The sequence below is a fragment of the Deinococcus terrestris genome (assembly GCF_009377345.1).
Taxonomy (GTDB): Bacteria; Deinococcota; Deinococci; order Deinococcales; family Deinococcaceae; genus Deinococcus; species Deinococcus terrestris.
The window spans coordinates 188,148-242,869 of record NZ_WBSL01000003.1 but is presented as its reverse complement, the minus strand read 5'-3'; the positions used below and the strand labels follow the sequence as shown (position 1 = coordinate 242,869).

The following is a 54,722-nucleotide window of genomic DNA, read 5'->3' as shown; positions in this document are numbered from 1 at the left end:
CCAGCGGCTACGAGATCGCCCGCGTGAACTTTGACGCGCAGAACCGGCCCACCGCTATTGAACCCTTCATCACCGGCTTCGTGTACGAGGAAGGCGGCGAGTGGAAGCAGTTCGGGCGCGTGGCGGGTGTGGCGACCTACACCGACGGCAGCCTGCTCTTCACCGACGACCAGAGCGGCGTGATCTACCGCGTGCTGTACACGGGAGGCCAGTGATGAAGCTCCAGACCAAGCGGGTCCTGACCCTGGGTGCCCTCGCCCTGGGCGCGGCGACGGCGGGCGGAGCGCAGGCCCCCATGACGATGGCCCCAGCCAGCACGCCCCTGAGCGCCACCGCCGCCATGCGTGACCCCGCCGGGCAGGTGCTGGGGACCGCCCGCTTCGTGCAGCAGGGGATGGGCGTGCAGGTCACCGTGGAGGTGCGCGGCCTGGCACCGGGGCAGCACGGCATGCACGTCCACGAGTACGGACGCTGCACCCCTGGCGTGGACGAGGCGACGAACACCATCGTGCCCTTCGGCGGGGCGGGCGGGCACTTTGACCCCGGCATGAGCAAGAACCACGACGACCCGCAGGCACCCAACAAGTATGGGCACGGCGGCGACGCCCCGATGCTGAACGTGGGCGCCGACGGAGTGGGCCGCGCGAACTTTACCACCGACAAGTTCAGCCTCACGGGGATGAACGGGGCGCTGAACCGCACCCTGGTCATCCACGCCCGCCCCGACGACTACAAGTCCGACCCGGCGGGCATGTCGGGCGCCCGCGAGCGCTGCGGCGTGATCGTGCGCGACGGCCTGACCACCCGCGACTACACCCTGCCCGGCGCCCAGGACTTCCCCGAGGGCGTGGCCTACGACGCCCGCCGGGGCGTGATCTACACGGGCAGCGCCGTCAACGGCACCATCTATGCGATCAACGCGGCGAACGGCGTGGTCAGCAAGTTCCAGGAGGGCGGGGCGCTGGGGCGTCAAGCCGCGCTGGGGCTGAAGGTGGACGCGCAGGGCCGCTTGTGGATCGCGGGCGGGGCGCAGGGCACGGTCAGCATCCTGACGCCCGATGGCGTGACCCTCAAGGTGCTGGAGACGCCGCCGTCGCCCAACCCCTACATCAACGACCTGACCCCCGCCGCCGACGGCAACGTGTATGTCACCGATTCCACCCGACCGGTGATTTTCCGGGTGGACCGCAACCTCAACCTGACCGCGTGGCTGGACCTGGCGAACACGCCCATCAAGTACGGCCCCGGTATCAACCTCAACGGGATCACGGCGACGCCCGACGGACGGTACCTGCTCGCCATGCAGCTCAATACGGGCGAGTTGTGGCGCATCGACCTGCGGACCAAGGCCGTGCGCCGGGTGATGACCGGGCTGGTCAACGGCGACGGCCTGCTGCTGGACGGGCGGACCCTGTATGTCGCCCGCAACAAGGACCAGGTCGTGAGCAAGGTTAGCCTCGCGGCCGACTACGGCAGCGGCCAGCTCGTGGCCGAGGAACCCCTGCGCGGCCTGCGCTTCCCGGCGACGCTGGCGCTGGTCGGAAATGACCTGGTGGTGACGCAGGCGCAGCTCGACCGCAACATGGCGGGGATTCCGCCGGAAACGCCCTTCCGGTTGACTCGCTTCGGCAAGTTCTGAAGGTCGGCAACTCACTGGGGGGAGGCCGCGTGGTCTCCCCTCTTCCCTTTGTAAGACTCCCGACGCACTTGCCCTCCTACCCTGGCAGGCGTGACCCAGCCTCCCCCCGAAGCGCCCGCCCCCGCCCTGGAGGTGCGCGGCCTGCACAAGCGGTACGGGCGCCACAGCGTCCTGCACGACATCGACCTCGCGGTCGCGCCCGGCGAGGTCTACGCGTTGACCGGCCCCAACGGCGCGGGCAAAAGCACCCTGATCCGCACCGTGACCGGGCTGGCCTTTCCAACCTCCGGGACCGTGCGGCTGTGCGGGCGCGACGTGCATGTGGACGGCCCCCGCGCCCGCGCCGCGCTGGGAGCGGTGGTGGAGGCCCCCGCCCGCTTTCACCCCGAGTTCACCGGGACCCAGAACCTGCGGATGCACGCGGGCCTCGCGGCGATGGCGCCGGGGGCCGAGCGGGTGGATGCGGGCCGCATCCGCGAGGTGCTCGCGCTGCTGGAACTCACCCGCATGGCCGACCGCCGGGTGGGGGAATACTCGCTGGGGCAGCGGCAACGGCTGGGCGTGGCGAGCGCGATTCTGGCGCGGCCCCGCGTGCTGATTCTGGACGAGCCGACAAGTGGGCTGGACGCGCTGGGCATCGGCCTGATTCACCGCATCGTGACCGACCTCGCGGCGGAGGGCTGCGCGGTCCTGCTCAGCACCCACCACCTGCGCGAGATCGCCACCTACGCGCACCGGGTGGGCATCCTGACGGGCGGGCGGCTGGTGGACACCGTGGACCTGCGGGCGCGGCAGGCGGCCTACCGCTTCCGGGTGAGTGACCCCGCCGGGGCCGCCGAGTGGCTGCGGCGGCTCCCCTTCGTGAGCGGGGTGGGCACCCGCACGCCCTACGCGCTGGCGCACCTCGGGGACGAGGCGCGGGTGCCCGACGCGCTTGCGCACCTGGGGCAGGGGGGCTTCCGGGTGCTGGAGGCCGCTCCCGACCACTTCGACCTGTACGAGTACTACCGCGAACGGGTGGAGGTGGCGGTATGACCCTTTTTTCGCTGGAACTTCGTAAGCTGCTGCGGCGGCGCAGCGCCCGGCTGGGGCTGCTGGTGTGCTTCCTGCTGCCGCTGCTGTGGCCCTGGGCGCCCCGCGTGGAGGCGCTGTTCGGGGTCGAGCTGGTCAGCGGGTGGCAACTCCCAGCGGTCAGCCTGGGGGTGCTGGTGCAGTTTCTGCTGCCCCTCTTTATCGCGGTGACGTGCGCGGAACTGATCGGCTCGGAGGTCAGCGGAGGCACGCTCGCGCCGCTGCTGCTGCGGCCGGTCAACCGGACCCGCGTGCTGACGGGCAAGCTGCTCGTCGCGCTGCTGTATCCGCTGCTGCTGGTGCTGGCGACGGTGGCCGGGTCGCTGCTCGCGGGCCTCTTCCTGGGGCTGGGGTCATTTACTGGCGGCACCGGGCTGGGGCCGGAGTTCTTTCAGGGGGTGGGGACGCTGACGCCGGGGCAGGCGCTGGGGCAGGTGCTCCGCGCCTCACTGCTGGCCGCCGTCATGCTGCTGCCCGTCGCCAGCCTCGCGGTGCTCTTCGGAGTGCTGTACCTCAATACCGCCGCCGCCGCGCTCGCCACGCTGGCGACCCTGAATATCCTGCGCCTCTTCGCCGTCTTTCCCGAGTGGGTGCAGCGCCTGCTGCCCACCACCCACTTCGACCTGTACGCCCGGCAGACGGACGTGGCCTCGGGGCTGATCCTGCTGCTGATCTACACGGCGGGCTTCGGGGTGCTGGCGGCGCTGGCGTTCGAGCGGCGGGACGTGTAGGGCACAGAGCAAGGGGCGGGGGAGCCAGTGCAGACCGGCTCCCCCGCCCTCTTTCAACCTCAGCCCACGCTCTTGACGGTGTACCGGAGCTGCCGCTCGCCCTGGGTGACCTCGAAGCTCTCCCCCACGCGGCGGCCCATCAGCGCCTGCCCGACTGGGCTGTCCTCGCTGACCTGGGTGGCCCCTGCCGCAAGCGCGTCCACTTCAACCGCGCTCACGAGGCGCACCTCCAGCTCGCGGTCATGTTCGTCGTCACGCAGGACGACCACGCTGCCCAGGCCCACGGTGCCGTCCGACTCGGGAGTCTCCACGATGACGGCGCGGGCCAGCACGTCTTCCAGCTCCAGGATGCGGGCCTCCATGCTGGGGAGGTCAATCTGGGAGGTTTCGAGGTTGCGGTCTTCGAGGTCCATCGCGTCGTCGCGGGCGGCGGCGATCTGGGCGATGGCGTCGTCGCGCCGCTGGCGTTCCTTGTCGAGCGTGTCCTGAAGGCGCTGGTAACCTTCCGCCGTCATCTGCACTTCTTCTGCCATAACTCCTCCTGTGGTCTCGCGGGGGCGCGGCGGCCTCCGGTCAGAGGGCCACTGTAGGGAGCGCGGCGGCCCGCACGGTGACAGGGGGCTTAAGACACCGCCGGGACACATGCGCCAACGCGCGTTTCTGAATTCCTCACCGGGCGGGGCCGGGCGTGGCCTGTAATCGGGGCAGCGCGGCCCGCTCCCACCAGGGAAAGCAGGCCCACAGGAGGAAGCCCATGACCGATCCCAACGCCCCCATCAACCGTGACCCGTCCATCGCCGACGAGCCGACCGACCCCGTGCAGGAAGACCGCACCGTGACCGCCGAGGAATTTGAGCAGGACGACCGCGAACCGACCGACGCCGAGCTGCGCCCCGTGGGCGGTGCCAGCATCACGGGCGCCGAGACGATGGACTACTCGCTGCCCGAGGATGACGACCCCGCCAACCAAGACGCCCAGGCGAACGCCGGGCTGGTCCGCGACGTGGCCGAGGTGGAAGCCGACTTCCCCATCTCCGGTGAAGTGTCGGGTGGGCGCGTGGGCGAGGGCGGCAGCGACGCTCTGGCCGGAGCGGGCGTGGTCTACGACGACGGCATCGACCCCGATATCCGCACCGAGATGCTGGACAACGCGGCGGCCTACGGCACCGATTTCGTGCCCAACAACGTCAATGACGAGCCTGCCTTCGACGACGGCGTGCCCGCCAGCTTCTCGGATTTCAGCGTGGTTTCCTCCGACCTCAGTGACGGCACCACCCGCCTCGCGGACCCCAGCCAGGACGCGGGCGGCGAAACCAAGGGCGCCCGCATCGCCGGGTCCGGGGGCATTGACGGCGGCCCGCCCCGCACCCGCCCGCTGCCGGGCACCGAGGAAGACACCGACTCGTAACCCGCCCAGGACAACAGCGAGGGGTGGGAGGCGCCACGCGTGCCCCCACCCCTCATCCGGTGCGCTTACTTGTTCTGCGACAGCCGGTCGAGCACCAGCTTGCTCACACTCTTAAGGGTTTCGAACACGCCACCGCCGTTGTGGGCGGTCGCCTCGAAGAGAATCAGTTCCTTTTTGGGGTCCACCACCGCGCGGATCATCTCGGTGGGCAGTGCTCCTTCGATGTCGCGCTTGTTGATCTGGAGGACGATGGGCACGTCGCGCACGTCGATGCCGTGCTCGGCGAGGTTCTCGCGCAGGTTACGCATGCTCTCGGCGTTGGCCCGCAACCGGTTGGGCGAGGAGTCGGCCACGAAGACGATGCCGTCCACCCCGCGCAGGATCAGCTTGCGGCTGGCGTTGTAAAAGACCTGCCCCGGCACGGTGTACAGGTGAAAGCGCGTCTTGAAGCCCTGCACGGTCCCGAGGTCCAGCGGCAGGAAGTCGAAAAAGAGGGTGCGCTCGTCTTCGGTGGCGAGGCTGACCATCTCGCCGCGCAGGTGGCCGGGCACCTTGGAAAAGACGTGCTTGAGGTTGGTCGTCTTGCCCGACATGCCGGGGCCGTAATAGACGATCTTGCAGTTGATCTCGCGGGCCGCGAAGTTGATGGTGCTCATGCTGTGTCTCTCCCTCCCTTCCCTTAGCCGAACAGGTCGTCGAGCAGGGCGTTGGCCCCGCTGGAAAAGTCGTCACTGAACTGCACGGGCGGCGCGGCCTCCAGCTCGGTGAGGATCGCCGCGACCTGCGCGATGGTCTTCTTGGTGTGGACCTTGACGCGGCCCAGCGGCACCGACACGTCGAAAATCAGCGTTAGCAGCGCGGAGTCTCCCACCGATTCGACGTAGAGGGTGCCCTGCTCGCCCTGGTGAATCTGCTCGCTGAAGGTGCGCTCGCCCAGCATGTTCGCCAGGGCGGCGGTGGCGGCGGCGTTGGAGGCGACCAGCGTGGCGACGCTGTCGAGCGCGGGGGGCCGGGGCGCCCACAGCGCCTCCTTGTGCGAGAGCACGAAGCCCTTGCGGTCCACCAGCAGGCAGTAGCGGACGCCCGTGGCGCCCAGCAACTCTTCCAGATGCTGGTCCACCCGCTCGAACGCGTCGCCGTACAGGGCGAGAGAAGGTTCAATCATGTCCCGGCGAGTATAGGAGGGGGGTTCACACGAACTTCTGACAAGGGGGACCGCTCACCCCTCCACGCCCTGCCGGAAAGCCGCCCAGGTCGCGGCGTCGCGGGGCAGGCCCCCTTGCTCGGTCCAGACCCAGTACGGCGTGTAGAGGCTGCGGGCGGTGAGCACTTCGTCGCGGAAAATCTCGGCACTGACGCCCGTGCTCAGCAGCCCGCTCGTCTCGAAGCGGCGTAGCACGCCGGAGCGGTCATAGGGCACTCGCCGCAGCTCGGGCACCCAGCCCCCCGGCGTGGCGGTGAGCAGGAGGTACTGGGTGCGGGGGTCGCCGTCCATCGGGGTTCCGGCGGCGCCCGTGTTCAGGACAAGGACCCCGCCGCGCTCGACCTGCGCCGGACGGTGGATGTGCGACCCCACCAGCACGCCTGCCCCGCCCGCCAGCTCGGCCACCCGCCGGGGGTCGGTGCGCTCGCTGAGGCTCTCGCGGTAGTCGGCGGGGGTGCCGTGGGCGACGAGGACGGAGGGCAGCCCCGGAGCCTCCAGCGTGCGGGTCATCGGCCAGTCGGCAGGCACCTCCAGCAGCCCGGCGCGGCTCAGTTCGGTCGCCGTCCAGTCGGTCGCGCCCCAGAAGGGGTCGGTGAACCAATCCCCCGGCAGCGTGTCCGAGCGCCCGTGCCACAACCGCACGAGGTCGTCGTGGTTGCCCAAGGTGAAGGTCACGTCGTCGCGCGAGAGCAGCAGCGACAGGGCCTCCACCGAGTCCGGCCCCCGGTTCACCACGTCCCCGTTGACTAGGACGCGTTCGGCCCCCTGCGCCCGCGCGTCGGCCAGCACCGCCCGCAGCGCGTCGGCATTTCCGTGAATGTCCGCGATGACGGCGAGGCGCACGGGGGGCATTCTAGGGGAAGGTGGGCAGTGCGGCGGTCAGCGCCGCAGGACTTCCAGCGCGGCCTCCAGCACCGGGTCCCGGCCCGCGAGGATATCTGCCACCTCCGGCCCGGCGCGGAGGTCTGGCTGCACCCGCCCCGGCAGCGGCACCCGGCCGTCTGGCGTGGCCCGCGCCGCCGTCAGGCGCAGCACCGAGGGACCGGGCAGCGCGAAGTCCCGCGCGAGGGTGTTCAGCAGCCCCCGCGTGGGCAGGCCGACCACCGTGCCGCCCGCCTGCTGGCCCCAGTAGGCGAGGAGTTCACCGCACGACGCGGTATCCGGTGAGACGAGCAGCACGAGGGGACCCTTCCAACGCGGCCACGCGCGGGCGGCCTGCGCCTGCGCGGTGGTGCGCCAGTCATAGATCGCCGCCCCGCTGCGGCCCACGCCGATCAGGTTGACCCGGTCCCCGGCCAGCACCTGCGCCGCTGCCAGGCACTCGTCCAGCACGCCGCCGGGGTTGTCGCGCAGGTCCACCACGAGGCCGGTCGCTCCCCGCGCTGCCGCCTGCCCCACCACCTCGCGGAAGGCGGCCCCCATCCCGACCTCGAACCATTCGGGTAAGCCCATCACGGCGACCTTCCCCTCCCAACGCAGGGTGGGCCGCAGCCGGGGGTCGAGGGCGGCTGGGGGCGGGGCGGGGTGCATGGGGACGTTCCAGAGGGGCCGGGTGTGCCCGTCTCCCAGCGCCGCGAGGACGGCATTCACGGCGGCGCGGCCCTGGGACTCGGAGCAGCGGGGCTGGCCCGTGCAGCGCCGGACGAGGTCGGCGCGTTCCTCGGTGAGCAGGCGGTCCACCTCGCCCATCCGTGGTCCGGCGTAGTGGGCTCGCAGCAGCCGGGCGGCGGCGTCATAGAGGGCAAAGGCGTCCACGGAGGGCGGCCCGCCCGTTCCCCCCGCTCCGGCCAGCCCCAGGGTCAGCAGGCCCAGCGAGGCGAGAGCACGGCGCAGGTGGGAACACATCGTCTCCAGGGTACGGTGCGGCCGATCCAAACGTTCCGATTTCGAAAAGCACTGCCGACTCCTGAAGACTGAGCCCTGACCGCTCTATGCTCCTGCCCATGATTGACGCGCTGGTCGGAAAGACGCCGCTCGTGCAGCTCGGCCGGGTGGTCGAGCCGGGCATGGCGGACGTGTTCGTGAAGCTCGAGGGCCTCAACCCCGGCGGCTCCATCAAGGACCGCACCGCGCTGGGGCTGGTCACCGACGCCGAGGAACGCGGCCTGCTGAAACCGGGCGGCACCCTGGTCGAGCCGACGAGCGGCAACACCGGCATCGGGCTGGCGCAGGTCGCGGCGGCGCGGGGCTACAAGTTGATCCTGTGCATGCCCGCCCAGATGAGCGAGGAACGCAAGCGCACCCTGGAGGCTTACGGCGCCCAACTCGTCCTCACCGACCCCGAGCGCCGGATGCTCGCCGCCATCGACGAAGCCGAGCGCATCTCCGCCGCGACTGGGGCGGTCATGCTGGGCCAGTTTTCCAACCCCGCCAACCCGCAGACCCACGAGCGCACCACCGGCCCCGAGCTATGGGAGCAGATGGACGGCCGCATCGACGCCTTCGTGTACGGCTCGGGCACGGGCGGCACCATCAGCGGGGTGGGCCGGTTCCTCAAGCGGCAGGACCCCGGCATCCGGGTCATTGCGGTGGAACCCGCCCGCAGCAACGTCCTCTCGGGCGGCGAGCGCGGCGAGCACGGCTTTCAGGGCATGGGGCCGGGCTTCATCCCGCCCAACCTCGACCGCTCGGTGATCGACGAGGTGATTCCGGTCTGGGAGGAGGACGCCTATCCCCTGGCCCGGCGGCTGGCCCGCGAGGAAGGGGTCTTTGTGGGCATGAGCAGCGGCGCGATGGCGTGGGCCGCGCTGGAGGTCGCCCGCCGCCTAGGGCCGGGGAAGCGGGTGGCGACCATCGCCTGCGACACGGGGGCGCGGTACCTCACGACCAGCCTCTTTCACCCGGACCGTCCGGGGACGCCCAAGGGATACAAGCCGTACTCGCGGGAGCGGGTGGAGGAGTAGCCCCCAGCGGCCAGCCGGAACTGAAAAAGCCCCAGCCTGAGCCGGGGCTTTTTCGGTTGCAAGGCTGCTTACCGCTTACCGCCTCCGTCCCCCGAACATCCCGATCAGGTCGTTGAGGGCGTTGCCGTCCCCGTCACGGTCGAGGGCGCTATTCAGCGTCCCCACCATGCCGCCGAGGTTGCCGCCCATCTGCCCCGTGCCGGAGTGGCCGGGGTGGCCCATCGGGTTGCCCATCGGCTGTTGCGCCGGGGTGTGCGTGTAGCCGGGGATAACCTGCCCGCCGCCCATCCGTCCGGGTTGTCCCTGCCCGTAGCCCTGATCCTGGCCGCCTCCCAGCATCCCGCCGAGGCCGCCGCCCATGCCGCCACCAGCCCCGGCCATGCCACCACCGAGCAGGCCGCCCAGGATGCTGCCGATGTCGATGCCGCCCATGCCCCCGGCCTGACCGCCGGGAAAGCCGCCGGTCTGCCCCTGCCCCACCCCGCCCTGACGGCGGCGGCTGAGGTAGGCCAGCACGAGGGGCGCGGCCATCGAGAGAAGCTGCATGGCAAGCTGCGGGTCGATTCCGGCGCGGCGGCTGACGGCCTGCGCGGCGGCCTGCTGCTGCCCGCCGAACACGTGGCCCAGAATCCGCTGGCCCTCGGAGGGATCGGGGGCCTGCCCCTGCCCGAAGAGGTCGAGGGCACGGCCGTCGTGCTGGTCGAGCGCCCCGGCGAGCGACTGGGCGCCCTGGGGGTCCTGGGCGTTGCGGGTCATGGCGCCGAGCAGCAGCGGAATCGCCGCTTCCATCGCCGCCTCGGTCTGCTGGGGCGAGGTGCCGAGCCGCTGTCCGAGGGTGGTCTGGGTCTGGCCCATGCCGCCGAGCATGTGGAAGATGTCCATCATGGGGTCTGCCTCCTGTAGGGGTGAGTGCGGAAGTGCGCCCGCAGCCTAGAGGCAGACCCCGGCGCGGCGGGAGGGGGTTGGGTTGAGGGTTCCTTGCCCCTTCCCGGCCCCGTGTACGGCCGTCACCAGACAGTCTGCACGCGTACCCCGAAGACCGGACGGTCCAGCCGGGTGGTCAGGGCCGCCGTGTGGGCGCCCAGTCTCAGGGCCGCGCCCGCGTAGATCGCGCCGTCGTAGCCCAGCAGCGCCCGCAGCGGGCGGCCCTCGCCGGGGCGCAGCGGCAGGGCGTAGACCCCCTCGGCCCGGCCCCGCCGCGTGACCACGTCGTACTCGGCCCGCAGGCGCAGGTAGTCCAGCGGCAGCACCTCGGCCCCCAGGACGAGCGACCCCGGCAGCGCCCGCGTCCAGACCTCGCCGTAGCCGCCCAGCGCGAGGGCCACCGCTCCCAGCGGCCCGGCCGTGCCGTACCCGCCCGCCACCGTCAGCGGCCCGCCCACGTGGTAGGCGAGGCTCGCGCCGCTGTAGCTCGCCCCGCCGCGCAGCAGGTTCAGGCCCAGCACCCAGTCCCCCTGCCGCCACACGAAGCGGGTGTCGCGCACGCCCCCCTCCCAGCTCAGGCTGAACGCGCCCGACCCCAGCAGCTCATGGCCCGCGGGGTTCCACAGGGTTGGCGCGGCGACCGGGGCGTCCCCCGTACCCAGGACGCCCAGCCCGGCTCCGGCCAGCAGCGCGGGCACCCGCAGGTCCGCGCCCAGCGGCGCCCGCCAAGGCAGCAGCCAGTCGTCCCAGGGCGAGGCCAGCGGCCCCGGCAGGGCATGGGCCTCGCCGCTTACCCCGAAAGTTCCGGCGACGGCGCAAGCGTAGCTCGCCCGCGCGTGCCGCCGCACCCGCGCGTCTTGCAGGTAGAAGGGATAGGCCAGGCAACCGCTTCCCGGCCCACCCCCCGGCGCAGTTCCGCCGGGCCAGGCCAGTTCCCGCGTCAGGCTGGCCGGGGTCAGGTCCACCAGGGCCGCGTGCGTGCGGGTGTGCGAGCCGATCTCCCAGCCTGCCCCGCGCAGTTCCTCCAGTTGGGCCGCCGTCAGGTATCCCGGCTGCCCCACCCGCTCCCAGATGGGATAGACCGTGCCCGTGACGCCCAGGGCACGCAGCACCGGAAAGGCCTGGGTATAGACACTCTCGAAGCCGTCGTCGAAACGCAGCGAGGCCGTCCGGGCGGAGGCGGGAAACTTCAGGGCCTCGCTGCTCGTCACGAACAGATAGCCCGAGGCCCGCAGCGTCTCCACCCGGCGGCGCAGCGTGGCCGCGTCGATGCCCAGCGTCACGCCGCCGCCCCCGCCCACCTGGTGATAGACCAGCGGGACATGCCCCGCCCGCGACTGGGGCAGGACGACGAGACACGCGAGGGCCAGCAGCAGAACAAAAAGGCGCACGAGGAGCAACTCTAGGCCGCCCCTTCTCTCCGTTGCCTTACCCTGGGACGGTGCCTGCGCCCCTCTCCCCCGCCTTTTTTGACCGTGACCCGGTGCGGGCAGCGCGGGAGCTGCTGGGCGCGACCCTGGTGCGCGTGCTGCCCGGCGGCGAGGTGCTCGCGGGCCGGGTGGTCGAGGCCGAAGCCTACGACTGCATACGCGACCCCGCCTGCACCGCCGGGCGCTTTCACGCCGTCCGCACCCTGGCGATGGCGATCCCGCCCGGCCACTGGCTCTTCTGGACAGCGCACGGCCACCCCCTGCTGCAAGTCGCCTGCCGGGAGGAAGGCGTCTCGGCCAGCGTGCTGATCCGGGCGCTGGAGCCGCTGGAGGGTGTCGGCCATATGCTGACCCACCGCCCGGTCACCCGCGAGCGCGACCTCACCAACGGCCCCGCCAAGCTCGTCTATGCGCTGGCGCTGAATCCTGAACAGATCGCCGGGCAGCCCGTCAATGGCCCGGCCCTGTACCTCCTGCCCGGCCTTCCCGTGCCCGACGAACAGGTCGGAATCACCGCCCGCGTGGGGTTGCTGGCAGGCAAGAACCTGCCGTGGCGCTTCCTGATCCGGGGCAATCCCTGGGTGTCGCCGGGGGTGCCGAGCATGGAGTTGTGAGGGGGAGGGGGTAGGGGAGGTGGTCACACGCCCCCTTACCCCGTTGCTTCGCAACGCCCCTCTCTGCAAGCAGCTCTACGAGTCCCGCGGGGGGAGAAGGGGAACAACGCCCAAGCTGAATCCCCTCCAACGACGGGCACAGTGGACGCCGCACAGGTGGGAGCGAACGGCCCTCGCACCGCCTTCACCACGCCTCAATCGCGCAGCGAGACGGTGGCCGCAGCTAGCTCTCACCAAGATCAAACGTTGCCCTTGAAGAACCCGTCCTGCCAGCGCCGCCCATGTGGACCTTTGCCGAGCGCAGCGGTGAGCTCCCCTGCCCCCCCTGGGGGTAGGGGCTGGGGGTGGGGGCAAACCGCAATCAAGACCCCCTGCCCCTTACCCTCCTTCCATGCCCCCCACGCCCGCCGCCCTCCGAGCCCTCGCCCACCGCACCCTGACCCGCCAGCCCTCCATTCAGGCCGCCCTGAACGAGATGGCCTTCCTCCAGGCCGACCCCATCCGCGCTCCGGCCCGCGCCCAGGACCTCACGCTGATGCAGAGGGTCCGGGGCTACCGAGCAGGCGACCTCGAACGCCTCTACCCGGCGCTGGATGCCGAGGAAGACATGCTGCCTAACTACGGCTTCGTGCCCCGGCGGGTGCAGGCGCTGCTCCACCCGCGCGAGGTGGGCGAGACGCGAATTGAGCGCGAGCACCCGGAGCTTTTGGACGAGGTACGGGCGCTGCTGCGCGAGTCCGGCGAGTTGCACCCCCGCGAGGTGGCCGCGCGGCTGGGCCGGGGCCGGGTGGCGAACGCCTGGGGTGGGCAGTCGGCGGCGAGCACGCGGGCGCTGGACACCCTGCACCACCGGGGCGAGGCCCGCGTCACCCGCCGGGTGTCGGGGGTGCGGCTCTACGGCCCGGCCCCCCACCTGGCGGCCCTGCGCGAACGGCCCCTTCCGCTGGGGGAGCGGCTGCGCGGCGCCGTCTACCTCCTCGCGGCCCTGTACGCCCCACTGCCCGAGGCCAGCCTGGGGTATCTGGTGAGCCTGTCGGGCTTCGGGCTGCCGCACCTGCGCCCCGAGCTGAGGGCAGCCTTTCGCCGGGCCGTCCGGGAAGAACTCCACGGGGAGAAGGTGGACGGCCTGCGCTACGTCTGGCCCGCCGACTGGGACGTGTCGGCGCTGCCTGCCCCGCGCGGGGTGCGGCTGGTCGGTCCCTTCGACCCCCTGGTGTGGGACCGCCGCCGTTTTGCCCACCTGCACGGCTGGACGTACCGGCTGGAGGCCTACACACCCGCCGAGAAGCGGCAGTTCGGCTACTATGCCCTGCCCGTCTTTCAGGCCGAGCGGGCGGTGGGCTGGGCCAACCTGCGCGTGGAGGGGGGCGAGTTGCGAGCGGACGTGACCTGGATACTCGGTGTGCGCGGGACAGCGGCGCTGCGGCGCGGGCTGGAGGCGGAACTGGGGCGGTACCGGCGGTTCCTGGGCCTGGAGGGCTAGCCCTCCCCGTGCCACCCGGCCGTCACCCGCGCCAGCGCCTCCCGCACGCCGCTGCCGGGATCGCGCCCGGCCTGCGCCGCCGTCGCCAGCACGTTCAGGGCGAGGCCCGCCCGCTCCTCGGCCTGCCACCCGGCCTCGCTGCGGTGAACGCCGTGGGCGGCGAGCTCCGCGAGGTACGCCTCTCGTAACCGGGGGCCGAGGCGGGCGCGGTCAGGAGCCGAGAGCCGCACGTACAGCAGGTGGGCGAGGTCCTCCCCCAGCGGCGCCGCGTGCGTCTGCCCGTAGTCGATCAGGATGGGCGACCCGTCCACCCGCGACCACAGCACCTGCCCGGCATGGAGGTCGCCGTGGGCGAGAGTAACGCCGCGTGTGTCGGCCAGCAGCGTGGGGAGGGCTTCGGCCGCCTCCCGCACCGCCGACCCCTCCCCGTCTGTCCAATCCGGGGCGACCCTGACCCGCCCCGCCCGCCGCACTGCCCGCGCCGGGTCCCAGTCCCACTCGCCGCGCAGCTCGGGTCTATCCAGCCAGAAGGCGTGGTGTCGGGCGAGCAGACGCACAATGTGTTCCAGCGCGGTTTCCCGCTCCGCATCAGTGGCAAATGCCCCCCAGCCCGTCGTCGCGTCCGTCAGGTCTTCCGTGACGAGGTGTGCCCCCAGCCGGGCCGGGTCGCTCGCCGCGTGCCGGAAGCGAGCGTGCGGCACAGGCGAGAGGGGGGCGAGGTCGCGCAGGTAGGCCGCCTCACGCCCCAGCCGCACGTAGGCCCGCTCGTCGCGCCAGCCCGCCGGGAGGTACTTCAGGAAGAGGGGGCCGCCCCCGCCCCCAGCCCCGCCTCCGCCCGCGTACCGCGCGAAGGCCGCCCCCTCCCCCACCCAAGCCTCGCGCAACTGGCGGGGACCGGGGAAGGCGGCCCGCAGGTCCCCCGGCCATACCCGCGCCGAACGGGCCGGACCGGGGCCGGGAAGCCGCCGCAGGTCGTCTGCGAGGGCCGCCAGCCTCACGCCAGCAGCGAGAGCACCCCGGCCAGCGTGCCCCCGGTCAGGGCGGCGCCCACCATGAACGCGCCCAGGCACCCCAGCCCGCGCGAACGCCGCGCCTGGCGGTAATGCCCACCGCCGACGTAGCGCCCCCGGTGGCCGCTGCTGTGGCTGGTCAGGCCGCCGAGAAACCCACCCCGACGATGCCCGCTGCTGTGGCTGTGGCCCAGCATTCCGAAGCCCCGGCGTCCGTGGCTGTGGCTGCGACCGAAGGAAAAGGAGCCGCCTGAAAATCCGCTCATGCCCCAGGGTACGCGGCCCGGCGGGCCAGAGTTCCGCCCCGGCGAGTGCCGGGAAGTTCATGGCAGGGGGGCCGGGGGCGGCGCGTATGATGGCCGCTCATGACAGAGCGCAAGTATTTCGGCACCGACGGCGTGCGGGCGGTGGCGGGCGAGTTTCCGCTGACCCCGGCCTGGGTGATGACCCTGGGGGCGGCGGCGGGCGAGGTCTTCAAGCGGCGAAATCCCCGCGCCAGCGTGGTCATCGGCAAGGACACCCGGCAAAGCGGCGACATGATCGAAGCGGCGCTCGCGGCGGGCCTGACCAGCCGGGGCGTGACCGTCGTTCACGTGGGCGTGCTGCCCACCCCCGGCGTGAGTTACCTCACCCGGCACCTCGGCGCCGACGCGGGCGTGGTGATCAGCGCCTCGCACAACCCCTACCAGGACAACGGGATCAAGTTCTTCGGGCCGGGCGGCCAGAAGCTCAGCGACGCGACCGAGCTGGAGATCGAGGCCGCGATTGACGAGGTGCCCGCGCTGCCGCCCGTGACGGGCATCGACCTTGGCTCGGTGACCAACTACGCGGAGGCCGAGCGCATCTACCTGGGTTTCCTGCGGGGGCACGCGCCCGACCTCACGGGCCTGAAGGTGGCGATGGACTGCGCGAACGGGGCGGCCTACCGGGTGGGGCCGAAGGTCTTCCAGGCGGCGGGGGCCGACGTGTTCGCCGTCTACACCACGCCTGACGGCCGCAACATCAACCGGGGCTGCGGCTCGACCCATCTGGAGCACCTCCAGCGCCTCGTGCGCGAGGGGGACTACGACCTCGGCGTGGCCTTTGACGGGGACGCCGACCGCGCCCTGTTCGTGGACTCGCGCGGCAACGTCGTTCACGGCGACCACATGCTGCTGCTGGGCGCCCGCGCACGGGGCGAGGCGGCGGTGGTGACCACCCTGATGGCGAACATGGGCCTGGAGGTCAAGCTGAAGGAAGCCGGAGCGAGACTGGAGCGCACCGCCGTGGGCGACCGCTATGTCCACGAGCGCCTGCACGAGCAGGGCCTGACCCTGGGCGGCGAGCAGAGCGGGCACATGCTCTTCCTCGACGTGTCGCCCACCGGAGACGGGGTGCTCACCGCGCTGCTGACGCTGGGGCACATGCGGGAGCTGGGCACCACGCTGGACGAGCTGCACGACGACCTCGTGATGTTCCCGCAGACCCTCGTCAACGTGCGCGTGGCCGACAAGAAGGCCATCTCCCGCGACGGGGCGGTGCAGGCCGCCGTCGCCGAGGCCGAGGCCCGCCTGAATGGCCGGGGCCGCGTCAACCTGCGCCCCAGCGGCACCGAGAACCTGATCCGGGTGATGGTCGAAGGCCCCGACGAGGCCGAGATTCACGAGGTCGCCCGGACGCTGGCAGGCGTGGTGGAGGCGCGGGGACAAGGGGGCTGAGCGACCCGCCTTCCAGAACCCAGAGTGGGGCCCCGGCTGGAACTCCGGGGCCCCGCTTTGTGGCCTTTTCGACAGGCCGTGGCGATTGGCTCGCAGTCTGGAGGGGACGAATTTCTAAAATAGAGATGAAGTCAAGTTGAGGTTGTCCTCACGAAGCGCTCTTCCTTCCCGCACCGTCCCTGGAGACCTCTGTCCCATGCATCCTGTCCTGCGCCTGACCCTTTGCCTCGCCCTCGGGCTGACCGCCTGCACTTCCCCTTCCACGGCGCCCCGGCCGGACACGACCACCCCCCCACCGGCCATGGCGCCGACGCCGTCCATCACGAGGCTGAGCCTGGATGCCCCGGCGTTCGAGCTGACGGTCGGGGCGCGGCGGAGCGTGCGGGCGACCGTGCAGGGCGCGGGGAACTTCAACCCGGCCGTCACCTGGGCCAGCGACCGCCCCAGTGTGGCGAGTGTGGATGGGCAGGGGCAGGTCAGTGCGGCCGGGGCCGGAATCGCCACGGTCACCGCCACGAGCGTGCAGGACCCGTCCCGTAAGGCCAGCCTGACGGTTACCGTGACCGCGCCACCGGCGCCTGTGCCTGGCCCGGTAGCGCCCACCGTCACGGGGATGAGCCTCAGCCACACGGCCCTCAAGCTGACGGTGGGCGGAACTCAGGCCGTTACTGCCACGGTGCAGGGCACGGGCAACTTCAATCCGGCCGTCACCTGGACCACCTCCAACGCAGGCGTCGCGGGCGTGGACGCGGCCGGGCGGGTGACGGCCGCCGCTCCCGGCACCGCCACCGTCACCGCGACCAGCGCGGGCGACCCCAGCCAGCGGGCCAGCCTCACCGTCACGGTCATTGCCCCGGTTCCTACCGCCACCGTGACGGGCGTCGTGCTGTCCCCGACAAACCTCAACCTGACCACGGGCGGCACTCAGTCCGTCACGGCCACGGTACAGGGCACAGGCAATTTCGATCCGGCCGTGACCTGGACCACCTCCAATGCGGGCGTCGCGGGCGTGGACGCGGGAGGCCGGGTCACCGCCGCCGCGCCTGGGCAAGCCACCATCACCGCGACCAGTGTGGGCGACCCCAGCCGCCGGGCCAGCCTCACCGTGACCGTCAGTGCCCCGGCGCCCACGGTCACCGGGGTGACCCTCAGCCCCGCCTCGCTGACCCTGACGGCGGGGGGCAGCCAGCCCGTCACCGCGACCGTACAAGGCACGGGAAGCTTTGACCGCAACGTCACCTGGTTCACCTCCAATCCCGGCGTGGTGGGCGTGGACGGGTCAGGGCGGGTCAGCGCTGTGGCCCCCGGCACCGCCACGGTCACGGCGGTCAGCGTGGGCGACTCCAGCCGCCGGGCCAGCCTGACAGTCACGGTCGTGGCCGCGCCGCAGTCTCCCGCCCCGACCTCGGACCCCTTCGCCATCACGGTCGTCTTTCCGAACGGCACCCTGCTGACCCCCGCGCAACAGGCCGCCTTCACCGGGGCGGCGGCCCGCTGGTCGCAGGTTATCGCGGCGGGGTTGCCGGACGTGGCGGGCGTGCAGATTTCGACCGGGGCGCGGGTCACGGTGGACGACCTGACCATCGTGGCGAGCAGCGTGCCCATCGATGGCCCCGGCAAGGTGCTGGGGCAGGCCGGGCCGAGACAGGTGCGGCCCGGCACCAGCCTGCCCCTCTGGGGCGAGATGCAGTTCGACTCGGCCGACCTGGCGAGCATGGAGGCGAACGGCACGCTGACCGGCGTGATCCTGCATGAGATGGGCCACGTGCTGGGCATCGGCACCCTGTGGAACAGGTTTCTGGCGGCCGATGCAGCCTCCTGCACGGCCGCGACCCAGGTGCAGTACACCGGGGCGGCAGGCTTGCGTGAGTACCGGGCACTCGGCGGGTTGGCCGCCGCCGTCCCGGTCGAGGACGGCTACGGCGAGGGCACCAAGTGCGGCCACTGGAAGAAGTCTGTCTTCGGGGCCGAACTGATGACCGGATTCGTGAGCCGGGGCCAGATGCCCCTGAGCCGCCTCACGCTGGGGGCGCTCGCGGACCTGGGATACAGCGTGAACTACGCGGCGGCCGACGCCTACGCGCTGTCCAACGTGGCCGCGCAGGGGCTGGACACCTTTCCCATCGTCGAGCGCCTGATCACGCCGGACGGGGTGCTGGACGAGCCGCTGCACAGGCACTGAGGCAGAGAACGGGCGGCCAGCTCCCCGCCGCCACCCTACCCCCAGCGCGGGCGGGGCGGCTCTCTCCTCCCGGCCCCTCCGTACAATGCCCGCATGACCCCCCCCTCGCCCGACACACTCGTGCTCATCGACGGGCACGCGCTGGCATTCCGCTCCTACTTTGCGCTGCCGCCCCTGAGCAACAGCAAGGGGGAAGCGACGCACGCCATTTTGGGCTTCCTGCGCCAGACACTGCGGCTCGCGCGGCAAGCCAGCAACCAGATTATCGTGGTGTTCGACCCGCCCGGCGGCAGCTTCCGGCACGAGCAGTACGACGGCTACAAGTCGGGCCGCGCCCAGACGCCTTCCGACCTGCCCGGCCAGATTCGCCGCCTGCGTGCCCTGGTAGACGCGCTGGGCTGGCCCCGGCTGGAGGAACTGGGTTACGAGGCCGACGACGTGATCGGCTCGGTGACCCGCATGGCGGAAGGCCGGGGCTTTCAGGTCCGGATCGTGACCTCCGACCGCGACGCCTACCAACTGCTCGACGACCACGTGCGCGTGATCGCCAACGACTTCTCGCTGATCGGGCCTCAGGAGGTGCTGGACAAGTACGGCGTCACCGTGCGGCAGTGGGTGGACTACCGGGCGCTGACCGGAGACGCCAGCGACAACATCCCCGGCGCCAAGGGCATCGGCCCCAAGACCGCCGCCAAGATTTTGCAGGAGTACGGCACCCTCGACGCCGCGCTGGAGGCCGCCCGTGCGGGCACACTGGAACCGAAGGGGACCCGCGAGAAGCTGCTCGCCTCGGAAAAGGACATCTATTTCAGCCGCGACCTCTCGTGCATGGTCACCGACCTGCCGCTGAAGGTCGAGCTCGGCGTGCCGCGCGGCCCCGGCGATCCCGACCAGTTGATGGAACTGCTCGACGAGCTGGAGCTGGTGTCCCTCAAGCGGGAGGTGCTCGCGCTGGGGCAAAAGGAGGCCGACTCGCTCGTGGCCGCCGCCACTGCTGCCCCTGAAACTGGAGCCTTCACCCCACCCCAGACCGAGCCGTGGCGCACGCCGGGGCCAGACGTGACCTGGGGCTACGTCCTCTCGCGTGAGGACGACCTCACCGCCGACCTGATCGCGGCGGCCACCTTCGACGGTGAAGTGGCCCGCGTCGCGCCGACCGAAGAGCGCACCCCCCCGCCCGGTGCCCTGCCCGCAGCGGAAGCGCCCGCCGAACCCGCGCTGCTCCCAGACGCGCCGCGCACCAAAGCCGAGCAGAAGGCTGCCGAGAAAGCGGCCCGCGCCGCCGAAAAGGCCTCGCAACGGCTCGCGGCCCTGTACCCCCCCACCGTTTCCGACGCCGAGTTCATCGGGCAGCGGTCGGTGCGGGCGGCGGGGGCCAAGGCGCTCGCGGCGCACCTCAGCGTGCGCGGGACGGTGGTGGAGCCGGGCGACGATCCCCTCCTCGTCGCCTATCTCCTCGACCCCGCCAACACGAACATGCCCACCGTCACCGAGCGCTACCTGCGCCTGTCCTGGCCCGACGACGCGGCCACCCGCGCCGCGATCACCCACCGCCTGATGGCCGACCTCCCGCCCCAGCTCGACGAGCCCCGCCGCAAGCTCTACGAGGAGATGGAGCGGCCCCTCTCGGCGGTCCTGACCCGGATGGAGGTGCGCGGGGTGCGGCTCGACAGCGCCTACCTGCGCGGGCTGTCCATCGCCACGGCCGAGCGCCTCGCCACCCTGGAGGCCGAGATTCATGGACACGCGGGCCGCGAGTTTCCCATCCGCAGCCGCGACCAGCTCGAAACCGTGCTGTACGACGAACTCGGCCTCGCCAGCGGCAAGAAGACCAAGCTGACGGGCAAGCGCAGCACGGCGGTTTCCGCCCTCGAACCCCTGCGCGACGAGCATCCCATCATCCCCGCACTGCTGGAATACCGCGAGCTGGAAAAACTGCGGGGGACGTACCTTGATCCCCTCCCCAACCTTGTCAATCCGCAGACCGGGCGCCTGCATACCACCTTCGCGCAGACGGCGGTGGCAACCGGGCGGCTGAGCAGCCTCAACCCCAACCTCCAGAACATCCCCATCCGCTCGGAACTCGGCCGCGAGATTCGCAAGGGCTTTATCGCGGAGGATGGCTTCGTGCTGATCAGCGCCGACTACTCGCAGATCGAGCTGCGGCTGCTCGCGCATATTGCGGAAGACCGCCTGATGCAGCAGGCCTTTCAGGAAGGCGCCGACATCCACCGCCGCACCGCCGCGCAGGTGCTGGGGCTAGACGAGGCGACCGTCACGCCCAACCAGCGCCGCGCCGCCAAGACGGTCAACTTCGGCGTGCTGTACGGGATGAGTGCCCACCGCCTCAGCAACGACCTCGGTATTCCCTACGCGGAGGCGGCGACCTTCATCGAGGTGTACTTCAGCACTTATCCCGGCATCCGGCGCTATATCGACCGCACGCTGGAATTCGGCCGCGAGCATGGCTACGTCGAGACGCTGTATGGCCGCCGCCGCTACGTGCCGGAGCTGAAGGCGTCCAACCGCACCCTGCGCGAGGCGGGCGAGCGCCTGACGTACAACATGCCCATTCAGGGCACCGCCGCCGACATCATCAAGCTGGCGATGGTGCGGCTGGACCGCGAGCTGGAGGCGCTGGGAGCGAGGCTGCTGCTGCAAGTCCACGACGAGTTGCTGATCGAGGCGCCGGAGGACCGGGCCGAGGAGGTGGCGCGGCTTACCCGCGAGGTCATGGAGGGCGCCGCGCAGCTCAGCGTGCCGCTGGCGGTCGAGGTCGGCGTGGGACCGAACTGGTACGACACGAAGTAACCGGATGGGGAGGATGGGCGGGCTTCAGGGCAGCGTGACCCCCTGGAGTTCGCCCATCCAGGTGTTCAGCAGCAGCGTCCGCGCATCCGGCGAGAGGGTGGCCGAGGCGTGCGGCGTGTCCCAGGTTCCCAGCAACGCCCCGCTTCCCGCGTCGTACAGCCGCGCCACGGGCATGTCTTCCCCGCCGCGCCGCTCGGCGGAGTTGGCGAGGACCCGCTGCCCATCCGCGCTCAGGCTGGCCGTCCAGACTCCCCGGGCGCACGTCCGCTCTGCCTGCCCGTCCGGGGGGCAGGGCTCGGTGTAGGTCGGCAGCCGCCGCACCACCCGCCCACTTACCGGGTCCAGCCAGCCCACGCTGTACGCCAGGGGCACGACCAGAGTGCCGTCGGGGGCAAAGGCGAAGGGCCGCAGCACGCCGCGCACCCCCGGCACCTCTCCCACCTGCTCCCCGGTACTCAGCCGCCAGAGGGTCACGCTGCTCCTGTTGGCGTGCCAGCCCCGCTCGTTGACTGCCAGCCGCTCCCCATCCGGGTGGAAGGCGACCGCCTCGGGCCGGGAAGCCAGCAGCAGGGTGGCCCGGCGCTCTCCCGCCGCCACGTCCCAGAGCTGCACGTACCCGTTCGCGTTCCCGAGGACCAGTGTGTTCCCATCCGGGCTGAAGCGCAGGAACAGTGTCCCGCTCAGGCCGGGGGTGCTGGCCCGCCACTCGCGGCCCGGCGTGCGGACGGTCAGCACGTCCCCGCTGCGGTTCAGCCACGCGCCCCCCGTTAGGTCCGGCGTGACGGTGAGTAGGCCCATGTCCGGGGCGAGGTCCAGCCGTGCCCGCACCTCGCCCGTCGCGGGGTCGCGCCGCTCCAGGGTGCCCGCCCACTCGCCGGAAGCCAGCCGGGGCCGGGTCAACAGTTCGCCCGAGGCCGCGAAGCCCTGCCACCCGACCCCTGGCACGGTCCAGGCGGGCTTGACTGGCACGGCAGACGCCAGTGGAGTCAGGGCGAGGGCGAGGGCGGCGCAGACGGGCATCAGGAGGCGCATGCCCCAGCTTTCTCCTTCCCGGTCCCGCCGCAGATGAGTTCGGCTGACGGGCGCTTCAACCTCTGGCGCTCAGACCTTGACGAACTCCTGCACGCCCAGCACGAACATCACCGCGCCGCCCACCGCGACCTCCACGGGGTCCGACGCCATGCCCTCGCCGCCCTCGCCCATCGGGACGCCGGGGGTGACGAGGCGGGTGCGGGTGCGGCAGGTCTGCTGGACGTGGCGCTTGAGTTCGTCCATGCGGGTATCGGGGACCCCGATCATCAGGGTGGTGTTGCCCTCGCGCAGAAAGCCGCCCGTGCTGGCGAGCTTGGTGACCTCGAAGGCGTTTTCCGACAGCACCCGGATCAGCGCGGCGGCGTCGGCATCCTGAATCACGGCGAGCACGAGCTTCATGAAGCCCAGCATAACAGAGGCCCTGTCCCCGCCCGGTCAGCCCCAAGAAAAAGGGCCTCCACAGCGGGAGGCCCAGGGATCAGCAGCAGCGGAAGGTCAGGCGACCTGCTTCTTCTTGCCGGTCGTGGGGGCGGGCGTCGGCTGCTCCTGCCCCAGCGCCTGCGCTTCCTTGAGGCGGAAAATCACCAGGCTGCCCACAAAGGTGCAGGTGATCATGCCGTGCGCGTTCAGGAGCGAGAGCGCCGCCATCACGTCGTCGCGGGTCATGCGGAGCTGGTCGCTCATGTACAGGGCGCTGTCGGCCCGGCCTTCAAGGTAGTCACGGACGCGCTTGGCATCCTCCGTCAGCGGCGTGGCGGGCACGTCCGCGAGGCCGGGGTCGGCCAGGCCGTACACGGCGCGGGTGCCGGTGCCGGGCAGGCGGCGCACCCGGCCCTGGTCGAGCAGGCTGGCAAGGGCCGCCCGCAGGTGCGACAGGGCGAGGCCGGTGGTCTTGGCGAGTTCGGTCTCGACCCATTCGGGCTTGCTCTCCAGCGCCTTCAGGACGAGCTTTTCGTTGGCACGCCGGGTTTCTTGCAGGTCTTCGAGGGTGGGGGGGTTAAACATGCGCTATCCTCCGGAAAACCAGAGCGGACGGTCAGGCCCCTCCGGCGGTAAGTCGGGATCATGGACTCGGTACAAGTGCGCAGGGCGCAACTTTCCTATTGTGACAGATCGGGCTCTCATCTGGATGAGCCAAGCTGACCCGGCATTGAACTGGGGGCAACAAACGGCGGGCAGGCCAGGCGGCTCCCCGCTTCCTCACTTCTGGATTCCAGCGTACCCCCCGCCCATCAGACCACCGTGAGAGGGGCCACGCGGCGCCTCTAGCGTTCCTTGACGGGACGGGTGGGCCGCCACACAACGTGAGCCCGGCAACGTTCGTCTCACCTGTGCCGTAGGGTCAGGTGGGAGGAACAATGCTGGAGATACAGAACCTGAGCAAGACCTACGGGCGGCACGCCGCGCTGCGGGACGTGAGCCTCACGGCGGGGGAGGGCGAGGTCTTCGGCCTGCTCGGCCCCAACGGGGCGGGCAAGACCACCCTGCTGCGCATCCTGGCGACCCTGCTGCGGCCTACCTCAGGGACCGCGAGCGTGGCGGGCCACGACGTGACGCGCGAGCCGGAGGCGGTGCGCCGGGTGATCGGTGTGGTCAACGGCGGCATGGGCCTGCCCGCGCGGCTGACGGGGCGCGAGGTGCTGCGCTCCTTTGCGGGCTTCTACGGCATGACGCGGGCGCAGGCCGACACCCGCATCGCGGAACTCGACGCCGCGCTGGACCTGGGGCGCACCCTGGACACCCGCGCGGGCGAGTACTCGACGGGCATGAAGCAGAAGGTGGTGATCGCCCGCGCCGTGATCCACGACCCGCAGGTGCTGGTGCTCGACGAGGCGGCGAGCGGGCTGGACATCTTCGCGCGGCGCACCCTGCTCGACTTCGTGGCGGCGGCGCGGCGGCCGGGGCGGCTGACCCTCTACTCCACCCACGTCATGAGCGAGGCCGAGGAAGTCTGCGACCGGGTGGCGATCCTGCACCAGGGCGAACTTGTGACGGCAGGAACCATCCCCGACATCCTGGCGCGGACGGGCGAGCGCAATCTGGAACGGGCCTTTTTCGCGCTGGTGCGCGGCATGGACGGGGAGGCGGCGCGTGCGTCCTGATTACATCTGGCGGGTGGCCTCGCGCGACCTGCTCTCGACCCTGCGCGACCGCCGCACCCTGACAAGCACCATCCTGATTCCGCTGCTGCTGATTCCGCTGTTCACGCTGGGCCTGCCGCTGCTCCTGGGCAATTTCATTGGCGGGCAGGCGCAGGAGCGGCAGCAGGTCGGAGTGGTGGGCACGCTGCCCGCGCCGCTGCGCACCGCCCTGACCCGCGACGAGAAGGCCCCTGACGGCACCGTGATCCGCGCCGGGGTCGAACTTGTCCCGGTGGAGGACCCCCGCGCCGCCGTGCAGTCGGGCGAGGTGGACGCGGCGCTGCGGGCGCCGGAGCCGCTGCCCACCCGCGCGGGCGACGGCACGGGAGAGCTGGAGGTGTACGCCAAGCTGGGCAACCTGCGGGCACAGACCGGGGCCTTCGCCAAGGTGCAGGCCACCGTGGAGGCGTACAACCGCGAGCTGGCCTTGGAACGGCTGAGCGGGCTGGGGCTGGGGGCGCAGACGCTGACGCCCGTGACCCTCTCCCCCATCGACGCCAGCCCCGAGCAGGAGCGGCGCAGCGGGCAGCTCGCCTTCCTGATTCCCCTCTTGATGCTGAACTTCATCCTGTCGGGGGCGATGGCGACCGCGCTCGACGCCACGGCAGGCGAAAAGGAGCGCGGCACCCTCGAAAGCCTGCTCGTCTCGCCTGTCCGGCGTTCGGAGGTCGTGGCCGGAAAACTGCTCGCCACGACGATCACGGCGCTGACCACCGCCCTGTTCAGCGTGGCGGGCTTTCTGCTGACTGGAGTGCTGTCGCGGCTTCTGCTGGACGGGGACGGAGCGGGCGCCGAACTCACCCAGGCGTTCGGCGGGCAACTCACGCTGACGCTGGGGGGGGCGCTCGCGCTGCTGGGGACGGTGATCAGCGCCGCCCTCCTCATCAGCGCCATCCTGATCGCCCTGAGCATCTACGCCCGCTCGTACAAGGAAGCGCAGACCTACGTCACGCCGCTCTCGCTCGCCATCGTGTTTCCGGCAGTGCTGCTGCAATTCAGCGACTTCCTGACCCTAAGTGACGGCATCTACGCCCTGCCCCTCTTCGGAAGCATGGTGGCTATCCTCGACGTGGTGCGCGGCAACCTGACGGCCGGGCACGCGCTCACCGCGATTGGGGCCAATCTGGTGGGGACGCTGCTGCTGGGGCTGCTGGCGCTGCGGTCCTTCCACCGGGAAGAGGTCATTTTCCGCAACTGACACGAATTCGGGTCGAGCAGTGACAACTTCTATTCAACCCGAGCGGAGCGAGACGGAAAGAAACGGTGGCCGGAAAAGGGGTTCTTGAATCGGTGCTCTCCCGATTCGATAACGAACTGGACGGCAACGGTATAACGGGCACAGCAGGAGAGGGCGGACCCCCAGCACGGGAGGTCCGCCCTCAGCTTGAAAGGCTCAGTTGCGCCGGGTGGGGTCGGTGGGGTTCACCGGGTCCATTCCCGGCCGGGCGCCGTCGTCCAGCCGTTCCTCGGCAAGGTCGGCCTGACCTTCCAGCGCAGCGACGCCCGTCTCGTGGGGGCGCACGGCGAGGGGGTCGATGATCGGCTCTTCCTTGCTCACGCTGTCCACCAGGATGTCGAGCACGTCTCCGGCCCGCGCGGCGTCGATGGCCTTGTGGGTCACGATCTCGCCGACATTGAGGATGATGGTGTCGTCGGGGGCCAGAATCACGCGGGTGACGGGGCGGCCCAGCGCGTCGCGCACCTTCTGCTCCCTCTGCTGCTGCTGACGGTTTTCGAGGGCCTCTCCCGCCTCCTCGCGCTTGTCGCTGAACCACGACTTGGCGCGGTCAAGCAGGTTGCTCGCGCCCTCGCTGACGCTCGCCACGCCCCCGGACAGGGCGGCGGCGGTGCCGGTGCTGCTTGCCCCCGCAGTCTGGGGAGCGACGGTCGCGGCAATCAGCGCGGCTTCCAGCCCCAGGGTGCGGGCACGCTCGGCCACGGCGGGAGTCACGATCTGGCCCTGCACGGCGAGGAGGTTGCCGGTGGGCGTGCGCACGTCACTGCGGACCCGGCGCCCGATGGTGTCCTCCACAGTGGTGGCTTCCCGGCGCCCGGTCAGCGTCTGGACGGTCTCCGTGAGGCTGCCGCCGCCCGCCGCCGCGACGAGCGCGGGCAGGCGCCCAGCCTGCTCGGCCCGCTCGGCATGGAAAGGCGTGATGACCGTGCCCTGGTGAACGATGACCTCCTGCACCCCGTCGGCCACCTCCGCCGTCACGTCGGTGGCAGCGGTCTTGCCGATCACGTACTCGCGCTGACGCTCGGCGCTGGCTCCGCGCAGGTCGTCCACGCTGCCCTGCACCCGCTCCTTGGCACTGCCATAGGCTTCCGAGAGCACTCCGCCCGTTGCGGCGGTCGCGAGTGCGGCCAGCTTGCCCGCCCCCTCGGCCTGCTCGGCCTGCTCGGCGGTGATGGTGTCCCCCTTCTGCACGATCACGGTGCCGTCTTCCAGGGTGATGTCGCCGCCCGCCGTCTTGCCGACGACGTATTCCTTCTGGCGTTCCTTGGTGGCTTCCGCGATGTTTTCGTAGCCGTGCTTGACGCTCTCGGCAGCGCTCTGATAGGCGCCCTTCAGGCCGCCGGGCTCCTGCTCCTGCATGGCGGTCGCCACACTGATGGGCACGATGGCGGCGTCCTGACCGATCTGCACGTCCTCCGGCGCGGGCACGAAGGTCCGGCCGCTGGTGAGGTCGCTGAAGATGCCGCCGGTCGCGTCGTAGCCTTCCACGCGCCCGGTCGTCTCGTCGAAGTACACGTCCGCGATCTTGCCGAGGTTCTGGCCGTCGGTGGTCAGCAGGGTCATCCCAACGAGGCTGATATTGGAGTCCAGCACCTCGGCGAGGCGGCCGTCCTCACGGGTGGAGGTCACGGCCTCGGCGCTGTCCACCATGATGGCGTCTTCCCCAACCGAGCGGATCGCCTCGAAGGGCACCACCCGCGCCGAGCGGAACCAGCCGCCCTCGTCGACGAGCAGTCCCAGGACCTGATTGGCCTGATGGTCGAAGACGAGGTCGCGCACGCTGTCGATGCGCTCGCCCGTGTTGATGGCCACGACGTTGCGGCCCAGCAGTTCTTTGCCTTTGATCATGCGATTCCTCCGGGTGGGAGCCTGGGCTTAGAAGCCCAGGTCGAGGATGCCCTGGGGCTTGAGGTACAGAAAGTACGCCAGTAGGAACAGAATGAGCAGAATCAGAATGACGAGGAGCGCCGTGCGCCCGCCGCCCCCGCCGTTGCCTTGCAATCGAGCCATAAATCAGCCTCCTTCGGGGAGTGTAGAAAGTCGACCCCGCGCGTGGGAGGTTTTCTCCCTTACCCGAGGTTGACGCAACCTTGCGCCACCCTTGAACTGCTCACATGATTCTCACGTACTTCGGCTGAGGGCAGCCAGAGAACACCTCACCCAAAGCACAATTCCTGTCAGACTTGCTGATTCAGAATGAGGCATGGGTCAAGAGATGCTCAACGCTCTCCTTCTTCCGCTTCTGTTCAGCATGGTGGGCGGTACATACGCCTATGTGCGCTTTCCCGAGCGTCGGCCCAAGGTGCTGCTGACGCTGGTCCTCTTCCAGCTGGTCGGGGCCTACGGGCACACCAGTCAGCCCGACACGGCGCTCTTCGGCCTGCTGACGCTGCACCTTCTCGTCGTCGTGGCGTGGCTGGTCCATTACCTTCAGACGCCGCAAGGACGGCTGCGGCCTGAGCGGGTGCGGCGCGAGTAGAGCGACCCAGGACGCAGAAAAGCCCCCACCCAGTCAGCGGGTCGGGGCTTTTCTGCGGACCGAACCGGCTTACGCCTGAGCGCCCGCCCGCTGGCCGCTGCGCTCCAGAATCCCGCGCAGCACAGTCTGGAGAATACCGCCGTTCTTGTAGTAGTCGATCTCGACCGGCGTGTCGATGCGGCACTGGAGGGTGACCTCGCGGGTCTGGCCGTCTTTGGTGACGCGCAGCGTCACGTCCTGACGGGGCTTCAGGTCACCGGGCAGGATCAGGTCGAAGGTTTCGTCGCCCTGAATGCCGAGGCTGTCCGCCGTCTCGCCGTTCTTGTACTGGAGGGGCAGTACGCCCATCCCGACGAGGTTGGAGCGGTGAATGCGCTCGAAGCTCTCGGCGATCACGGCCTTCACGCCCAGCAGGAAGGTGCCCTTGGCGGCCCAGTCGCGGCTGGAGCCCATGCCGTAGTCCTTGCCCGCGAAGACCAGCAGCGGCACGCCCGCTTCCTTGTAGGCGGTCGAGGCGTCGTAGATGCTCGTCACTTCACCGTTCAGGAAGTTGGTGGTAAAGCCCCCCTCGGTGCCGGGCGCGAGCTGGTTCTTGAGGCGGATGTTGGCGAACGTCCCTCGCGTCATGATGCGGTCGTTGCCGCGGCGCGAGCCGTAGGAGTTGAAGTCCTTGGGCTGGATGCCGCGCTCCAGTAGGTACTTGCCCGCCGGGGTGTCCGACTTGAAGGACCCGGCCGGGCTGATGTGGTCGGTGGTCACCGAGTCGCCCACCTTCACGAGCACGCGGGCGCCCTCGATGGAGGTGATGTCGCTCGGGCCGCCCGCCAGCGTCTCAAAGAAGGGCGGGTTCTGGATGTAGGTGGACTCGGGGTTCCAGGTGTACAGCGCCCCCTCCGCGACCGGAATCGCGTTCCACTGCTCGTTGCTCTGCTCGATGCCGTCGTAGACGCGCTTGAACATCTCCGCGTTGATCGCCTGATCCATGATGGTCTGGATCTCGGCGCCCGTCGGCCACACGTCGCGCAGGTAGACGGGCTGGCCGTCCGTGCCCGTGCCGATGGGGTCGTTCACGATGTCATTGACGACCGTGCCCGCGAGCGCGTAGGCCACCACGAGGGGCGGCGAGGCGAGGTAGTTCGCCTTGATGTGGGGGTTGACGCGGCCCTCGAAGTTGCGGTTGCCCGACAGCACCGACGCGACCACGAGGTTGCCTTCCTCGATGGCCTGCACGGTGGGCTCGGGCAGCGGCCCGGAGTTCCCGATGCAGGTCATGCAGCCGTAGCCGACCGTGTTGAAGCCGATCTGGTCGAGGTAGTCCTGCAACCCGGCGGCCTCAAGGTACTCGGTGACGACCTTGGAGCCGGGCGCGAGGCTGGTCTTGACCCAGGGCTTGGGCCTCAGGCCCTTTTCCACGGCTTTCTTGGCGACGAGGCCCGCCGCGATCAGCACGCTGGGGTTGGAGGTGTTCGTGCAGGAGGTGATCGACGCCAGCGTCACCGCGCCGTGCCCGATCTTGATGTCGGTGCCGCCGATGGTGCCCTGCGCGTCCAGCTTGTCCGCGTCCAGCTCGAAGCCCCGGTTCTTGACGGGCGCGGTCAGAGCCTCGGCAAACACGGTGTGCATGTCGGTGAGGTCGACCCGGTCCTGCGGACGCTTGGGCCCGGCGAGGCTGGGCACGATGGTGGACAGGTCGAGTTCGATGGTGTCGGTGAAGACGGGATCGGGCGTCTCGTCGGTGCGGAACATGCCCTGCGCCTTGTAGTACGCCTCGACGAGTTCGATCTCGTCTTCCAGGCGGCCCGTGCGGCGCAGGTAGCGCAGCGCCTCCTCGTCGACGGGGAAAAAGCCCATCGTGGCGCCGTACTCGGGGGCCATGTTGGCGATGGTCGCGCGGTCGGGCAGGGTCATGCTGCTCAGGCCCGCCCCGTAGAACTCCACGAACTTGCCCACCACGCCCTTCTCGCGCAGCATCTGCGTGACGCGCAGGGCGAGGTCGGTGGCGGTGGCGCCCTCCGGCATCGCGCCCGTGATCTTGAAGCCGATGACTTCCGGCATCAGCATGTAGATGGGCTGGCCCAGCATCACGGCCTCGGCCTCGATGCCGCCCACGCCCCAGCCCACGATGCCCAGGCCGTTGATCATGGTGGTGTGGCTGTCGGTGCCGACGAGCGAGTCGGGGTACACGACCACGCCGTCGTCCTCGGGGCGGCTCTGCACGCCCTTGGCGAGGTATTCGAGGTTAACCTGGTGGATGATGCCCGACGCGGGCGGCACCACGCCGAAGTTGTCAAAGGCCTGCTGACCCCACCGGAGGAACTCGTAGCGCTCGCGGTTGCGCTCGAACTCCAGCGCCATGTTGTTGGCGAGCGCGAAGTCGGTGCCGAACTCGTCGACCTGCACCGAGTGGTCAATCACGAGGTCGACCGGAATCAGTGGGTTGATCTGCTTGGGGTCACCGCCGAGCTTGACCATCGCGTCGCGCATGGACGCAAGGTCCACGACGGCGGGCACGCCCGTGAAGTCCTGAAGAATCACGCGGGCGGGCTTGAAGGGAATCTCGATTTCCTCGTTGACGGGCTTCCAGTTCGCGACGGCGCGGACATCCTCCTCGCGCACGTCGTAGTTGTTAGCCTCACGCAGGACGCTTTCGAGCAGCACCTTGACGCTGAAGGGCAGGCGGGCAATGTCCGCGCCGTCCACCTGAAGCTTGTTGAGGTCGTAGAAATAGAGCTTCTGCCCAGCCTTGGTGGTGAGCACGTCACGCGCACCGAACAGGTTCATCGCCATGTCAGTCTCCTTCTGGCCGCCTTCTGGCAGGCCCCCGCGAGGGGCGCGGGTAGATGGGTCCATCATAGGCGGAGTGCCCCGAAAAGACCCCGTCTCCGGCACAGGAACGCCGTTACCCCCGTGGGGACAACACGTTGCGGGTGAGAGGATGGATCATGCCCGGTCCCCTGCACGGCTTCACGGTCCTGAGCCTCGCGCCCAACCTGCCTGGCCCACTCGCCGCCGCCGCGCTGCGGGACGACGGGGCACGGGTGGTCAAGGTCGAACCGCCGGGCGGTGACCCCTTCGCGGCGTGGGCGCCGGAGTGGTACGCGGAACTCACGCGGGGGGTGGAGGTGCGGCGCCTCGACCTCAAGGGGGCAGAGGGACGGGCCGAGCTGCGGGCGCGGCTGGCCGAAGCGGACCTGTTACTCACGAGCAGCCGTCCCTCGGCGCTGGGGCGGCTGGGGCTGGACGGGAAGACGCTGGGGCGAGACTGCCCGCATCTGTGCCGGGTCCTCATCGTGGGGGACACGCGCACGCCGCAGACGCCGGGGCACGACCTGACCTATGTGGCGGAGGCTGGACTGCTCGATCCCGCCCGGCCCGCCATGCCACGCACCCTGTTCGCCGACGTGCTGGGCGGCCAGCAGGCGTACGCGGCGGCGCTGGCCCTGCTACTGGGGCGCGAGCGCGGCTTGCCCGAGCGGGAGCGGGTGGTGGGCCTGGGAGACGCGGCGCGGCTGGCGGCGGGACCGCTGCGCTCCGGGCTGACGGCGCCAGGGGGGCTGCTGTCGGGAGCCTCGCCCACGTACCGCCTGTACGCCACTGCCGACGGCACGGTCGCCGTGGCCGCGCTGGAGGCGCACTTTGCCGCCCGCTTCCACGAGGTGATCGGCCCGGACCCGGAGGGCACCTTTCGCTCACGGCCCACCGCCCACTGGCTCGCCTTGGCCCGTGAGCATGACCTGCCGCTGGCGGCCATACCAGACGAGGTATCTCCAGCATTCCGCTCTGAATAGGGCGTTGAGTCGGACCCGACAGAGGAGTAGACTGGGCTTATTGAGAAGGATTCCTATTAAGCTCGATTCCTGCCCGGAGGCCCCATGACCACCTCGACCCTGCCGACCCCCTCTCCCGCAGGTTTGCCACGTCCCTTTCGCCTGTCGCCGGAATTGCGAACGGCCGTCTTGCTGACCGCCCTGACCCTGCTGGGCCTGCTGGTGGGGGTGGTGGGCGAGCATCTGCTGGCCCTGCCCGCCGTCATGTGGGTGGGCTACGGGCTGGCGTACCTCGCGGGGGGGATTCCCGCCGGGCGCGAGGCGCTGCGGAGCCTGCTGCGCGAGCGCAAGCTGGACGTGGACCTGCTGATGGTGCTGGCCGCGCTGGGAGCCGCTTCTATCGGGCAGATGGCGGACGGGGCGATCCTGCTCTTTTTGTTCAGCCTGTCCAACACCTTGCAGGACTGGGCGATGGGCCGCACCAAGAACGCGATTCAGGCGCTGATGGACCTCAACCCGGAGGGAGCCACCGTGCGCCGGGACGGGCGGGAGCGCTGGTGCGAGCTGGGCGAGATTCAGGTGGGCGACCTGCTGGTGGTGCGCCCCGGCGAGCGCATCGCCGCCGACGCGCGGGTGGTGCGCGGGCAGACCAGCGTGGACGAGTCGCCCGTCACCGGGGAAAGCGTGCCGGTGGACAAGGAACCGGGCGCCGCCCTCGCCTCGGGGACGGTCAACCTCAACGGCAGCGTGGAGGCCGAGGTCATCCGGCCCGCGGGCGAGAGCACCCTGGCCCGCCTCGTCGGGCTGATGGAGGAGGCGCAGACCCAGAAAAGCCGCACCGAGACCCTCACCGAGCGCTGGGAAAGCCCTTACGCGACCGCCGTGCTGCTGGGCGTGCCGCTGGTGTTTGCGCTGCTGTACTACGGTTTTGGCCTGCCTACCGATGACGCGTGGTACCGGGCGATGACCTTCATGGTGGTCGCCAGCCCCTGCGCGGTCGTGATCTCGACGCCCGCCGTGATGCTCTCGGCGATGGCCGCCGCCGCCCGCGCCGGGGTGCTGTTCAAGAGCAGCGCCGCGCTCGACGCGCTGGCCGGGGTGCAGACGGTCGCCTTCGACAAGACGGGCACCCTGACCCAGGCGAGGATGACCCTGACGCACGTCCACGCCGCCGACGAGCGGCAAGCCCTCGCGCTGGCGGCCGGACTGGAGACCCACAGCGAGCACCCCATCGCGCGGGCGGTCGTGACGGCGGCGGGGGAGCGCGGGGTGACGCCGCTGGCCCTCACGGACGCGCAGGCTGTGCCCGGCCATGGCATTACCGCCCGCACCCCGGAGGGCGAGGTCGCCTGGGCGGGCAACCTCCGGCTGGCCGGGCGGCAGGGGGCCACCCTGTCGGAGGCGCAGCGGGCCAGGCTGGACGAGCTGGCCGCCGCGGGCCGCTGCGTGGTCATCGTGGGGGTGGGGAGCCGCGCCGTGGGGCTGCTGGGGGTGACCGACGCCCCGCGCCCCGGCATCCGCGACGCGCTGGACCAGCTCGCAGCCAGTGGGGTGCAGCACCGCGTCATGCTGACCGGCGACCGCGAGGAGGTGGCCCGCACGGTGGCGCGGGAGGTCGGCCTGAGCGAGTACCGCGCCGAGCTGCTGCCGGAGGACAAGTTGCGAATCATCGGCGAGCTGCCCGGCCCGGTGGCGATGGTGGGCGACGGGGTGAACGACGCCCCCGCGCTGGCCCGCGCCGATCTGGGGGTGGCGGTGGCCTCGGGGACCGACGTGGCGATCGAGAGCGCCGACGTGGTGCTGATGCACAACGACCTCGGGCGGCTGGCGGGCGCGGTGCGGCTCGCACGGGAAGCGCGGCGCACCGTGCGGCTGAACCTGACCTTCGCCTTCGGTGTCATTCTGATCGTCGCGCCGCTCGCGGTGGCGGGGCAGGTGCCGCTGCCGCTGGGCGTGCTCGCGCACGAGGGCGGGACCGTCTTCGTGGTGTTCATGGGGTTGCGCCTGCTGCGGCGCCGGGTATAGGCGAGGTGAAGGTTGCCGCCCAGTCGGGAGGGGTAGGCTGACCTTCCACACCCACTTCACCCCAGGGAGGTCCACCCATGAGTGACGACAAACCCCGCCCACCCGCCGACCGCAGCCCCGAGGGAGGCGTCAAGGACACCGACGACCTCAGCGGCGAAAAGGCCGTGCGCCGCCCCGGCATGGCCGAGAAGGGCCAGCAGGTCGAGCAGACCCCGAAGGACGTGACGGGCGAGCACGACGGAATGCAGCCCCAGAACCAGCGCCGCTGAACAGCAGTCCCAGGAGGTGGCCCCCCATGAGCGACCCCACGAGGAGCGGCACCGGCCCCCAAGACAACGTGCCGCAGGAACAGGTGCAGGACAACCCCAACTGGCAGACCGGCACCCCCAAGACGCCGGACGAGGGGCAGACGGACGCCCACTGGGGCCAGGTGGGCGACGAGAACGCGGACGCGGGGGCAGACACGCCCCTCACCGCGAATCCGGACGCCCCGGCCCCCAGCGCGGCGGGCGGCGAGGCCCGCAACCCCACCACCCACGGCGGGATGGCGTCGGGCCTGCCCGCGAGCGGCGCGACCACGAACCCGCAGAAGACGGTGGACGGGGAGGACGGCAGCTAAGTCCGGCCCCACACACAGGAAACGGAGCCTTCGCCCGGTCGGGAAGGCTCCGTTCTCCTGCTGTCCTCCTCAGTCCAGCGGCCCGAAGCTCAGCAGCACGTGTTCGGCGCTGAAGCCCGGTCCCATCGCGGAGAGGAGGCCCTGGCCCAGCGGCTTCCCGCGCAGCACCTCCTCCAGCACGAACAGGACCGTCACACTGCTCATGTTGCCGTGCGCGGCGAGGACGCGGCGGCTGGTGTCGAGGGCGCCGGGGGGCAGGTCGAGCGCTTCCTCATAGGCGGCGAGCACCTTGACCCCGCCGGGGTGCACCACGAAGGTGCCCACGTCGTCCCGGCTCCATCCGCGCCCGGCGAGGGCCTGCGCGACGTTCTCCCGCATCATGGAGCGGACCAGGGTGGGGATGTCGCGCGAGAAGCGCACCTTCAGGCCGTCGTCCACCACGTCCCAGCCCATGATGTCCTCGGAGTCCTCGATCAGGGTGGAGAAAGCGCCGTGGAGCGCGGCCAGCGGCGGCGGGCCGGGCACGTCGGCGGCGGTGACGACCAGGGCCGCGCCGCCGTCCGCGAAGAGGGCCGTGCCCACGAAGTTGCTCTTGGACTCGTCGCCCTTCACCAGGGTCAGGCTGCACAGCTCCACCGCCACGAACAGCACCCGCCGGAACCCCGCCCGCACGAGGTCGGCGGCCCGCGCGAGGCCCGAAGCCCCGCCCGCGCACCCCAGCCCCCACACCGGCAGTCGCGCCGCGTGCGGGTTGAGGCCCAGCGCTCCGATCAGATAAGCGTCCAGGCTAGGAGTGCTCAGGCCACTGGTGTTCACCACGACCACCGCGTCCACCTCTGCCGGGGTCACGTCCGCCCGCTCCAGGGCTTCTCGCGCCAGCCGGACGGTCAGGGCACGGGCCTCCTCCACGAAGACGGCGTTTTTCTCCCCGAAGCCGCGCGGCTCCAGGTACCATTCCAGCGGGCGCGACAGGGCGCGGGAGTCGATCTGCGCGTTGTCGAACACGTCGAGCATGTGCGGGCGGGCTGCCATGCGCGGAAAGAGGGTGCGGGCGGCCTCCCGGACCTCGGCCTGGGGGGCGCGGTAGGGCGGGTGCCCGGTCACGAGCGAGCGCACCAGCGGCAGGGCAGGGGAGGCAGCCATGCGGCATTCTCCCCCCTCCCCCGCCGGGCACCGTGCCCTGCCGCACCGTCAGAGCTGACGGGGGCTTTACCGTTGGACCATCACGGCAAGGGGGAGAAGGTCATCCCCTCTCCCCCACCGAAGTCCCGTTCGGCTCAGCGCCGGGCGGCCTGCTGGCGCTCCCACTCCTGGCGGCCCACCTCGTCCAGGGCGGTGAAGTCCTCGTCGGAGAGGGTGAGCGAGGCGGCGGCCACGTTCTCCTCCAGGTGCCCCACCTTGCCCGTGCCGGGAATGGGCAGCATGACAGGGCTGCGGCGCAGGACCCAGGCGAGGGCCACCTGCGAGGGGGTCGCGCCCAGGCGCCCGGCGATCTCGGTCAGGACGCTGCCCTCCTGCGCCAGCCGCCCGGCGGCCAGGGGATACCACGGAATAAAGCCGATGCCCTCGCGCTCGCAGTGGTCCAGCACGTCCTCGGACTTGCGGTTGGCGAGGTTGTAGAGGTTCTGCACGGTGGCGACCGGGAAGACGCGGCGGGCGGCCTCGATCTCCTCCACGCTGACCTCGCTGAGGCCCGCGTGGCGGATGACGCCCTCGTCGATCAGCTCGCGGATCGCGCCGAACTGCTCGTCCTGCGGCACATGGCGGTCGATGCGGTGCAGTTGCCACAGGTCGATGCGCTCGACCCCCAGGCGGCGGCGCGAGATATAGGCCTGCTGCTTGAGGTACTCGGGGCGGCCCACCGGAATCCACACGTCGGGGCCGGTGCGGGTCAGGCCCGCCTTGGTCGCCACGACCACCGTGTCGTAGGGGTGCAGCGCCTCGCGGATGAGTTCCTCCGAGACGGCCGGGCCGTAGGAGTCGGCGGTGTCGATGAAGTTGACGCCCAGGTCGGGCAACCGGCGCAGGGTCGCCAAGGCGCCCTCGCGGTCGGCGGGGTCGCCCCAGACGCCCTCGCCGGTAATCCGCATCGCGCCGAAGCCCAGGCGGTTCACGCTGAGGTCGCCGCCGATCTTGAAGGTGCCGCTCTGCGCGGCGTTGGGGGTGGTCTGGGTCATGGGTGGTTCCTCCGAGGGGGCATTGTGACGCCTGCGGGGCGGGCGGACGGTGAGCGGCGGGGGTTGCAGCAAGGGACCCAAGAGGGTTACTCCTCCTCCGGCTCCCCCCAGCGCTCGCGGGCGACGAACTGCGACAGGCGCTTGCGGTGACGGCTGCTCCAGTCGATGGAGGGACGCTTCTCGCCCGCCGGGAGGTACCCCAGCCGGTAGACGGCCATCAGTTCGAGGTCGCCGGGCACGTTCAGCAGGGTCTGGATGGCCCGCCACTGTCGGGGAATCTCCATCGGCGTGGAGACGAACTGGATGCCCATGCCGAGCGCCCCGACCGCGTTCCAGATGTTCTCCATCGCCGCGCCGAGGCCGAAGACGGAGTAAAAGCCGCTGAGTTCGCCGGGGCGGTACTCCGATTTGTCCAGCAGCGCGGCGAGCAGCAGCGGGCTTCCGGCGACCAGCTTGCGGTTGTCCTCGCCCAGTTTTTTCGGCACACCGAGCTGCCGCATCAGCTTGAGGCCCGCGTCGCTGAAGACCTGCCGGGTAAAGGGCCGCAGCGGGCCGGGCAGGTGGTCGATGTGGATGCCGTCGCGCCGCTCCTCCATCTCGGCTTCACTGAAGCGGAAATAGCGGCGGTAGCGCTCGAAAAAGACCCCGGCCTCGATCAGCTCGGTCATGCTCTCGCCGGAGATGCGGGCGATCTCGGCGATGGTCTGCGGATTCTCGACGAGGACGAATCTCCACGGCTGGCTGTTGAAGTGGCTGGGAGCGGCCTGCGCGACCCGCATCAGGAGGTGCTGGTGCTCGCGGCTGACCGGATCGGGCCGGAAGGGGCCGTTGGTGGTGCGCCGGGCCAGCATCCCCTCGATCAGGGGGAGCGCCGGGGGGTGGGCGGGAGGGGGACTCATTGGAGGCAGGCTAGCGCGGGCGGGCGGGGACGGGCGGCCCCACGGCCCCTCACCACGCTCCCCACGCACCCAGCGCGAACAGCCCCGCCGAGACGAGTGCCCCCCGCCAGTGGTCGGCCCGGCCCGGTTTGGTCCGGGGCATCAGCAGGAGCGCCCCCAGCGCGGGCAGCAGCGCCCACCCGCCCGAGCGCCACCCCAGCAGCGCCGAAAAGCCCACCCCCACGCACACGGCGAAGAAGAGGGCATGGTGCAGCCAACGCACGACCCGCCAGCGCCCCAGTTGCAGCCCCAGCCCAAGCGTCAGGAGCAGCAACAGTAGGGCAGCCGTCAGCGCGAGGGGGAGCTGGTGCGGGGCCATCCGGCCATGCTGGCACGGGTACGCTGGGAGCCATGCCCCGCCGCCTGCCCGCCGCTGCCCTCCTCGCCCTCCTGACCCTGGCGAGTTGCGGCCCCCGCACCGGGGGGGAGGGGGACGACCTCACCGCGCAGGTCCTCTTTACCGGGAACGGCACCCACGACCGCCTGGGCGACCGCCGGGGCGTGAAGATGGCGGGGGGTCTGCGCGAGACGGTCTGGGAGACGGACCCGCCCCTCCCCGCCCGCCGGGTCACCGTGCGCTACGACAGCGATGCCCGCCCGCTGGCCTGGGCGCTGGACATCGAGGGGCCGGAGTTCAGCGCCGCCGACCTCGCCGGGGAGGGGGCGCGGCGGGTCCGGACCGCCGACGGGACCAGCGGCCTGCGCCCCGCGCCGGGGGGCCGCCTCGCGGACACGGTGATTCTGGAGCAGCCCAGCGGCGACCTGCGGGTAGTCACGCGGGGCTACGCGGCGCAGGCGGAGGCGGAGGTGCTGAGCGCGTTTCGGTAGTCGCCAGTTTCCAGCGGCCAGTCGCCAGGAAAAAAAGGGGCAAGGGGGTCACGTGCCCCGCCCTCGCGGGAGAGCAAAAATGGCGCCCCAGCCGAAGCCGGGGCGTCATGGTCACTGGCGACTGGCCGCTGGCCGCCTCACTTCAGCAGCTCGTCCTCGCGGAAAAACAGCCCCAGTTCGCGCTCGGCGCTCTCGGGGGAGTCGCTGCCGTGGGTGACGTTCTCGCCGGTGGTGGTGGCGAAGTCGGCGCGGATGGTGCCGGGAGCGGCGTTGGCGGGGTTGGTCGCGCCCATCATGGCTCGCCAGCCCGTGATGGCGTTCTCGCCTTCCAGGGCGATGGCGACCACGGGGCCGCCCGTGATGAACTCGACGAGTTCGCCGAAAAAGGGGCGCTCGCGGTGCTCGCCGTAGTGGGTCTCGGCGGTTTCGCGGGCGATCATCATCTGCTTGAGGCCGACGATGCGGTAGCCCTTCTTCTGGATGCGGGCGAGAATCTCGGGGGTCAGGCCGCGGCGCACGCCGTCGGGCTTGATCATGGCAAAGGTGCGTTCCATAGCGCCCGCGAGAATAGCAGGCGGGACGGGCTGAGCCCTTCATGTGAAGGCCGTTCAGGGCCGCTTACAATGCTCGGGTGACGCACCTTTCTGACTCTCGCCTCTCGCCAGTGGCGGCGCGAATCGCGCTGACGGCGAGCGCGGTGGCCGCCGCCGGGCTGCTGCTGTTTCCCCTCGCCACCCTGGGGCGCGGCTTCGACGCCGACCCCGTTCTCCTGCACCTGACCGGCGCCGTGACCAACCTCAGCGCCAACCCCGACGCGCCCCTGCCCCCCACCGGCACCGTCCTGCCGCTGGGCTGGGCGGCCCTGGCCCTCCTGATTGTCAGCGTGGTGGGGGCGCTGCGCCGCGCCTCCTGGGTGTGGCTGACGGGGCTGCTGGCCGCCGTGTTGGGCATCATTGCCGTGGTGCTGCTGGGGCAGGGGCTGGGCGAGCAGACCGCCCGCATTGCCGCCGACACCTCCCTGCGGCCCGGCTTCCGGCGGCAACTGCGCTCCTTTTACGAGGGCGGGGGGATGAACCTCGGCCTCTTCCTGACCGTGCTGGGCGGACTGATCACGGCGGGGGCGGGATTGAGCCGCTTTCCGGCGTGGTGGGAGCGGCTCAACCGGCTTCGGGGCCTGCTGGTGCCCGCCGTCGCCATCTCGCTGGCGGTGCTGGTGGGCGCGGTGGTTGTGCTCATCGTGCAGCCTGCGGTGAACGCCTCGGGCACGCCGCTGACCCCCTGGACGGGGTGGCTCGCCAAGAGCGACCTCGTGTATTTCGTGTACTCGACCCTCTTCGCGCCTGTGACGGCGCTGAACCCCTTGCTGGAAAGTCTCAAGCTAGCGACCCCGCTGATCTTCACCGGGCTGTCGGTGGCGTTCGCGTTCCGCACGGGCCTCTTTAACATCGGGGCGCCGGGGCAGCTCACCATCGGGGCGATCATGGCCATGCTGGTGGGCGTGTACGGCCCGGCCTCGCTGGGCTGGGGCCTGCTGCCGCTCTCGGTGCTGGCGGCGGCGGCGGGCGGGGCGCTGTGGGGCGCGATTCCGGGCATTCTCAAGGCCCGCTTCGGCTCCTCGGAAGTCATCAACACGATCATGCTGAACTACGTCGCCTCGGCGATCTTCATCTTTCTGATCGGGTCGAATACCTTTACCTTTCTGGGCCGCGAGTACAGCCTGCCCTTCAAGGCCGAAGGCTTCGAGCCCGCCTCCGAGGAGTTGCGCGAGGGGGCGCGGCTGCCCACCCTGCTGAACCTCCTGAACGTGGGCGCGGACGGCACCACTGCGCTGACGGCCGGGCCGCTCGTGGCGCTGCTGGCCTACGTGGTGACGCGGCTGGCGACGCGGCGTACCGCGCGGGGCGGGCTGATCGCGCTGGGCGCGGCGCTGCTCGCGGGGCTGCTGACCTGGCGGGTTGGGATTCCGGTCACCGTGATCGGCAGCCAGCTCAACGCCAGCTTCCTGATCGCGCTGGCGTGCATCGGCCTGTTCGGGGTGCTGATGTGGCGCACGGCGACCGGGTACGCGCTGCGGGCGGTGGGCCTCTCCCCACGCGCGGCGGAGTACGGCGGAATCAGCGTGGCGCGGGGGACCATCCTGGCGATGACGCTGGCGGGGATGTTCGCGGGGCTGGCGGGCACCCACTACGTGAACGGCGGGGCGCTCGACGAGTACCGCCTCAAGGCCAACATGCCGGTCAGCGTGGGCTTCGACGGCATTGCGGTGGCCCTGATGGGCCAGAACACCCCGGCGGGCGTGATGGCCGCCAGCCTGCTGTTCGGCACCATCGACACCGGCAGCGTTGGCGTGCAGCGGCTGGAGAACATCAGCCGCGACATCGTGGTGGTGCTCAAGGCCCTGATCGTGCTGTTTATCGCGGCGGGCGGCTTCCTCAGCCGCCGGGTGACCGATCCCCCGCCGCCCCAGCTTGCGGCGACGGGCGGTGGGGGCAACGCAGCCCCGGCGACGGCGGGCCTGACCCCCTCGGTGGCCGCGCAGGAACGCGCCACGCCCAACCCCAACGTGACCCTTGCCAGTGAAACCAACAAAGACGTGACCCAGGGGGGAAATCAGTAATGGACGGCTTGTTCGCGCAACTCCTGACCACGGCCTTCCTCGCCACCTTCATCCGCAGCGTGGTGCCGCTGCTGCTGACCGGGCTGGGCGGCCTCTTTTCCGAACGCAGCGGCGTGGTGAACATCGCGCTCGACGGCCTGATCATCTTCGGGGCGCTGGCGGGCGCGGTGGCGACGCTGGCGCTGGAACCCTCTCTCGGCTCGCTGGCCCCCTGGCTGGGGTGGCTCGCCGGGGCGCTCGTGGGCGGACTGATCGCCTGGATTCACGCGGTCATTTCCATCAAATACCGCGCCGATCAGGTGATTTCGGGCACGGCGATCAACCTGCTGGCGACCGGGGTGCCCGCCGTGATTCTGACCGCCCTGTACGGCAGCAGCACGGAAAGCCCCAAGGTGCAAAACGCCCTGCCACTGTGGGGCATCGGCGAGCTGCGCTTCAGCCCGCCCGTGTTCTTCGCGCTGCTTACGGCCCTGGTGACGTGGTATGTGCTGTACCGCACTCCCTTCGGCCTGCGGCTGCGGGCCACCGGCGAGCATCCCGGCGCAGCGGCCAGCATGGGCGTCAACGTGCGGCGGATGCGCTACAGCGGCGTGATCCTGTCGGGCCTGCTGGCGGGGACGGCGGGCGTCTTCCTCAGCATCGGGAATCTGGACTCTTATGTGCGCAACATCAGCGCGGGCCTGGGCTTCATCTCGCTGGCCGCGCTGATCTTCGGGCAGTGGAAGCCGCTGGGCGTGCTGGCGGCGACCATCCTGTTCGGGTTTCTCCAGGCCCTCTCCATCACGCTGGGGGGCACCGATCTGCTGCCGCCCACGCTGGTGCAGGCCCTGCCCTACCTGATCACGATCATCGCGCTAGCCTTTACCGGGCGCAGCGCGGGTCCCAAGGCGCTGGGCAAACCGCTGGACGGGTAGCCGGGCCGAGGCTGGAAGCTGGGCCGTGGGGACAGTCCCCGCGGCCCTTTGAGTTGGGAACGGGGCCGTGGGCCAAGTTCGCGTCAGCCCGTCTCATCCCCGCGCCCGCGCCCGCGTGCTCCCCTGCGGGAGATGGCCCAGCGTGCTTCCTTCCTGTCCGGTGCCCTTCTCCTTCTCGCGCTGACCTCTCCCCCACCCGCGCTGGCGGCCCCCACGACCGTGACCGTGCGTTCCGGCGACACCCTTTACGGCCTGGCCCAACGGACCGGGGTGAGCGTGGCACGGCTGCGGTCGCTCAATGGGCTGAAGGGCAACCTGATCCGGCCCGGCCAAGTGCTGCGGCTGCGGGGGGCGACAGCGACGACCAACTCTTCCAATGGGCTGGCTCCCTACACCGTGCGGCGCGGGGACACCCTGAGCGCCATTGCGGAACGGGCGGGGGTGAGTGTGGCCGCGCTGCGGGCGGTCAACGGTTTCTCGGGCAGCCTGATCCGGCCGGGCCAGAAGTTGAAGGTGCCCCCACGCGGCACCGGGACCGCCGCCCGCGCCGTTCCGCCGCGCCCCACGACCGAGGTGCGGGTCATCCACAGCTACGTGGCGGCCCAACCCGGCGAGACGCTGGGCACGCTCGCCAAGCGCTACCGCACCACTGAGAAGAACCTGCTGGCCCTGAATGACCTCGGCCGCCGCCGCCTCTACCCCGGCCAGCGGGTGCTGGTGCCGCAGCGCGTCCCGGTGCCCATCCCGCCGAAACCGACCGGCAAGCCCGTCAGCGTCAAGCGGCTGACGCCCCTGAGTATCCCGGTGCGGGTCGTGAACGTGGACCTGCGCTGGCGCGACGTGCTCGTCACGCCGGTACTGCCGCCGGGCGGGATCGGGAAGGGGGCGCGGGTGAGCACCCTATCGCGGGTGAGTGGTGCCAAGGCTGTGGTGAACGGCAGCTATTTCCACCCGCAGTCGTATATCCCGGCGGGAGACCTGGTGGTGCGGGGACGGCTGGTGGCGCTGGGGCGGATTCCGGCGGGCCTGGCGATCACGCCCGATAACCGCGCGACCATCCGGGCCGTGCCCGCGCGGGGAGACGGGGCGAAGGTGGCGTGGCGGGGGATGGAGACGGTGATTGCTGCCGGTCCGAGCATCCTGAAAGACGGGGTGGTGCGCCGCCAGTACTCCAGCGCCTTCCGGGATCCGGCCCTCTTCGGGCGGGCGGCCCGCAGCGCGGTCGGGCTGGTGAGCAACCGCGACCTCGTGCTGGTGACCACCCACGCGCGGCTGACCACCACCGAGATGGGCAAGGTGATGGCCCGCCTGGGGGTCCGGGACGCCCTGCTGCTGGATGGCGGCAGCAGCGCGGGCCTCGCGTGGAACGGCACGGCGGTGCTGGAGAGCGTGCGGAGCGTGGCCTATGGCATCGGGGTCTTTACGGGGTACGAGGGGCGGCGGTATTCGCGGTGAGGGGGTGAGGCGGAAGCCGCCGACCCACGCTTCCTTTCCACCCCTTACCATGCCCCCATGCCCGCCTCCCCCCTCTCCCCCAAGGCCCGCCCATGAAGCCTGCCCAGGTCCAGGCCCAGCTCACCCGCGTCCTCTCCTCCGCCATCGCGGAACTGCGCGACCCCCGCGTGCCGCTGATCGTGACGGTGGAGCGCGTGACCGTGACGCCTGACTACGGCCTCGCCCGCGTGTATGTCAGCGCGATGGGGGCCGACATGCCCGAGTTGCTGGACGCCCTGGGCCGGGCACGCGGGTACCTCCAGCGCGAGATCTCGGCGCAGGTGAAGATGCGCCGCACGCCCACCCTGGAGTTCTACGACGCAGCGGAGTCCCGCCTGTGAGCACCCCCTTTGAGACCCGCACCCCCATCCGCGTGCGCTACGCCGAGACGGACGCGATGGGGGTGGCGCATCACGCCAATTACCCGGTGTGGTTCGAGGTGGGCCGCAGCGACCTGATGCGCGACCTCGGGCTGCCCTACGCCGAGGTCGAGGCGCGGGGCTACTACCTGATGCTCTCGGGCCTGAATGTGGAATACCGCCGCGCCGCCCGCTACGACGAGGAACTCACGCTGGTCACGCGGGTGGGCGCGGTGCGCTCGCGGACGATGACCTTTACCTATGAACTCCGGCACGAAGGGACGCTCCTGGCGACTGGCGAAACCCGCCACATCGCCACCGACAAGACCTACCGCCCGGCCCGGCTGCCCGAGGATGTGATGGCGCTCCTGGGGGCGGGGGGCTAGACTGCCGGGCACATGAGCCACCTGTCGCGCACCCTGCCCATCAAACGCGCCGCGCACGTCTATCTGGTGCGGGGCGAGGAACTGCTGCTCGTGGAAGAGCGCATGGACGACGGCAGCATCTTTTACGGCCTGCCCGGCGGCAAGGCGCACCCCGGCGAGAGCCTCGCGGACGCCGCCGTGCGGCAGGTCGCTGTGGAGACGGGCCTGACCGTCACCGACCTCCGGTTCGTGAGCCTGCTGGAAGGCGAGATGCTGCGCGGCACCCGCAACGAGTGCTACGCCAACTTCGCCCGCTTCACGGCCGCCTACCACGGCGACCTTGACCCCACCGACCCGGAGGTCGTGGGCGTGAAATGGGTGCCTTTCGCGCAGGTGGAGGGCCTGATTCGCTACGGCCCGCCCCCGGAGTGCGAGGAGCGCAACCCGCTGATCTGGGTGCCCACGCGCGACTTCCTGAAGGGGGAGGCGCGGGCGTACTACCCGATTTAAAGGACCCCTCACTCCTCGCTGCGCGAGGCCCTCTCCCCTCGGAGAGGGTTCTTTACCCCTCTACCAGGGAAGAGGGGCGCTGCGGAGCAGCGGGGTGAGGGGTCCCTACAACCCCTCCCCTCTGCAATCCACCCCACCGCCGCCCCTCGCTCCAGGCCCTAGCCTGGGCCATGCGGCGTCCCCTCCTCTCCCTGCTCGCGCTGGGGCTGCTCACGGCGGCCCCGGTGCCCGCGCAACCGGCCCTCAACCCGTCCGCCGACACCCTGCGCGACCCCATTTTCCCCGAACTGGGGCAGGTCGGGCTGGACGTGCGGCACTACGACCTGCACCTGACCGTCACGGAGCCTGGCACGCGGGAGGTGCGCGGGGTGGTCACGCTGACGCTGACGAGCACGCGACCGCTGACGCAGGTTCGGCTGGACTTCCTGGGGCCGGAGGTGGAGGCCGTGCGCTGGAATGACCGGGCGGTCCCTTTCGGGGTGGACGAGAAGGCCGCCAAACTGACGGTCACGCCTCCCGCCCCGCTGCGCCCCGGCGCGACCGCCCGGCTGACGGTGGAGTACGCGGGGACGCCCGGCGAGCTTGAGGACCCCGACTTTCCCACGCCGCTGCTGCTGGGCTGGCAGGCTGTCCCGGCCGAGGGGGGAAGGGCCGGGGCCAACTTCGTCCTGAGCGAGCCGAACGGCACGCACACTTTCCTCCCGTCCAACGACCATCCCTCTGACAAGGCCACCTTCACCACGCGGGTGACCGTGCCGCGCGGCTACGTGGCGGCGGCAAGCGGCGTGGAGACGGGCCGGGTGGACGCGGCGGGGACGAGCACCTTCACCTTCTCGCAGCGGGAACCCATCCCAACCTATGCGCTGGGGGTCTTCGTGGACCGTTTTCTGCGGGTGGACGAGTCTGCCGTGCCCGTGGGCGTGGGGGGAAGCGCGGTGGTGCGGCGCGACTTTTTCCCGCCGGAGACGCCCGGCCCGGTGCGGGCGGCCTATGTCCGTACCGACGAGGCGTTGCGCCTGCTCTCGGAGTGGTTCGGGCCATACCCGTTCGGGGCCTACGGGGTGGCGGTGGTCACGCCCCGGCTGCCCGCGCTGGAGACGGCGACCCTCTCCACCATGCCGCTGAACATGAGCACCGAGCGCACCGCCGTCCACGAGATCGCGCACCAGTGGTTCGGCAACGCGGTCACGCCCGCCACCTGGCCCGACGTGTGGCTCTCGGAGGGCATGGCCGCCTATTCGGAGCTGCTGTGGACCGAGCACCTCGGCGGGGATGGGCAGGCCTACGCCGCCCGCTGGCACGCCAACCTGACCCGCGCGGGCACCCGGCCCCTGCGGGCGACGCGGGCAGGGGAACTCTTTGACCTCAGCACCTACCAGCGCGGGGCACTGACCTTCCACGCGCTGCGGGCGGAAATCGGGGACGCGGCCTTCCGCGACTTCCTGCGGGCCTACGTGACGCGCTTCTCGGCCGGGGCGGGGACAGTCAGCACACCGGCCTTCCTCGCCTTCGTGCGCGAGCGGGCGGGCGCGGGGGCCGAGGCGACGGTGCGGCGCTGGGTAGAGGAGCGGGCGCTGCCGCCGTTGCCGGTGGTGGGTCGCTGAGGCCCACACCATGCTCACATCCTGATATCGGAATCTGATAACGGGAGGGGGCATGGACCTGAATCTGTTCAAGGGCAATCTGGACCTGATTCTGCTTAGCGTGCTGGAGCAGGGGGAAGGGTACGGGCTGGAGATCACCAAGCGGGTGAACGCGCTGACGGAAGGGCACATCACCCTCAATGCGGGGAGCCTCTACCCGGCGCTGCACCGGCTGGAGCGAGCTGGATTTCTCAGTGCGGCAAGCGTGACGCCCGCTCGGGGTGGTCCCCTGGTCAAGACCTACCGCCTGACGGACGCGGGCCGGGCCGAGCTGGGGCGCCGCCGCGAGGGGTACGCCGCCTTTGACCGGGCGCTGCGGAGCCTGTGGTGACTCCTCCCCTGCCGCCGGAGGTCGCCGCCTACCTGGACGCGGCCACCCGCCTGTTGCCTCCCACTGTCCGAACGGCAGCGCGGGGCGAGCTGCACGCCAACCTCCATCAGGCGATGCTGGATCACCTCACGGTAGGCTCCCCAGAGGCGGAAGCCTGGAACCGGGCCGTCTGCGAGGCGGGACCCGCCGGGCGCGTGGCCCTGGGATTGGCCCGCACCCATACACTGCCGCTGCTGTGGCGCACGCTGCTGCTCGCCGGGGCATTGGGCGGGGCGGCCTCGGCGTTGTGGGCGCAGGGGGCTGGCCCCGCTCCGGCGCACCACGAGGCCCGGCCATGAGGGAACGGCTGCGGACGCTGTGGCGCGAGTGGGGCTCCCCGGTCGCCTTCGCGCTGCTGGTGACCCAGTTCGGGGCCACGGCGGTCGCGGTAGACGGGGTCAGCATGGCTCCCGGCCTGCGCGACGGCGAGTGGCTGGCCGTGCCGAAGATGGAGGGCTGGGCACACCGCGCCGGGCTGGGCGAGTACACGCGGGGCGACGTGGTGGTCTTCAAACCGCCGCGTGAGGTGCCTGCCTCTTGGACGCATGGGTACCGGGGGGTCACGCTGCCGTGGGCTTACCGCCCCTACCTCGTCAAACGGGTGATCGGGCAGCCCGGCGACCGGGTCCGGCTGGACCGGGGCGAGCTGTACCTCAACGGGAAGCAGGTAGCACAGGCCTGGACGCTTCCCTTCTGGGAGGAGACCTGCCTGGACCGGACCAGCCCGGTCGCCTCCTTCCCCGAGGCCACGGTGCCGCCGAACACCTACTTCGTGATGGGCGACAACCGCAGCCCTGGCGGGAGCCTGGACTCGCGCAGCTTCGGGCTGGTGCCGGTGCGCGACATCGCGGGGCGGGCCGTGGCGAGCCTCTGGCCGCTGCGGGTGCCGGAGGTTCAGACACCACCGTGTGGCGGGGAACAGGTGGACGCCAGGGGGTCAGGGCGCTGGAATCCCCGGCTGCTAAAGCCGCCAGCCGACCTGCGCTGACCTCTCCCCCTTTCGGCCGACGCCCGCTGCCCCACCCCAGCCCTAGCCTGCGGGCATGATGAGGCGGATGACCCGCACCGCCCTGCCCCCTGGCCCGCCGCTGCTGGCCGACCTGCGGGACGCGCAGACCTACCGCACGGCGCTGTATGTTCTGCTGGCTCTGCCGCTGGGCACGCTGGTGGCAGGGCTGCTGCTGGGCGGCGTGCTGGCCGGGGTGGTGACGTTGCCGCTGCTGGTGGGGGCCGGGGTGCTGCTGGGCACCCTGTGGCTGGTGCCGGGGCTGGCGGACGTGCAGCGGGGGCTGGCACGGCTGCTGGGCCTCCACTTTGCCCCCGCAGGCCCTCCCCCGCCGGGCGGGGTGGCGGGCTGGTTGCGGGCCACCCTCGCGGACGGGGCGACCTACCGGGCGCTGATGTTCCACCTGCTGCAACTGCCCCTCGCGCTGCTGTGCTGGACGGTGCTGGGAGTGCTGCTGGCGGCCTCGGCGTTGGGGCTGGCGGCGCCGTGGTGGGCGGCGGGTTCCCTCCCGGTGAGCTGGGGGGGCGGGGAGGTGAGCCTCTCGGTGCCCGGCGTGGCGGGGCTGGTACTGGCGGGGGCGGGGGGCCTGCTGGTGACGGGCGGGGTGCTGAACCTGCTGGGGCGGGTGTGGGCGTGGCTGGCCTTTGCGCTGCTGTCGGTGCCGCAGGACGGGGCGAGTGCCCGGCGGGAGGTCGTGGCGCTGCGCCGGGCCGCCGGGCGGGTGGCGCTGGGAGACGACCTGGGGGCGACCCTGGCCGACCTCGCAGGGCAGGCGAGGGCGGCGAGCACGGCGCAGGCGGTGGCCCTGACCGCGCCCGACGGCACCCTGCGCACGGTGAGCGGTCCCGACGATCCCGCCCTGCACGGGCCTGGTCCCCTGCCCCCACCTGGCGGGGCGGACGTGCGGCCCCTGCCCGGCGGAGGTACCCTGGCGACCCTCCCGGTGATCGCGGGCGGGCGTGACGGCGGCACCCTGCGGGCGGTGTACGCGGCGGGCACCCGACCCGGCGGGGACGAACTCGCCTTCCTCCTCTCCATCGCGGACCACGCGGGCACGGCCCTGCACGCCGCCGAACTCATCGCGCGGGCGGGCGAGCGCGGCGGCGAGCTGGAGCGGGCGCGGCTGGCCCGCGAGCTGCACGACAGCGTGGCGCAGGCCCTCTACGGGATCACCCTGGGGGCCAAGACCGCCCGCGCCACCCTGGACCGCGACCCCGCCCGCGCCCGCGAAAGCCTGGAGTACACCATCCGGCTGGCCGAGGGCGGCGTCTCCGAGATGAAGGCCCTGCTCTTCAGCCTGCGCCCCGACGCGCTGGAGGAAGGCGGGCTGGTCGCGGCCCTCGCGCAGACCGCGCACGCCCTGGAAGCGCGGCACGGCCTGACCGTCCACGCCGACACGCCCCAGGAACCCGGCCTCGCCCCCCACGCCCAGGCCGCCGCCTACCGGGTCGCGCAGGAGGCCCTGCACAACGTGGTCAAGCACGCCCGTGCCCGCGAGGTGTGGCTGAAGGTCGCGCAGGAGGGGGTCACCGTCCGACTGGAGGTCCGCGACGACGGGCGCGGCTTTAATCCTGCCCTGCTGCCCGGCGGCACCCTGGGCCAGCGCTCCATGCGCGAGCGGGCGCGGGAGGCAGGGGGCGAGTTGACCGTGCAGAGTGAGCCCGGCGCGGGCACGACCGTCACCCTGACGCTGCCTGCTGCCCTCCCGGAGTCCACGTGACCGCGCCCACCCGGCCCCCCGCGCGGCCTCTGGCCCCGGTGCTCGCCCGCATCGCGCTGGGGCTGGGGTTGGTCACCGCAGGAGCAGGCCTGACCTGGGCGGGCTGGCGGGTCACGCCCATTCCCGGCCTGAGCGTGCGCGAGACGCCGCTGGACGTGCCGTTGGAGGGGGCCTCGGCACTCGCCGTGCGGCTGACGGGCGACCGCACCGACCTCGCCGTGGCGGGGCTGCCGTGGCCGGGCCGCGCCGCGCTGGTCGGGCGGGCCACCCACCGCGAGCGCAATCCTCTGCGGGTGCAGACCTCTCGCGAGGGGGGCACCCTGCGGGCCGACGTGCGGCTGGACGTGGCTCCGCTGAGTGACGACCGGGTCAACCTCAACACTCCCGCCGTGCAGCACCGCCTGGACGTGCAGCTCTCGCGCGGGGTGCCCCTCACCCTGGGGGTGGAGACGGCGAGCGGTGACCTGCGACTGGACCTCCACGCGCTGCGGGTGCGTGAGCTGACCGCCCGCACCCGCTCCGGCTCCCTGGTGGCGACCCTGCCCGCCGGGGAGAGCGGCCCCCTGACCCTGGGGACGGCGAGCGGGGCAGTGACCCTCCGCGCCCCGGCCCCCTGGCGGGCGCCTGCCCTGGGGGTCACGACCGGCAGCGGCGCGGTTACCCTGCGGCTGGGGGAGGCGTGGGCGGGGCGGCTGACCGTCACCACCCAGAGCGGCGACGTGACGGGCGAACTGCCGCGCGGGGAGGCAGGCCGCGTGGCCTCCACCTCCGGCGACCTCGCCCTGCGGCTGCCGGATGGGGCGGCGGGGACGCTCACGCTTCAGACCGTTTCCGGGGAGGTGCGAGTGAGCCTCCCGCCCGACACGTCCGTCCGCGTGCGATTGGTGGGGGGCCGCCTGCTGGACCCGCCGGGCGACCTGTTGCGGCAGGGGGACGTGATCGCCACCGACCCCGCCGCCCTGACCGACCCCGAACTGGACATCCGGGTGGAGGCGCCCCGCTTGCGCCTCGCCCGCCGATTGCCCGACGACGAAGGAGACGCCCCATGACCGACCCCACCATCCACCCCGTCCGCGTCCTGCTGGTGGACGACCACGCCGTCGTTCGGCAGGGCCTGAGGCTGTTCCTGGGCCTGGACCCGCATATTGAAGTGGTGGGCGAGGCCGCCAACGGTGAGGAGGCCCTCGCGGAAGCTGGGCGCCTGCGCCCCGACGTGGTCGTGATGGACCTGATGATGCCCGTGATGGACGGCATTCAGGCCACCCGCGCCATCCGCCGCAGCCTGCCCGACACGGAAGTCATCGCGCTGACGAGCACGCTGGAGGAACATAAGGTCAACGGCGCGATTGACGCCGGAGCGATGGGCTACATGCTCAAGGACGCTTCCTCCGACACGCTGGCCGAGGCCATCCACGCCGCCGCGCGGGGCGAGGTGCGGCTGCACCCGGAAGCAGCCCGGCGGCTGGTGCGCGACTTCCGCTCGACCGACATGCGCGAGAGCTTGACGCCCAAGGAAGTCATCGTGCTGCAACTCATCGCGCGGGGCTACTCCAACCGCGACATCGCCGCCGACCAGAACGTCACCGAGGCGACCGTGAAGACGCACGTGAGCCGATTGCTGAGCAAGCTGGGGCTGGAGAGCCGGACGCAGGCGGCGCTGTACGCGCTGCGGCACGGGCTGGCGAGGCTGGAGTGAAGTCGCCAGCGACCAGTGGCCAGTCGCCAGCATTCGGCGGCGTCGGGTTGGTGGTGGTGATGCTGGGCCTCGCGGGGGTGGGGGTCGTGGTGGGACTGCTGCGGGCCGTCTCGCTAGAGGGGCCGGAATGGTGGAAGTTGGCGAGCTGGACGCCCTTTCTCCTCGCCCCGGTCGGCGTGCTGTCGGCCCTGGCGCTGTGGCTGGGGCGGCGGCCTGGGGAGGGGTCGGGGCGGCGCTCGCGTCGGTGTGGTCCAGCGTCACCCTGCTGGACCCGGAAGTTAACCGGGACGCGAATATCGGGATGGGCTTTTACTGGGTGCTGGGTTGGCTGTTCCCACTCGGCCCGGCCTTTGGAATCGGAATGGCGCTGGGGCTGCTGGCCGGACGTCGGCACGGCCTGCCCCCCTCGCCCGCCGCGCTGGAGGACGCCCGCCCGCTCCCCGCGCTCGCGCCCTGGCTGTGGCCGCTGCTGCCCCCGGCGGCGGTGTCGCTGGCAGTGACGGCGTTGCCCTTCATGCGGGTGGCGGATCAGGGGGACGTGGGAAGCTGGGCGGGGCTGCTGATCGCGGTGCTCGTCTCGTCCGCCGGGCAACTCGCCGTGACCCTCTCCCCTGCCCTGATCGCCCTGCTGGTGCTGCGGGGCCGCGCGGCCCGTGACGGCGCGGTGCGGTCCCGCCTCGCCGCGTTCTGGGGCCTGTGCCTGGGGCTGGCGGTGACGCTGAGGCTATTCGGCTTCGGACAATTCGCGCTGGTCCCGCGTCTGCCGCTGGAAGCCTACATCCTGCTGCACGCTGCGCCGCCGCTGATCGGGTATGGGGTGGGCTGGTGGGTGGGACGGCGTCAGGCGGAGGGCTAATGCGCGTTCCGCCCGCCGCGTGGCTGTGGCCGCTGCTGCTCCCGGCGCTGCTGGCGGTGGCCTCGGCGCTCCTTCCGCTGGTGCTTTTGTGGCAGTGGACGCCGCGTGGACCCGGCGACCTCCCGCGCCTGCTCCTGAGCGTGGTGACCCTGACGCTCGGCGCGTTGACCCTGGTGCTGGCCCCGGCCCTGATCGCCTTGCGTGTGCTGCGTGCCCGCGCAGCTCGCGACGGCGCGGTGCGGCCCCGGCTCGCGGCCTTCCGGGGGCTGTGCCTGGGGCTGAGCGGAAGCGTGGTGCTGTGGGCGGGTGTCCTCGCCTTCGGCTTGCCGTCCGGTGGCCGCGTGGGGCTGCTCGCCTGCTCGTTCGCGTTGCCTGTCCTGGGTTACGGGGTAGGCGAGCGGGTGGGCCGGAAGCGGGAGCACCGATGACCCGCCCGCCCGCGCTGTGGCCCTGGCTGCTGCCTCCCCTGCTGGCGGCCCTCGCCTCGGCCTTCATTCGGGCCGTCGGGCACGAGGACGACCTGGCCTCCGCCTCGCTGGTGGCGCTGTATTTCGTGATTCTGCTGCCGCTGACGCTGGGCGTGCCGCTGCTGGCCCGCTGGGTCATGCGGGGCCGGGGTGGGCGCGGGGGCTTGGCAGGCTTCTGCCTCGGCTGGGCGGCGAGCCTGCTGGTGTGGAATGGCGACGGCTGGTTTTTCCCAGGCGGGACTTCCTTCCGGGTCATCGTTGCCCTGTGCCTGGGGCTGCCGGTACTGGAGGCTGCGCTCGGCGGCGTCCTCTTTCCGAAACGCTGAGGCAGGGGGCAACCGCTCACGCCCCCGCCCCGGTTCCTGAGTCTCAGCCCAGGTCGCCCAGCACGTCCCCCAGGTCCTTTTTCACGCACGTAAACATCGGCGTGTCCTGCAGGGTGTAATTGCTCGCCTCGGTGTAGCGCAGGCGGTGAACGAGGTCCACAAACTCCTGCGGGTAGTCGGAGTCGAAGGACACCACGAACTCCTGATCGTCGATGCCGTAGGAGTAGCTCGTGTTGATCCGCACGCCCTTGAAGGGAGTGGAGGCGTAGATGTGCTCGTCCATCATGCCCTGGCGGGCCAGGGGCGTGAGGTCGTACCACGCCCGCGTCTTCACGAAGGGGTAGATGAACAGGAACTTGCCCTGCCCCGGCAGGATTTCCAGCCCGTGCCCGCTGCCCTCCACGCGGTTGACGTACTGGCTGCGCTTGTTCATGGAGACGAAGTTGTAGGGCTGCGTCAGGTACCCCATCAAGCGGGTGCGGTTCAGGCGCCCCTGAGCTTCCTGGAAGTCACGCACGTCGAAGGCGATACGCCACAGCATGAAGTCCACGTCCCCGCGCACGCCGACGAGCGAGTAGGTGCGCTGGATGCGGCCCTGTTCGGGGGTGCCGTCCGTGACCCAGCCCTCGGCGGCGGCGAGGAACTCGGCCTTCAGCTCCTCGCGCTCGGCGGGGGGCAGGCGGCGGAAGGCGGGGTCGAGCTTGAAAAAGGCGTAGTTCAGGAACTGCCGCTGCGCCCGGTCCGGGTCACGCTGGGTGACCTGCCCGCTGGGGTCGAGGTCCACCATCATCTTCGGGCGGCCACCGGGAGCGCCGCCGGGACGGCCTCCAGTGCTGGGCGGCGTCTCCCCCGCCTGGGTCGGCTTCTGCTGCTCGCCGCTCACTGCACGACCTCCTGACCGCGCAGGTCGGTGGGCAGGCCGAAGTTGGCCCGGTAGAGGCTCTGAATCCGGTCATATTCCGCGTCCGTCAGCAGCGCGGCGGCAAAGGTCTGCACGTATTCCTCCAGGCCCTTCTCGTCGTAGATGTTGGGCAGAATGCTCGCCATCGCGGGCGAACGCAGGGCGAACTGAATGGCGAGCTGACCGATGGTGCGGCCCTGGCCCTCCACGAACTCCTGCCGAAGCTGCTCCACCTTCTTGAGGCCGTCTTCCATCCAGGCCTTGCGGCGGGCGTTGGTGGTCATGCGCCAGTTGCGGTGGTCGCCGGGCTCGAACTCGGTGTCGAGGGTCATGTAGCCTTCCAGCAGCCCGGAAGCGTGCGGCACGCGGGCCATCACGCCCACGCCCTCGGCCTCCGCAACCGGGAGAATCTGCTCGCCCAGCACCTGTTCGAGCAGGTTGTAGATGATCTGGGTGGGCGCCTTGCGCTCGCGGATGGACGCGATGCCCTCCTCAATCTGCCGCTCGTTCAGGGCCGGACCCAGCGCGGTGCCGTAGGCGCGGATCAATCCCTCGGCCTTGAGCGCCTCCAGCTCGGCCCACAGGTCGTCCTGACGAATGGCGTCCAGGCGGCAGTTGTGGAGCTGGTAGTAGTCGATGTAGTCGGTGCCCAGCCGCTTCAGCGAGCCTTCCAGCGCCTTGCGGAGGTACGCGGGCGTCCAGTCGTGCGGGCGCTCCTGCTGCCCCGGACGCTCGGGGTGGGTATAGATGTCGTAGCCGAACTTGGTGCCGATGATGATCTTCTCGCGCACGTCGCCCAGCGCCCGGCGCTGAATCTCCTCGGCGCGGCCCGAGGCGTAGGTGTCGGCGTTGTCGAAAAAGGTGACCCCGAGGTCGTAAGCGCGGCGCAGCAACCGGACGGCCATCTCCTCGTCCTTGACGCCCCACCACGTCGTGCCCACGGTCCACACGCCGAACCCCACCGCGCTCACGGTGAGGTCGGTGCCCAGCAGTTTGCGGTACTCCATGGGGGGTACTATCCCACCCCGCCGGGGGGACAATGCACCCCGAACGGGCGGTCAGGAGCGGGCTAGCGCCGGCGCAACACCTGACGATGCTGCGGACTGTCCTGCTGGACCTCTACCGCCA

Annotated in this window: 57 protein-coding genes (1 of these 57 only partly in view); 35 read left to right on the top strand and 22 right to left on the bottom strand. The window is 71.1% G+C overall.

The window, feature by feature from the left end; all coding sequences use genetic code 11:
- The 4 genes from F8S09_RS09570 to F8S09_RS09555 form a co-directional block, all read left to right on the top strand.
- Positions 1-215: the 3' portion of a PQQ-dependent sugar dehydrogenase gene (locus tag F8S09_RS09570; protein ID WP_152871254.1), read on the top strand. It extends 1,063 nt beyond the left edge of the window; 215 of the gene's 1,278 nt are visible here — the last part of the coding sequence; the start codon falls outside the window, past its left edge; it ends in the stop codon at positions 213-215.
- A complete protein-coding gene (locus tag F8S09_RS09565) occupies positions 215-1,639 on the top strand; it encodes a superoxide dismutase family protein (RefSeq protein ID WP_152871253.1) in 1,425 nt (474 codons plus the stop codon). Before F8S09_RS09570 ends, F8S09_RS09565 begins: the two co-directional genes overlap by 1 nt.
- 90 nt (positions 1,640-1,729) lie before the next feature.
- The gene (locus tag F8S09_RS09560) at positions 1,730-2,674 is read left to right on the top strand and encodes an ABC transporter ATP-binding protein (RefSeq protein ID WP_322618692.1); all 945 of its coding nucleotides are present in this window, start codon (positions 1,730-1,732) and stop codon (positions 2,672-2,674) included.
- Positions 2,671-3,441, top strand: coding sequence for an ABC transporter permease (locus tag F8S09_RS09555; protein WP_152871251.1), 771 nt, complete (start codon positions 2,671-2,673; stop codon positions 3,439-3,441). Before F8S09_RS09560 ends, F8S09_RS09555 begins: the two co-directional genes overlap by 4 nt.
- A gap of 59 nt (positions 3,442-3,500) precedes the next feature.
- Here the strand turns inward: F8S09_RS09555 and F8S09_RS09550 are convergent, their stop codons facing one another.
- Entirely contained in the window at positions 3,501-3,974 is a 474-nt protein-coding gene (locus F8S09_RS09550) for a GreA/GreB family elongation factor (protein WP_152871250.1), read from the bottom strand.
- A 221-nt stretch (positions 3,975-4,195) separates the two neighbouring features.
- Between F8S09_RS09550 and F8S09_RS09545 the strand changes: the two genes are divergently transcribed.
- Entirely contained in the window at positions 4,196-4,849 is a 654-nt protein-coding gene (locus tag F8S09_RS09545) for a hypothetical protein (RefSeq protein ID WP_152871249.1), read from the top strand.
- A 65-nt stretch (positions 4,850-4,914) separates the two neighbouring features.
- Here F8S09_RS09545 and mglA read toward each other — a convergent pair whose 3' ends face one another.
- From mglA to F8S09_RS09525, 4 genes are read right to left on the bottom strand one after another with little or no spacing between them, the layout of a single operon-like run.
- A complete protein-coding gene (gene mglA / locus F8S09_RS09540; RefSeq protein WP_104991269.1) occupies positions 4,915-5,505 on the bottom strand; it encodes a GTPase MglA in 591 nt (196 codons plus the stop codon).
- 23 nt (positions 5,506-5,528) lie between these two features.
- A complete protein-coding gene (gene mglB / locus F8S09_RS09535) occupies positions 5,529-6,014 on the bottom strand; it encodes a GTPase-activating protein MglB (RefSeq protein ID WP_152871248.1) in 486 nt (161 codons plus the stop codon).
- A gap of 54 nt (positions 6,015-6,068) precedes the next feature.
- Positions 6,069-6,905, bottom strand: coding sequence for a metallophosphoesterase family protein (locus F8S09_RS09530; RefSeq protein WP_152871247.1), 837 nt, complete (start codon positions 6,903-6,905; stop codon positions 6,069-6,071).
- A gap of 27 nt (positions 6,906-6,932) precedes the next feature.
- Positions 6,933-7,898: a S41 family peptidase gene (locus F8S09_RS09525; RefSeq protein WP_152871246.1), complete on the bottom strand. Its 966-nt coding sequence runs from the start codon at positions 7,896-7,898 to the stop codon at positions 6,933-6,935.
- Positions 7,899-7,996: 98 nt separating this feature from the next.
- Between F8S09_RS09525 and cysK the strand changes: the two genes are divergently transcribed.
- Complete coding sequence (gene cysK / locus F8S09_RS09520) at positions 7,997-8,956, top strand: cysteine synthase A (protein WP_152871245.1); 960 nt, start codon at positions 7,997-7,999, stop codon at positions 8,954-8,956.
- A gap of 75 nt (positions 8,957-9,031) precedes the next feature.
- Here cysK and F8S09_RS09515 read toward each other — a convergent pair whose 3' ends face one another.
- Together F8S09_RS09515 and F8S09_RS09510 are read right to left on the bottom strand one after the other, a co-directional pair.
- Complete coding sequence (locus F8S09_RS09515) at positions 9,032-9,841, bottom strand: DUF937 domain-containing protein (RefSeq protein WP_152871244.1); 810 nt, start codon at positions 9,839-9,841, stop codon at positions 9,032-9,034.
- Between the two features lie 122 nt (positions 9,842-9,963).
- Positions 9,964-11,271 (bottom strand): polysaccharide deacetylase family protein, encoded by a 1,308-nt coding sequence (locus tag F8S09_RS09510; protein ID WP_152871243.1) that lies wholly within the window; start codon positions 11,269-11,271, stop codon positions 9,964-9,966.
- Between the two features lie 50 nt (positions 11,272-11,321).
- Here F8S09_RS09510 and F8S09_RS09505 point away from each other — a divergent pair, with 50 nt between their 5' ends.
- Both F8S09_RS09505 and F8S09_RS09500 read left to right on the top strand, forming a co-directional pair.
- A complete protein-coding gene (locus F8S09_RS09505) occupies positions 11,322-11,924 on the top strand; it encodes a DNA-3-methyladenine glycosylase (protein ID WP_322618691.1) in 603 nt (200 codons plus the stop codon).
- Positions 11,925-12,315: 391 nt separating this feature from the next.
- Complete coding sequence (locus F8S09_RS09500; RefSeq protein WP_227978602.1) at positions 12,316-13,407, top strand: DNA glycosylase AlkZ-like family protein; 1,092 nt, start codon at positions 12,316-12,318, stop codon at positions 13,405-13,407.
- On the opposite strand, the gene F8S09_RS09495 is transcribed toward F8S09_RS09500, so the two are convergent.
- Both F8S09_RS09495 and F8S09_RS09490 read right to left on the bottom strand, forming a co-directional pair.
- Entirely contained in the window at positions 13,404-14,405 is a 1,002-nt protein-coding gene (locus F8S09_RS09495; protein WP_322618690.1) for a phosphotransferase family protein, read from the bottom strand. The two genes, F8S09_RS09500 and F8S09_RS09495, sit on opposite strands and share 4 nt — an antisense overlap.
- Complete coding sequence (locus tag F8S09_RS09490) at positions 14,402-14,683, bottom strand: hypothetical protein (RefSeq protein ID WP_152871241.1); 282 nt, start codon at positions 14,681-14,683, stop codon at positions 14,402-14,404. Before F8S09_RS09490 ends, F8S09_RS09495 begins: the two co-directional genes overlap by 4 nt.
- A gap of 99 nt (positions 14,684-14,782) precedes the next feature.
- Between F8S09_RS09490 and glmM the strand changes: the two genes are divergently transcribed.
- From glmM to polA, 3 genes are all read left to right on the top strand, one after another.
- Positions 14,783-16,114: a phosphoglucosamine mutase gene (glmM, locus tag F8S09_RS09485; protein ID WP_152871240.1), complete on the top strand. Its 1,332-nt coding sequence runs from the start codon at positions 14,783-14,785 to the stop codon at positions 16,112-16,114.
- 196 nt (positions 16,115-16,310) lie between these two features.
- A complete protein-coding gene (locus F8S09_RS09480) occupies positions 16,311-18,296 on the top strand; it encodes an Ig-like domain-containing protein (protein WP_152871239.1) in 1,986 nt (661 codons plus the stop codon).
- A gap of 93 nt (positions 18,297-18,389) precedes the next feature.
- Entirely contained in the window at positions 18,390-21,107 is a 2,718-nt protein-coding gene (polA, locus tag F8S09_RS09475) for a DNA polymerase I (protein ID WP_152871238.1), read from the top strand.
- Between the two features lie 24 nt (positions 21,108-21,131).
- Here the strand turns inward: polA and F8S09_RS09470 are convergent, their stop codons facing one another.
- The 3 genes from F8S09_RS09470 to F8S09_RS09460 all read right to left on the bottom strand — a co-directional run bounded on the left by F8S09_RS09470 (position 21,132) and on the right by F8S09_RS09460 (position 23,144).
- Entirely contained in the window at positions 21,132-22,139 is a 1,008-nt protein-coding gene (locus tag F8S09_RS09470) for a WD40 repeat domain-containing protein (RefSeq protein ID WP_152871237.1), read from the bottom strand.
- A gap of 69 nt (positions 22,140-22,208) precedes the next feature.
- Positions 22,209-22,538 carry a cyclic-di-AMP receptor gene (locus F8S09_RS09465; protein ID WP_104992031.1) on the bottom strand — a complete coding sequence of 110 codons (330 nt, stop codon included), beginning with the start codon at positions 22,536-22,538 and terminating at the stop codon, positions 22,209-22,211.
- Positions 22,539-22,634: 96 nt separating this feature from the next.
- Positions 22,635-23,144 carry a transcription initiation factor IIE subunit alpha family protein gene (locus tag F8S09_RS09460; RefSeq protein ID WP_152871236.1) on the bottom strand — a complete coding sequence of 170 codons (510 nt, stop codon included), beginning with the start codon at positions 23,142-23,144 and terminating at the stop codon, positions 22,635-22,637.
- Positions 23,145-23,497: 353 nt separating this feature from the next.
- Here F8S09_RS09460 and F8S09_RS09455 point away from each other — a divergent pair, with 353 nt between their 5' ends.
- Both F8S09_RS09455 and F8S09_RS09450 read left to right on the top strand, forming a co-directional pair.
- Positions 23,498-24,241: an ABC transporter ATP-binding protein gene (locus F8S09_RS09455; protein WP_152871235.1), complete on the top strand. Its 744-nt coding sequence runs from the start codon at positions 23,498-23,500 to the stop codon at positions 24,239-24,241.
- Positions 24,231-25,478, top strand: coding sequence for an ABC transporter permease (locus F8S09_RS09450; RefSeq protein WP_322618689.1), 1,248 nt, complete (start codon positions 24,231-24,233; stop codon positions 25,476-25,478). Before F8S09_RS09455 ends, F8S09_RS09450 begins: the two co-directional genes overlap by 11 nt.
- A 195-nt stretch (positions 25,479-25,673) precedes the next feature.
- Here F8S09_RS09450 and F8S09_RS09445 read toward each other — a convergent pair whose 3' ends face one another.
- The gene (locus F8S09_RS09445) at positions 25,674-27,365 is read right to left on the bottom strand and encodes a PRC-barrel domain-containing protein (RefSeq protein WP_152871234.1); all 1,692 of its coding nucleotides are present in this window, start codon (positions 27,363-27,365) and stop codon (positions 25,674-25,676) included.
- A 27-nt stretch (positions 27,366-27,392) separates the two neighbouring features.
- The gene (locus F8S09_RS18155; RefSeq protein WP_265469042.1) at positions 27,393-27,527 is read right to left on the bottom strand and encodes a hypothetical protein; all 135 of its coding nucleotides are present in this window, start codon (positions 27,525-27,527) and stop codon (positions 27,393-27,395) included.
- A gap of 193 nt (positions 27,528-27,720) precedes the next feature.
- Here F8S09_RS18155 and F8S09_RS09440 point away from each other — a divergent pair, with 193 nt between their 5' ends.
- Positions 27,721-27,996, top strand: coding sequence for a hypothetical protein (locus tag F8S09_RS09440; protein ID WP_152871233.1), 276 nt, complete (start codon positions 27,721-27,723; stop codon positions 27,994-27,996).
- 69 nt (positions 27,997-28,065) lie between these two features.
- On the opposite strand, the gene acnA is transcribed toward F8S09_RS09440, so the two are convergent.
- The gene (acnA, locus tag F8S09_RS09435; protein WP_194165289.1) at positions 28,066-30,783 is read right to left on the bottom strand and encodes an aconitate hydratase AcnA; all 2,718 of its coding nucleotides are present in this window, start codon (positions 30,781-30,783) and stop codon (positions 28,066-28,068) included.
- Between the two features lie 155 nt (positions 30,784-30,938).
- Here acnA and F8S09_RS09430 point away from each other — a divergent pair, with 155 nt between their 5' ends.
- From F8S09_RS09430 to F8S09_RS09415, 4 genes are all read left to right on the top strand, one after another.
- A complete protein-coding gene (locus tag F8S09_RS09430) occupies positions 30,939-31,784 on the top strand; it encodes a CoA transferase (protein ID WP_152871232.1) in 846 nt (281 codons plus the stop codon).
- Between the two features lie 84 nt (positions 31,785-31,868).
- Positions 31,869-33,788, top strand: coding sequence for a heavy metal translocating P-type ATPase (locus F8S09_RS09425; RefSeq protein WP_152871231.1), 1,920 nt, complete (start codon positions 31,869-31,871; stop codon positions 33,786-33,788).
- Between the two features lie 77 nt (positions 33,789-33,865).
- A complete protein-coding gene (locus tag F8S09_RS09420; protein ID WP_152871230.1) occupies positions 33,866-34,057 on the top strand; it encodes a hypothetical protein in 192 nt (63 codons plus the stop codon).
- 26 nt (positions 34,058-34,083) lie between these two features.
- The gene (locus tag F8S09_RS09415) at positions 34,084-34,407 is read left to right on the top strand and encodes a hypothetical protein (protein ID WP_152871229.1); all 324 of its coding nucleotides are present in this window, start codon (positions 34,084-34,086) and stop codon (positions 34,405-34,407) included.
- 69 nt (positions 34,408-34,476) lie between these two features.
- Here the strand turns inward: F8S09_RS09415 and F8S09_RS09410 are convergent, their stop codons facing one another.
- The 4 genes from F8S09_RS09410 to F8S09_RS09395 form a co-directional block, all read right to left on the bottom strand.
- Positions 34,477-35,550 carry a type III polyketide synthase gene (locus F8S09_RS09410; RefSeq protein WP_152871228.1) on the bottom strand — a complete coding sequence of 358 codons (1,074 nt, stop codon included), beginning with the start codon at positions 35,548-35,550 and terminating at the stop codon, positions 34,477-34,479.
- A gap of 134 nt (positions 35,551-35,684) precedes the next feature.
- Positions 35,685-36,584, bottom strand: a complete 900-nt coding sequence (locus tag F8S09_RS09405; protein WP_152871227.1) for an aldo/keto reductase — start codon at positions 36,582-36,584, stop codon at positions 35,685-35,687.
- 86 nt (positions 36,585-36,670) lie between these two features.
- The gene (locus F8S09_RS09400) at positions 36,671-37,483 is read right to left on the bottom strand and encodes a nitroreductase family protein (protein ID WP_152871226.1); all 813 of its coding nucleotides are present in this window, start codon (positions 37,481-37,483) and stop codon (positions 36,671-36,673) included.
- A 49-nt stretch (positions 37,484-37,532) separates the two neighbouring features.
- Positions 37,533-37,841 (bottom strand): hypothetical protein, encoded by a 309-nt coding sequence (locus F8S09_RS09395; protein WP_152871225.1) that lies wholly within the window; start codon positions 37,839-37,841, stop codon positions 37,533-37,535.
- 32 nt (positions 37,842-37,873) lie between these two features.
- Here F8S09_RS09395 and F8S09_RS09390 point away from each other — a divergent pair, with 32 nt between their 5' ends.
- On the top strand, positions 37,874-38,350 hold the full coding sequence (locus tag F8S09_RS09390; protein ID WP_152871224.1) for a hypothetical protein: 477 nt from the start codon (positions 37,874-37,876) through the stop codon (positions 38,348-38,350).
- Positions 38,351-38,487: 137 nt separating this feature from the next.
- Here the strand turns inward: F8S09_RS09390 and ndk are convergent, their stop codons facing one another.
- Entirely contained in the window at positions 38,488-38,904 is a 417-nt protein-coding gene (ndk, locus tag F8S09_RS09385; protein WP_152871223.1) for a nucleoside-diphosphate kinase, read from the bottom strand.
- A gap of 77 nt (positions 38,905-38,981) precedes the next feature.
- On the opposite strand from ndk, the gene F8S09_RS09380 reads away from it, so the two are divergent.
- The 16 genes from F8S09_RS09380 to F8S09_RS09305 all read left to right on the top strand — a co-directional run bounded on the left by F8S09_RS09380 (position 38,982) and on the right by F8S09_RS09305 (position 52,693).
- Positions 38,982-40,967: an ABC transporter permease gene (locus F8S09_RS09380; protein ID WP_322618688.1), complete on the top strand. Its 1,986-nt coding sequence runs from the start codon at positions 38,982-38,984 to the stop codon at positions 40,965-40,967.
- The gene (locus tag F8S09_RS09375; protein WP_152871222.1) at positions 40,967-41,881 is read left to right on the top strand and encodes an ABC transporter permease; all 915 of its coding nucleotides are present in this window, start codon (positions 40,967-40,969) and stop codon (positions 41,879-41,881) included. The genes F8S09_RS09380 and F8S09_RS09375 overlap by 1 nt, the downstream gene beginning before the upstream one ends.
- Before the next feature lie 132 nt (positions 41,882-42,013).
- Positions 42,014-43,336 carry a LysM peptidoglycan-binding domain-containing protein gene (locus tag F8S09_RS09370; RefSeq protein ID WP_152871221.1) on the top strand — a complete coding sequence of 441 codons (1,323 nt, stop codon included), beginning with the start codon at positions 42,014-42,016 and terminating at the stop codon, positions 43,334-43,336.
- A 92-nt stretch (positions 43,337-43,428) separates the two neighbouring features.
- Complete coding sequence (locus tag F8S09_RS09365) at positions 43,429-43,716, top strand: ribosome-binding factor A (RefSeq protein ID WP_152871220.1); 288 nt, start codon at positions 43,429-43,431, stop codon at positions 43,714-43,716.
- A complete protein-coding gene (locus F8S09_RS09360) occupies positions 43,713-44,120 on the top strand; it encodes an acyl-CoA thioesterase (RefSeq protein WP_322618687.1) in 408 nt (135 codons plus the stop codon). The genes F8S09_RS09365 and F8S09_RS09360 overlap by 4 nt, the downstream gene beginning before the upstream one ends.
- 12 nt (positions 44,121-44,132) lie before the next feature.
- Positions 44,133-44,609 (top strand): NUDIX hydrolase, encoded by a 477-nt coding sequence (locus tag F8S09_RS09355; RefSeq protein ID WP_104991304.1) that lies wholly within the window; start codon positions 44,133-44,135, stop codon positions 44,607-44,609.
- Positions 44,610-44,779: 170 nt separating this feature from the next.
- Entirely contained in the window at positions 44,780-46,213 is a 1,434-nt protein-coding gene (locus tag F8S09_RS09350) for a M1 family metallopeptidase (RefSeq protein WP_152871219.1), read from the top strand.
- Positions 46,214-46,265: 52 nt separating this feature from the next.
- Complete coding sequence (locus F8S09_RS09345; protein WP_152871218.1) at positions 46,266-46,583, top strand: PadR family transcriptional regulator; 318 nt, start codon at positions 46,266-46,268, stop codon at positions 46,581-46,583.
- Entirely contained in the window at positions 46,580-46,921 is a 342-nt protein-coding gene (locus F8S09_RS09340; protein WP_152871217.1) for a hypothetical protein, read from the top strand. Before F8S09_RS09345 ends, F8S09_RS09340 begins: the two co-directional genes overlap by 4 nt.
- A complete protein-coding gene (lepB, locus tag F8S09_RS09335) occupies positions 46,918-47,610 on the top strand; it encodes a signal peptidase I (RefSeq protein WP_152871216.1) in 693 nt (230 codons plus the stop codon). Before F8S09_RS09340 ends, lepB begins: the two co-directional genes overlap by 4 nt.
- Before the next feature lie 55 nt (positions 47,611-47,665).
- On the top strand, positions 47,666-49,348 hold the full coding sequence (locus F8S09_RS09330; RefSeq protein ID WP_152871215.1) for a sensor histidine kinase: 1,683 nt from the start codon (positions 47,666-47,668) through the stop codon (positions 49,346-49,348).
- Positions 49,345-50,397: a DUF4097 family beta strand repeat-containing protein gene (locus F8S09_RS09325; protein ID WP_322618686.1), complete on the top strand. Its 1,053-nt coding sequence runs from the start codon at positions 49,345-49,347 to the stop codon at positions 50,395-50,397. Before F8S09_RS09330 ends, F8S09_RS09325 begins: the two co-directional genes overlap by 4 nt.
- Entirely contained in the window at positions 50,394-51,044 is a 651-nt protein-coding gene (locus tag F8S09_RS09320; protein WP_152871214.1) for a response regulator, read from the top strand. Before F8S09_RS09325 ends, F8S09_RS09320 begins: the two co-directional genes overlap by 4 nt.
- Positions 51,045-51,171: 127 nt before the next feature.
- Positions 51,172-51,900, top strand: a complete 729-nt coding sequence (locus F8S09_RS09315; protein WP_152871213.1) for a hypothetical protein — start codon at positions 51,172-51,174, stop codon at positions 51,898-51,900.
- The gene (locus F8S09_RS09310) at positions 51,900-52,328 is read left to right on the top strand and encodes a hypothetical protein (RefSeq protein WP_152871212.1); all 429 of its coding nucleotides are present in this window, start codon (positions 51,900-51,902) and stop codon (positions 52,326-52,328) included. The genes F8S09_RS09315 and F8S09_RS09310 overlap by 1 nt, the downstream gene beginning before the upstream one ends.
- Entirely contained in the window at positions 52,325-52,693 is a 369-nt protein-coding gene (locus F8S09_RS09305) for a hypothetical protein (protein WP_152871211.1), read from the top strand. Before F8S09_RS09310 ends, F8S09_RS09305 begins: the two co-directional genes overlap by 4 nt.
- A gap of 43 nt (positions 52,694-52,736) precedes the next feature.
- Here the strand turns inward: F8S09_RS09305 and F8S09_RS09300 are convergent, their stop codons facing one another.
- The gene (locus F8S09_RS09300) at positions 52,737-53,483 is read right to left on the bottom strand and encodes a chlorite dismutase family protein (protein ID WP_152871333.1); all 747 of its coding nucleotides are present in this window, start codon (positions 53,481-53,483) and stop codon (positions 52,737-52,739) included.
- Between the two features lie 89 nt (positions 53,484-53,572).
- Complete coding sequence (locus F8S09_RS09295; protein WP_152871210.1) at positions 53,573-54,601, bottom strand: aldo/keto reductase; 1,029 nt, start codon at positions 54,599-54,601, stop codon at positions 53,573-53,575.
- Positions 54,602-54,722 lie beyond the last annotated feature (121 nt).

Coding starts and splice junctions, on each gene's coding strand:
- F8S09_RS09515 (WP_152871244.1), bottom strand. CDS start 9,841: ATGATGGACATCTTCCACATGCTCGGCGGCATGGGCCAGACCCAGACC.
- F8S09_RS09390 (WP_152871224.1), top strand. CDS start 37,874: ATGCCCCGCCGCCTGCCCGCCGCTGCCCTCCTCGCCCTCCTGACCCTG.
- F8S09_RS09420 (WP_152871230.1), top strand. CDS start 33,866: ATGAGTGACGACAAACCCCGCCCACCCGCCGACCGCAGCCCCGAGGGA.
- F8S09_RS09530 (WP_152871247.1), bottom strand. CDS start 6,905: ATGCCCCCCGTGCGCCTCGCCGTCATCGCGGACATTCACGGAAATGCC.
- F8S09_RS09320 (WP_152871214.1), top strand. CDS start 50,394: ATGACCGACCCCACCATCCACCCCGTCCGCGTCCTGCTGGTGGACGAC.
- F8S09_RS09440 (WP_152871233.1), top strand. CDS start 27,721: ATGGGTCAAGAGATGCTCAACGCTCTCCTTCTTCCGCTTCTGTTCAGC.
- F8S09_RS09375 (WP_152871222.1), top strand. CDS start 40,967: ATGGACGGCTTGTTCGCGCAACTCCTGACCACGGCCTTCCTCGCCACC.
- F8S09_RS09305 (WP_152871211.1), top strand. CDS start 52,325: ATGACCCGCCCGCCCGCGCTGTGGCCCTGGCTGCTGCCTCCCCTGCTG.
- F8S09_RS09550 (WP_152871250.1), bottom strand. CDS start 3,974: ATGGCAGAAGAAGTGCAGATGACGGCGGAAGGTTACCAGCGCCTTCAG.
- cysK (WP_152871245.1), top strand. CDS start 7,997: ATGATTGACGCGCTGGTCGGAAAGACGCCGCTCGTGCAGCTCGGCCGG.
- glmM (WP_152871240.1), top strand. CDS start 14,783: ATGACAGAGCGCAAGTATTTCGGCACCGACGGCGTGCGGGCGGTGGCG.
- F8S09_RS09405 (WP_152871227.1), bottom strand. CDS start 36,584: ATGACCCAGACCACCCCCAACGCCGCGCAGAGCGGCACCTTCAAGATC.
- F8S09_RS09465 (WP_104992031.1), bottom strand. CDS start 22,538: ATGAAGCTCGTGCTCGCCGTGATTCAGGATGCCGACGCCGCCGCGCTG.
- F8S09_RS09415 (WP_152871229.1), top strand. CDS start 34,084: ATGAGCGACCCCACGAGGAGCGGCACCGGCCCCCAAGACAACGTGCCG.
- F8S09_RS09410 (WP_152871228.1), bottom strand. CDS start 35,550: ATGGCTGCCTCCCCTGCCCTGCCGCTGGTGCGCTCGCTCGTGACCGGG.
- F8S09_RS09500 (WP_227978602.1), top strand. CDS start 12,316: ATGCCCCCCACGCCCGCCGCCCTCCGAGCCCTCGCCCACCGCACCCTG.
- F8S09_RS18155 (WP_265469042.1), bottom strand. CDS start 27,527: ATGGCTCGATTGCAAGGCAACGGCGGGGGCGGCGGGCGCACGGCGCTC.
- F8S09_RS09395 (WP_152871225.1), bottom strand. CDS start 37,841: ATGGCCCCGCACCAGCTCCCCCTCGCGCTGACGGCTGCCCTACTGTTG.
- F8S09_RS09470 (WP_152871237.1), bottom strand. CDS start 22,139: ATGCGCCTCCTGATGCCCGTCTGCGCCGCCCTCGCCCTCGCCCTGACT.
- F8S09_RS09480 (WP_152871239.1), top strand. CDS start 16,311: ATGCATCCTGTCCTGCGCCTGACCCTTTGCCTCGCCCTCGGGCTGACC.
- F8S09_RS09295 (WP_152871210.1), bottom strand. CDS start 54,601: ATGGAGTACCGCAAACTGCTGGGCACCGACCTCACCGTGAGCGCGGTG.
- F8S09_RS09400 (WP_152871226.1), bottom strand. CDS start 37,483: ATGAGTCCCCCTCCCGCCCACCCCCCGGCGCTCCCCCTGATCGAGGGG.
- F8S09_RS09565 (WP_152871253.1), top strand. CDS start 215: ATGAAGCTCCAGACCAAGCGGGTCCTGACCCTGGGTGCCCTCGCCCTG.
- F8S09_RS09490 (WP_152871241.1), bottom strand. CDS start 14,683: ATGAGCGGATTTTCAGGCGGCTCCTTTTCCTTCGGTCGCAGCCACAGC.
- F8S09_RS09545 (WP_152871249.1), top strand. CDS start 4,196: ATGACCGATCCCAACGCCCCCATCAACCGTGACCCGTCCATCGCCGAC.
- F8S09_RS09455 (WP_152871235.1), top strand. CDS start 23,498: ATGCTGGAGATACAGAACCTGAGCAAGACCTACGGGCGGCACGCCGCG.
- lepB (WP_152871216.1), top strand. CDS start 46,918: ATGAGGGAACGGCTGCGGACGCTGTGGCGCGAGTGGGGCTCCCCGGTC.
- acnA (WP_194165289.1), bottom strand. CDS start 30,783: ATGGCGATGAACCTGTTCGGTGCGCGTGACGTGCTCACCACCAAGGCT.
- F8S09_RS09310 (WP_152871212.1), top strand. CDS start 51,900: ATGCGCGTTCCGCCCGCCGCGTGGCTGTGGCCGCTGCTGCTCCCGGCG.
- F8S09_RS09300 (WP_152871333.1), bottom strand. CDS start 53,483: ATGATGGTGGACCTCGACCCCAGCGGGCAGGTCACCCAGCGTGACCCG.
- F8S09_RS09350 (WP_152871219.1), top strand. CDS start 44,780: ATGCGGCGTCCCCTCCTCTCCCTGCTCGCGCTGGGGCTGCTCACGGCG.
- F8S09_RS09460 (WP_152871236.1), bottom strand. CDS start 23,144: ATGTTTAACCCCCCCACCCTCGAAGACCTGCAAGAAACCCGGCGTGCC.
- F8S09_RS09330 (WP_152871215.1), top strand. CDS start 47,666: ATGATGAGGCGGATGACCCGCACCGCCCTGCCCCCTGGCCCGCCGCTG.
- F8S09_RS09345 (WP_152871218.1), top strand. CDS start 46,266: ATGGACCTGAATCTGTTCAAGGGCAATCTGGACCTGATTCTGCTTAGC.
- mglB (WP_152871248.1), bottom strand. CDS start 6,014: ATGATTGAACCTTCTCTCGCCCTGTACGGCGACGCGTTCGAGCGGGTG.
- F8S09_RS09445 (WP_152871234.1), bottom strand. CDS start 27,365: ATGATCAAAGGCAAAGAACTGCTGGGCCGCAACGTCGTGGCCATCAAC.
- ndk (WP_152871223.1), bottom strand. CDS start 38,904: ATGGAACGCACCTTTGCCATGATCAAGCCCGACGGCGTGCGCCGCGGC.
- mglA (WP_104991269.1), bottom strand. CDS start 5,505: ATGAGCACCATCAACTTCGCGGCCCGCGAGATCAACTGCAAGATCGTC.
- polA (WP_152871238.1), top strand. CDS start 18,390: ATGACCCCCCCCTCGCCCGACACACTCGTGCTCATCGACGGGCACGCG.
- F8S09_RS09370 (WP_152871221.1), top strand. CDS start 42,014: ATGGCCCAGCGTGCTTCCTTCCTGTCCGGTGCCCTTCTCCTTCTCGCG.
- F8S09_RS09525 (WP_152871246.1), bottom strand. CDS start 7,898: ATGTGTTCCCACCTGCGCCGTGCTCTCGCCTCGCTGGGCCTGCTGACC.
- F8S09_RS09315 (WP_152871213.1), top strand. CDS start 51,172: ATGGTGGAAGTTGGCGAGCTGGACGCCCTTTCTCCTCGCCCCGGTCGG.
- F8S09_RS09365 (WP_152871220.1), top strand. CDS start 43,429: ATGAAGCCTGCCCAGGTCCAGGCCCAGCTCACCCGCGTCCTCTCCTCC.
- F8S09_RS09430 (WP_152871232.1), top strand. CDS start 30,939: ATGCCCGGTCCCCTGCACGGCTTCACGGTCCTGAGCCTCGCGCCCAAC.
- F8S09_RS09425 (WP_152871231.1), top strand. CDS start 31,869: ATGACCACCTCGACCCTGCCGACCCCCTCTCCCGCAGGTTTGCCACGT.
- F8S09_RS09355 (WP_104991304.1), top strand. CDS start 44,133: ATGAGCCACCTGTCGCGCACCCTGCCCATCAAACGCGCCGCGCACGTC.
- F8S09_RS09555 (WP_152871251.1), top strand. CDS start 2,671: ATGACCCTTTTTTCGCTGGAACTTCGTAAGCTGCTGCGGCGGCGCAGC.